The organism is Bradyrhizobium sp. USDA 327 (assembly GCF_041262065.1).
Taxonomy (GTDB): Bacteria; Pseudomonadota; Alphaproteobacteria; order Rhizobiales; family Xanthobacteraceae; genus Bradyrhizobium; species Bradyrhizobium liaoningense.
This window is the reverse complement of the sequence record NZ_JBGCCW010000001.1, coordinates 114,857-172,527: the sequence shown is the minus strand read 5'-3', so window position 1 is coordinate 172,527 and position 57,671 is coordinate 114,857. Positions and strand designations below refer to the sequence as shown.

47 protein-coding genes and 6 pseudogenes (1 of these 53 cut by a window edge) are annotated in these 57,671 nt (G+C 58.8%); 8 read left to right on the top strand and 45 right to left on the bottom strand.

The genetic code is table 11. The features are described from left to right. The 10 genes from ABIA42_RS00820 to ABIA42_RS00775 all read right to left on the bottom strand — a co-directional run. A protein-coding gene (locus ABIA42_RS00820) for a ferredoxin (RefSeq protein WP_011084574.1) crosses the window boundary here: on the bottom strand, nucleotides 1–184 show its 5' portion. Its footprint begins 164 nt before the window's first position; the window shows 184 of its 348 coding nt (coding positions 1–184); the start codon lies at nucleotides 182–184; the stop codon falls past the left edge of the window. A gap of 719 nt (nucleotides 185–903) precedes the next feature. Further along, entirely contained in the window at nucleotides 904–1,248 is a 345-nt protein-coding gene (locus ABIA42_RS00815) for a hypothetical protein (protein WP_011084572.1), read from the bottom strand. Nucleotides 1,249–1,281: 33 nt separating this feature from the next. After that, nucleotides 1,282–1,641 carry a DUF3024 domain-containing protein gene (locus tag ABIA42_RS00810; protein WP_018647468.1) on the bottom strand — a complete coding sequence of 120 codons (360 nt, stop codon included), beginning with the start codon at nucleotides 1,639–1,641 and terminating at the stop codon, nucleotides 1,282–1,284. Beyond that, the gene (locus ABIA42_RS00805; RefSeq protein ID WP_370115800.1) at nucleotides 1,580–1,897 is read right to left on the bottom strand and encodes a hypothetical protein; all 318 of its coding nucleotides are present in this window, start codon (nucleotides 1,895–1,897) and stop codon (nucleotides 1,580–1,582) included. The genes ABIA42_RS00810 and ABIA42_RS00805 overlap by 62 nt, the downstream gene beginning before the upstream one ends. Beyond that, a complete protein-coding gene (locus ABIA42_RS00800; RefSeq protein ID WP_026312710.1) occupies nucleotides 1,894–2,208 on the bottom strand; it encodes a nitrogen fixation protein NifZ in 315 nt (104 codons plus the stop codon). The genes ABIA42_RS00805 and ABIA42_RS00800 overlap by 4 nt, the downstream gene beginning before the upstream one ends. 250 nt (nucleotides 2,209–2,458) lie before the next feature. Next, entirely contained in the window at nucleotides 2,459–2,683 is a 225-nt protein-coding gene (locus ABIA42_RS00795; RefSeq protein WP_011084569.1) for a 4Fe-4S binding protein, read from the bottom strand. Between the two features lie 10 nt (nucleotides 2,684–2,693). Next, nucleotides 2,694–4,193 carry a nitrogenase cofactor biosynthesis protein NifB gene (nifB, locus tag ABIA42_RS00790; RefSeq protein WP_011084568.1) on the bottom strand — a complete coding sequence of 500 codons (1,500 nt, stop codon included), beginning with the start codon at nucleotides 4,191–4,193 and terminating at the stop codon, nucleotides 2,694–2,696. Between the two features lie 747 nt (nucleotides 4,194–4,940). Then, nucleotides 4,941–5,165, bottom strand: coding sequence for a putative nitrogen fixation protein NifT (gene nifT, locus ABIA42_RS00785; RefSeq protein WP_011084566.1), 225 nt, complete (start codon nucleotides 5,163–5,165; stop codon nucleotides 4,941–4,943). After that, the gene (gene nifS, locus ABIA42_RS00780; RefSeq protein WP_370115802.1) at nucleotides 5,162–6,343 is read right to left on the bottom strand and encodes a cysteine desulfurase NifS; all 1,182 of its coding nucleotides are present in this window, start codon (nucleotides 6,341–6,343) and stop codon (nucleotides 5,162–5,164) included. The genes nifT and nifS overlap by 4 nt, the downstream gene beginning before the upstream one ends. A gap of 323 nt (nucleotides 6,344–6,666) precedes the next feature. Beyond that, nucleotides 6,667–6,987 (bottom strand): iron-sulfur cluster assembly accessory protein, encoded by a 321-nt coding sequence (locus tag ABIA42_RS00775; protein WP_011084564.1) that lies wholly within the window; start codon nucleotides 6,985–6,987, stop codon nucleotides 6,667–6,669. 259 nt (nucleotides 6,988–7,246) lie between these two features. On the opposite strand from ABIA42_RS00775, the gene ABIA42_RS00770 reads away from it, so the two are divergent. Beyond that, nucleotides 7,247–7,837 (top strand): hypothetical protein, encoded by a 591-nt coding sequence (locus ABIA42_RS00770; protein ID WP_014497969.1) that lies wholly within the window; start codon nucleotides 7,247–7,249, stop codon nucleotides 7,835–7,837. A 21-nt stretch (nucleotides 7,838–7,858) separates the two neighbouring features. Here the strand turns inward: ABIA42_RS00770 and ABIA42_RS00765 are convergent, their stop codons facing one another. The 10 genes and pseudogenes from ABIA42_RS00765 to nifD all read right to left on the bottom strand — a co-directional run bounded on the left by ABIA42_RS00765 (nucleotide 7,859) and on the right by nifD (nucleotide 18,228). Beyond that, the gene (locus tag ABIA42_RS00765) at nucleotides 7,859–8,242 is read right to left on the bottom strand and encodes a Rieske 2Fe-2S domain-containing protein (RefSeq protein WP_011084562.1); all 384 of its coding nucleotides are present in this window, start codon (nucleotides 8,240–8,242) and stop codon (nucleotides 7,859–7,861) included. A gap of 598 nt (nucleotides 8,243–8,840) precedes the next feature. Further along, a complete protein-coding gene (locus ABIA42_RS00760; RefSeq protein WP_223153749.1) occupies nucleotides 8,841–9,674 on the bottom strand; it encodes a host specificity protein in 834 nt (277 codons plus the stop codon). Between the two features lie 892 nt (nucleotides 9,675–10,566). After that, entirely contained in the window at nucleotides 10,567–10,860 is a 294-nt protein-coding gene (fdxB, locus tag ABIA42_RS00755) for a ferredoxin III, nif-specific (RefSeq protein WP_011084559.1), read from the bottom strand. A gap of 10 nt (nucleotides 10,861–10,870) precedes the next feature. Beyond that, entirely contained in the window at nucleotides 10,871–11,065 is a 195-nt protein-coding gene (locus ABIA42_RS00750) for a CCE_0567 family metalloprotein (RefSeq protein WP_026312876.1), read from the bottom strand. A 19-nt stretch (nucleotides 11,066–11,084) separates the two neighbouring features. Then, a complete protein-coding gene (locus tag ABIA42_RS00745) occupies nucleotides 11,085–11,549 on the bottom strand; it encodes a NifX-associated nitrogen fixation protein (RefSeq protein WP_011084557.1) in 465 nt (154 codons plus the stop codon). Between the two features lie 6 nt (nucleotides 11,550–11,555). Next, nucleotides 11,556–11,951: a nitrogen fixation protein NifX gene (nifX, locus tag ABIA42_RS00740; protein WP_011084556.1), complete on the bottom strand. Its 396-nt coding sequence runs from the start codon at nucleotides 11,949–11,951 to the stop codon at nucleotides 11,556–11,558. Further along, entirely contained in the window at nucleotides 11,948–13,357 is a 1,410-nt protein-coding gene (gene nifN, locus ABIA42_RS00735; RefSeq protein WP_011084555.1) for a nitrogenase iron-molybdenum cofactor biosynthesis protein NifN, read from the bottom strand. Before nifN ends, nifX begins: the two co-directional genes overlap by 4 nt. Nucleotides 13,358–13,366: 9 nt before the next feature. Continuing rightward, nucleotides 13,367–15,011, bottom strand: a pseudogene (nifE, locus tag ABIA42_RS00730) (nitrogenase iron-molybdenum cofactor biosynthesis protein NifE). Between the two features lie 92 nt (nucleotides 15,012–15,103). Further along, nucleotides 15,104–16,660, bottom strand: a complete 1,557-nt coding sequence (gene nifK, locus ABIA42_RS00725) for a nitrogenase molybdenum-iron protein subunit beta (protein WP_011084553.1) — start codon at nucleotides 16,658–16,660, stop codon at nucleotides 15,104–15,106. Nucleotides 16,661–16,725: 65 nt separating this feature from the next. Beyond that, a complete protein-coding gene (gene nifD / locus ABIA42_RS00720) occupies nucleotides 16,726–18,228 on the bottom strand; it encodes a nitrogenase molybdenum-iron protein alpha chain (RefSeq protein ID WP_018648292.1) in 1,503 nt (500 codons plus the stop codon). A 598-nt stretch (nucleotides 18,229–18,826) separates the two neighbouring features. Between nifD and ABIA42_RS00715 the strand changes: the two are divergent. Continuing rightward, nucleotides 18,827–19,812, top strand: a pseudogene (locus tag ABIA42_RS00715) (IS3-like element ISRj2 family transposase); the annotation flags it as partial. Nucleotides 19,813–19,998: 186 nt separating this feature from the next. On the opposite strand, the gene ABIA42_RS00710 reads toward ABIA42_RS00715, so the two are convergent. The 18 genes and pseudogenes from ABIA42_RS00710 to ABIA42_RS00625 all read right to left on the bottom strand — a co-directional run bounded on the left by ABIA42_RS00710 (nucleotide 19,999) and on the right by ABIA42_RS00625 (nucleotide 36,424). After that, nucleotides 19,999–21,063, bottom strand: coding sequence for an IS630-like element ISRj1 family transposase (locus tag ABIA42_RS00710; RefSeq protein ID WP_011084514.1), 1,065 nt, complete (start codon nucleotides 21,061–21,063; stop codon nucleotides 19,999–20,001). A 143-nt stretch (nucleotides 21,064–21,206) separates the two neighbouring features. Continuing rightward, nucleotides 21,207–21,401: a 4Fe-4S binding protein gene (locus ABIA42_RS00705; protein ID WP_011084548.1), complete on the bottom strand. Its 195-nt coding sequence runs from the start codon at nucleotides 21,399–21,401 to the stop codon at nucleotides 21,207–21,209. Between the two features lie 538 nt (nucleotides 21,402–21,939). After that, on the bottom strand, nucleotides 21,940–23,052 hold the full coding sequence (ald, locus tag ABIA42_RS00700; RefSeq protein WP_011084547.1) for an alanine dehydrogenase: 1,113 nt from the start codon (nucleotides 23,050–23,052) through the stop codon (nucleotides 21,940–21,942). A gap of 384 nt (nucleotides 23,053–23,436) precedes the next feature. Continuing rightward, entirely contained in the window at nucleotides 23,437–24,483 is a 1,047-nt protein-coding gene (hypE, locus tag ABIA42_RS00695; RefSeq protein ID WP_340671989.1) for a hydrogenase expression/formation protein HypE, read from the bottom strand. Next, nucleotides 24,480–25,622: a hydrogenase formation protein HypD gene (gene hypD / locus ABIA42_RS00690; RefSeq protein ID WP_370115807.1), complete on the bottom strand. Its 1,143-nt coding sequence runs from the start codon at nucleotides 25,620–25,622 to the stop codon at nucleotides 24,480–24,482. The genes hypE and hypD overlap by 4 nt, the downstream gene beginning before the upstream one ends. Next, nucleotides 25,619–27,364: a HypC/HybG/HupF family hydrogenase formation chaperone gene (hypC, locus tag ABIA42_RS00685; protein ID WP_011084544.1), complete on the bottom strand. Its 1,746-nt coding sequence runs from the start codon at nucleotides 27,362–27,364 to the stop codon at nucleotides 25,619–25,621. Before hypC ends, hypD begins: the two co-directional genes overlap by 4 nt. Before the next feature lie 283 nt (nucleotides 27,365–27,647). Further along, nucleotides 27,648–28,777, bottom strand: a protein-coding gene (locus ABIA42_RS00680) for an IS3-like element ISRj2 family transposase (protein WP_109866565.1) whose coding sequence is annotated in 2 segments (ribosomal slippage) — nucleotides 27,648–28,525 and nucleotides 28,525–28,777 — 1,131 coding nt in all. Because the reading frame shifts where the segments join, the coding sequence is not laid out codon by codon here. A gap of 37 nt (nucleotides 28,778–28,814) precedes the next feature. After that, nucleotides 28,815–29,168 (bottom strand): hydrogenase nickel incorporation protein HypB, encoded by a 354-nt coding sequence (gene hypB, locus ABIA42_RS00675; protein ID WP_231166591.1) that lies wholly within the window; start codon nucleotides 29,166–29,168, stop codon nucleotides 28,815–28,817. Continuing rightward, complete coding sequence (locus ABIA42_RS00670) at nucleotides 29,114–29,416, bottom strand: hypothetical protein (protein ID WP_014497976.1); 303 nt, start codon at nucleotides 29,414–29,416, stop codon at nucleotides 29,114–29,116. Before ABIA42_RS00670 ends, hypB begins: the two co-directional genes overlap by 55 nt. Before the next feature lie 209 nt (nucleotides 29,417–29,625). Further along, nucleotides 29,626–29,967 carry a hydrogenase maturation nickel metallochaperone HypA gene (hypA, locus tag ABIA42_RS00665; protein ID WP_011084541.1) on the bottom strand — a complete coding sequence of 114 codons (342 nt, stop codon included), beginning with the start codon at nucleotides 29,965–29,967 and terminating at the stop codon, nucleotides 29,626–29,628. After that, a complete protein-coding gene (locus ABIA42_RS00660; RefSeq protein ID WP_014497978.1) occupies nucleotides 29,960–30,313 on the bottom strand; it encodes a nickel-dependent hydrogenase large subunit in 354 nt (117 codons plus the stop codon). The genes hypA and ABIA42_RS00660 overlap by 8 nt, the downstream gene beginning before the upstream one ends. Further along, on the bottom strand, nucleotides 30,282–31,058 hold the full coding sequence (locus ABIA42_RS00655; RefSeq protein WP_370115810.1) for a hypothetical protein: 777 nt from the start codon (nucleotides 31,056–31,058) through the stop codon (nucleotides 30,282–30,284). Before ABIA42_RS00655 ends, ABIA42_RS00660 begins: the two co-directional genes overlap by 32 nt. 91 nt (nucleotides 31,059–31,149) lie before the next feature. After that, complete coding sequence (locus ABIA42_RS00650; RefSeq protein WP_011084538.1) at nucleotides 31,150–31,701, bottom strand: hydrogenase expression/formation protein; 552 nt, start codon at nucleotides 31,699–31,701, stop codon at nucleotides 31,150–31,152. 877 nt (nucleotides 31,702–32,578) lie between these two features. Next, complete coding sequence (locus tag ABIA42_RS00645; protein WP_011084536.1) at nucleotides 32,579–32,869, bottom strand: HypC/HybG/HupF family hydrogenase formation chaperone; 291 nt, start codon at nucleotides 32,867–32,869, stop codon at nucleotides 32,579–32,581. 2 nt (nucleotides 32,870–32,871) lie between these two features. Then, a pseudogene (locus tag ABIA42_RS00640) lies at nucleotides 32,872–33,470 on the bottom strand (HyaD/HybD family hydrogenase maturation endopeptidase). A 34-nt stretch (nucleotides 33,471–33,504) separates the two neighbouring features. Beyond that, nucleotides 33,505–34,062, bottom strand: coding sequence for a Ni/Fe-hydrogenase, b-type cytochrome subunit (gene cybH / locus ABIA42_RS00635; protein WP_018648279.1), 558 nt, complete (start codon nucleotides 34,060–34,062; stop codon nucleotides 33,505–33,507). Nucleotides 34,063–34,075: 13 nt separating this feature from the next. Continuing rightward, entirely contained in the window at nucleotides 34,076–35,167 is a 1,092-nt protein-coding gene (locus ABIA42_RS00630; protein WP_166344949.1) for a hydrogenase small subunit, read from the bottom strand. A 645-nt stretch (nucleotides 35,168–35,812) separates the two neighbouring features. After that, nucleotides 35,813–36,424, bottom strand: a complete 612-nt coding sequence (locus ABIA42_RS00625; RefSeq protein WP_011084530.1) for a molybdenum ABC transporter permease — start codon at nucleotides 36,422–36,424, stop codon at nucleotides 35,813–35,815. Nucleotides 36,425–37,531: 1,107 nt separating this feature from the next. Here ABIA42_RS00625 and dctA point away from each other — a divergent pair. Then, entirely contained in the window at nucleotides 37,532–38,848 is a 1,317-nt protein-coding gene (gene dctA, locus ABIA42_RS00620; protein ID WP_011084529.1) for a C4-dicarboxylate transporter DctA, read from the top strand. Between the two features lie 122 nt (nucleotides 38,849–38,970). Here dctA and ABIA42_RS00615 read toward each other — a convergent pair. Both ABIA42_RS00615 and ABIA42_RS00610 read right to left on the bottom strand, forming a co-directional pair. Continuing rightward, nucleotides 38,971–39,753, bottom strand: a pseudogene (locus ABIA42_RS00615) (IS5-like element ISBj2 family transposase). 53 nt (nucleotides 39,754–39,806) lie between these two features. Further along, complete coding sequence (locus tag ABIA42_RS00610) at nucleotides 39,807–40,871, bottom strand: IS630-like element ISRj1 family transposase (protein ID WP_011084514.1); 1,065 nt, start codon at nucleotides 40,869–40,871, stop codon at nucleotides 39,807–39,809. 879 nt (nucleotides 40,872–41,750) lie between these two features. On the opposite strand from ABIA42_RS00610, the gene ABIA42_RS00605 reads away from it, so the two are divergent. The 3 genes from ABIA42_RS00605 (at nucleotide 41,751) to ABIA42_RS00595 (ending at nucleotide 45,571) form a co-directional block, all read left to right on the top strand. After that, nucleotides 41,751–44,420, top strand: a complete 2,670-nt coding sequence (locus tag ABIA42_RS00605; protein ID WP_011084527.1) for a PAS domain-containing protein — start codon at nucleotides 41,751–41,753, stop codon at nucleotides 44,418–44,420. Further along, the gene (locus ABIA42_RS00600) at nucleotides 44,417–45,100 is read left to right on the top strand and encodes a response regulator transcription factor (protein ID WP_011084526.1); all 684 of its coding nucleotides are present in this window, start codon (nucleotides 44,417–44,419) and stop codon (nucleotides 45,098–45,100) included. The genes ABIA42_RS00605 and ABIA42_RS00600 overlap by 4 nt, the downstream gene beginning before the upstream one ends. Before the next feature lie 84 nt (nucleotides 45,101–45,184). Next, nucleotides 45,185–45,571, top strand: coding sequence for a response regulator transcription factor (locus ABIA42_RS00595; RefSeq protein WP_018648887.1), 387 nt, complete (start codon nucleotides 45,185–45,187; stop codon nucleotides 45,569–45,571). 797 nt (nucleotides 45,572–46,368) lie between these two features. Here the strand turns inward: ABIA42_RS00595 and ABIA42_RS00590 are convergent. Next, nucleotides 46,369–47,622 (bottom strand): annotated as a pseudogene (locus ABIA42_RS00590) (IS256 family transposase); the annotation flags it as partial. A 3-nt stretch (nucleotides 47,623–47,625) separates the two neighbouring features. Between ABIA42_RS00590 and istA the strand changes: the two are divergent. Continuing rightward, nucleotides 47,626–48,969, top strand: a pseudogene (istA, locus tag ABIA42_RS00585) (IS21 family transposase); the annotation flags it as partial. An 8-nt stretch (nucleotides 48,970–48,977) separates the two neighbouring features. Then, entirely contained in the window at nucleotides 48,978–49,688 is a 711-nt protein-coding gene (gene istB / locus ABIA42_RS00580; protein ID WP_014497929.1) for an IS21-like element ISFK1 family helper ATPase IstB, read from the top strand. Between the two features lie 30 nt (nucleotides 49,689–49,718). Here the strand turns inward: istB and ABIA42_RS00575 are convergent, their stop codons facing one another. The 4 genes from ABIA42_RS00575 to ABIA42_RS00560 form a co-directional block, all read right to left on the bottom strand. After that, nucleotides 49,719–50,297 carry a hypothetical protein gene (locus ABIA42_RS00575; protein WP_011084521.1) on the bottom strand — a complete coding sequence of 193 codons (579 nt, stop codon included), beginning with the start codon at nucleotides 50,295–50,297 and terminating at the stop codon, nucleotides 49,719–49,721. After that, entirely contained in the window at nucleotides 50,270–50,560 is a 291-nt protein-coding gene (locus ABIA42_RS00570) for a hypothetical protein (protein ID WP_370157107.1), read from the bottom strand. Before ABIA42_RS00570 ends, ABIA42_RS00575 begins: the two co-directional genes overlap by 28 nt. Nucleotides 50,561–50,755: 195 nt before the next feature. Further along, complete coding sequence (locus ABIA42_RS00565) at nucleotides 50,756–55,066, bottom strand: Ulp1 family isopeptidase (RefSeq protein ID WP_370115813.1); 4,311 nt, start codon at nucleotides 55,064–55,066, stop codon at nucleotides 50,756–50,758. Between the two features lie 272 nt (nucleotides 55,067–55,338). Beyond that, complete coding sequence (locus ABIA42_RS00560) at nucleotides 55,339–57,591, bottom strand: hypothetical protein (protein WP_028144443.1); 2,253 nt, start codon at nucleotides 57,589–57,591, stop codon at nucleotides 55,339–55,341. Nucleotides 57,592–57,671 lie beyond the last annotated feature (80 nt).

Below are 57,671 nucleotides of genomic sequence, written 5' to 3'. Positions count from 1 at the left end.
CAGTCGCGAAGCCAATATCGTCGAGGCCTTGCGCTTCGATCGCCTTGCCCATTCGATCCCACAGAGCTTGCGCGCCGGAGGCGCCACAACTGCCGTGGGGATGGTTTGGCGGACGCTGCGTGTTGCACGCAAAGACATGGTGCCTATAGAGTTGAGGGAGATGAAATTCTTTTTCTGAGTTCACGCGCCTATCCTCTGATAGTGAATTTCAGCTGTCGGGATGAGATGTGAGCGCATAGCCGCCCGCAATGTCCAACGATGACCGTCCATTGGCGCATGGACACCTGCTGACACCAACTCCCGCTTGCGAAGGCAGTCGGAATGGTCGGGCGCCTTACTCGCTGTCGTCGCTGAGATGAGCGATAGGCACCTTCACGTCCGAAGGTCGCCTGCTGATCAATGACAACCTCTTCTCCCGGCATCGAGACCTCTCATTCATGCAACAATCCCCCCGATCAACTTTCTCGAAGAGCAAGTTGCACACCAAATGCGTCATAGCGCGCCTCACAATTGAGGGAAGTTGCGGCAATGCCGACGTTCTCGCCGCTATCAGCGATTGAATGCCCATGGCCTCGCTCAGAACAATAATGTCGGCCGGAGAGACGGCGTCGCCCTCGATCTGTTCACTCATCAAATCGCGGTTACCGGTTCGCTCAACCCGGCCCCGCCGTTTCCTGCTTTAAGGTATCGACAGCAGTTCGGCTCAACCGGAATACCCCGCGGCCACGAGCGAGCGGCTGATAAGCCGAGCTGGCACGGGTGTTGAGGACATCGAACCACCCGTTCGGAGTGAGCTTCCCTGGACGCTGGCCGATTTGTATCACCCGCCCATTCGGGGCGAAGCGGACGTGGATGATGATTTGTTGCAAGCTCATACCGATTCCTTATTTTGGCCGCTTACGATCACGAGCTGACACCCGACAAGCTCGACTGTAATGTGGTCGATTTCGAATATCTTAGCGGGACTCCTTCACGTGATTGCAGATGCGCGTCGTAGCACTGCTCGACCATGCGACACCACTCCAAGACATCATCGGTAGGCTTGCACAGCACTGCGCCGTATTCGGCCGGCTCATTGCTCACGGCCCAACATTCCTTTGGCCAATGCGATCCCGGTCGCCCGCGTTGAGTGTCGAACTCACGCATCACGCCCCGCCCGCGGCGCAGCTGGACAAAGGGACCCATGCCGTCGCTATCGGCAGCAAGCAGCCGTTCGATCTCGATCAATTCCTCGGTCGTGATCGCCATCGTCGTTCTTCTATCCTCGGGGACGGTGGTCCTTCATTGCCAGAACAGGCGCTCAGGATCCGCATTCAATTCGTCGATTGCAGGGATCAAGCGATGATAGAGGCTGTAAAATTCCCAGACTCCCCCCGCATGATTTTTGCGAAACAGCTTCCAGATCCCGGTCACGCCATCATAAAGGATCAGCGCGACATCGACGAGCGCGCCATCCTTGTCGATATTGCGCGAGCAGCAGGGACTCTCGATGCAGTAGCCGCCCCACACGGGCGTCACGTTTGGCGAGACGTAGAGATAGCGCTTCCGCGCGCTCAAGCCGCGTTCGATCCGTTTGCGATCAAGCTCGTTGGGATGACGCGCCAACCCCGGTTTTACTTTCCTCATCAGTGCGGAATTCATGATGAAAGCCTCCCTTCAATGCCTTTTTATGTTCTCTTGAACTCCAGCAGATGAGCAGCTCCTCACCAAAATCAACGATAAAGATAGGCTCATGCGCTTTGTTGTTGAGAGTATCGATGACGGTCTGGCGGCTCGGCCTGGCGGCGAGCGAAGCTCCGTCCGTCTCCGTATCGACCGATGAGCGGTGCTTGATCAGGTCGGCTGTCGGTTTACCCCGCTGGCCCCACCAATATTTTGGAAAACCTCGCTGAGTCATGACTCCTCCGGTAGTGGCAAATCATCGACCTCCTCGCCTGCATCCACTGGCTCAAGTTCCTTGCGTTTCATGCCAACGCGGTGGCCGCTTTCCAAAAACTCCACGCCGTAGATGTAGAATTGCTGCAAGAACGTGCCGATCGAGACGACGTAGCCCACCTCCCCCTTCTTGACCAAGACGTCTCCGATCTCCTTGCCGGGATAGGTGCCATCATTCCGGATGACGCGATTGGCGCGAAGCTTTTGGCCAAAGCTGAAGGCGGGTGGGTCGCTTAGCTCGACGGCGTCGCTATCCCGGAGAATTCTGTTCATATTTCGCTCCTCATGCACCGACGGCGCGGGGGCACGCCGAGGGGACACTCTGCTCCGCATCACGAGGCGCCCTCGAGCGCCGAAATGTCGCCAGGCTGTGCTGCCCGCCAGCAACAGCCCCATCGCAGGAATCCAGAGCGGCCACCGTCCGTAAGAGCAGACGCCGGCGCCTGCGGAGCCGCCAGTTCGCAGCGCGACGTTTGGGACGTGTTCAGCACCAGCGATTGCATTGCCGGTCAGGCTCCACACTTCAGACGGGCGCCTGGTAGCGAGGCAAGGCCCTGTCAACCACGCAGGTGTTGTCGACCGGACAGGCAGCGGCACATTGCGGTTCGTCAAAATGCCCCACGCATTCGCTGCATTTCGCCGCTTCAATGACAAAGTTTCCCCCCTTCTCCGAAATAGCAACGTTCGGGCATAAAGGCTCGCAAGCTGAGCAGCTCGTGCACTGCGAGGCGATGATTTTGAATGGCACATATTCCTCCTTACGCCGCAGAGATCCGATCTCCAGGCCAACGCGGGGGCACGCCGCGCTGCACATGCTGGATCTCCCCGCGCTTTACTTTGCCGACATAGGCCCTGAACCAAGCGATCGTCGACTTCTCAATGTACTCATAGGCGAATTGATCGACCGGCTCGATCCCAGCCTTGATCAGGCCGCTCTTGGGGCAGCCGCCGATCTTAGCCACGAAGACCGCGTGGCAGTCACGGATGTCGCGCATGATCACGGATAGCCTATCTTCCTCGCCATAGCCGGCCTGGCAGTAACCCTCCACACGACGTAGCCCGACGAACTTGGCGCCGGATGTGGAGAGCTCGTACAGTTGGAATTCCTTTGCATGTCCAAAGTGCTCGTTGATCAATCCCGAGCCCTTAGTTGCGACGGCTACTAGAACAGTGATCGCGCTCATCTCTCCGGAGACTCCCGCCAACTCCTTTTGACCGGCCGCGACTTTGGAGACGCGCTCATTCTCTACCCTTTTTTGATAAGCCTTGCGCATCTCTAGGTCATAATGGACGTCCATTTTCATCACCTGATCATTGGTGAACTCCGCGCTGCGATCCTCGCCGAGTAGACCGACCGCATCAGCGCGGCACTGCCGGCAATGCCGCATCATGTTTATCTTCCCTTCGCAAGCATCTTGCAGCGTCTTCAATTCTTGAGCCGTCGGACCGCGCTGACCGTTGAGGCCAAATGCTGTTCCGTGCTCGGGTACGGAGATCAGCGGCATGATATTGTGAAGGAAGGCACCGCGCGACGTGACCGCCTTGTTGACCTCGACCAGGTGGTCATCATTGATATTGGGGATCATCACCGAGTTGATCTTGCACAAAATGCCCCGTTCGCTAAGCATCTCGAGCCCTTGAAGCTGGCGATTGGTGAGTATCCTTGCCGCCTCGATGCCGGTGTATCGCTTGTGGTTGAAGAAGATCCATGGATAAATCTTGGCTCCGATTTCAGGATCGACCATGTTGATGGTGATGGTGACGTGGTCAACTTTGGCCCTCACGATGGTATCGACATAGTCTGGCAGCGCTAGTCCGTTGGTTGACAGACACAGCTTGATGTCAGGAGCAGCCTCGGTGACCAACGCGAGCGTTTTGAACGTCTTTGCTGGATTGGCCAGGGCATCGCCGGGACCAGCGATGCCAAGTACCGTCATCTGCGGAATGGTCGTCGCGACCGCGATCACTTTTCTCACTGCCTGCTCAGGGGTGAGCTTCTCGCTCACCACACCCGGACGCGATTCATTGGCGCAGTCGTATTTTCGGTTGCAGTAGTTGCACTGGATATTGCAGGCAGGTGCGACCGCGACATGCATGCGAGCGTAATGATGGTGCGCATCCTCGCTGTAACAGGGATGGTTTTTCACCCTTTCCCAGATTTCGACCGGCAGATCGCCTCGGCCGGCCTGCGAGCCGCAGCTCGCCCGCCCGGTCTTCGCCGAAGCGCGGCAGCCCTTATGCTCGGTTATGGACTGCATGATCTTCCCGCTATTGACCGCTGCTTTGATATATTTTCCGCGCTCCACGACCGAGATCACTCCCCTGCAAGCATCGACGCCCACAGATCATCCTAGAGCGCGCTTCAGGAAGATTAGCAACTTGCATGCCGTGGCGAGGATGATGCGAATGCAACCACAGTACACCGAGTAGGCGCAGCGATAGCGTTGGCACTTGCAAGACAGCAATGATGAGCTTGTTGGCAAAGCGACAGATGCGTCGCCATTCTCACTCGGGGCTCCATCTCGTGTGCTTTTCACTCTCGCGGGGCTCGCCCCGATCCAGCTCATCTGAACGGGCTTTCGCGCGCTGCCGCTCTCAATTGGCCCGATCCGAACTGGGGAAGCCGGACATCATAAGGCCAATACTAGGGCAACACGCGTCCGAATATGACAGGCAGCAATGAGGGCCAAAGATGATGGTGCAATCGCCTTGTCCCGACTGGCTGAGTAAACCCCGCCTCATCAATGCCGTCGCGGCGGACCGACGTTTGCTGATCTTGATATGCTGCGCCGCAGCCAGTCGACCCCCAAAGCCCCGAGACAGCGCCGACTTACCGGCGAATAAGCCGACCGATGCATCTGGTGTGCTCAGCACATCGCATTTTCAATTCCCTGATGCCAGGACGAGAGAGACGACAATGATCTCGGTCCCCAGGGCGGGCGCCAAGGTCCGCGAGAGTAACCTTTGCATCCGCCGCATCGACAGCGCTCATCTCCGTGAGCGCTTCATGGATCGTCGCCGCTCTCATCCCGCTTCTTCGCGTCGATTGTGATCGGTAACCGTGTGTCGCTCGCCATCTCGGGCAAATCGAGCACCCAACCGTTAGCGACTTTGATCCAGCCGCCCCATAGGGTCTCGTACTCGGAGGCCACGATTGACTCTTCGATATCCTTTTTTGGCACGTAGATTGACAAGCCCGTGTCCGGAGAGCGGCGGATCATGATTTTCACGAGGTCTGCTCCCTGACCGTGGCGCGGGAGCTGGCGCGCATGCGAGTCACGATATCTGACACAGCGCACACGGCCTCATCGACTTCGGCGAGGGAGGTTTCGCGCGAAAGAGAAAAGCGCACGGCGCCGTGCATCCGCCACGCAGGCACCTGCATGGCACGCAGAACATGCGATGGCTGCATTGAGCCCGACCTGCAGGCTGACCCGAGCGATACGGCGATGCCCGCCCGGTTAAGACGGTGGGCAATCGCTTCACCTTCGAGATGGTCGAAGGCAATATTAGTCGTATTCGCCAAACGATTGCGAATGTCGCCAAGCACAACGCACTCGCCATTGCGCAAAATTCCCTGCTCAAGGCGGTCACGTAACGCGCCAATGCGGATGCGCTCGGGTTCAAGCCGCTCCGCCGCAAGTTCGATAGCTTTTCCTAGTCCGACGATTCCGGGAATATTCTCGGTCCCAGCGCGCCGCCCTCGTTCCTGTGATCCGCCGCAGATCAGCGGCTGGAATTTTGTCCCTTTACGCAAATATAACGCACCTACCCCCTTCGGGCCGTGCAGTTTGTGCGCGGATAGTGAAAGCATGTCGATCGTGCTGTCCTTTAGGTTTAAGCGTACTTTACCAATGGCCTGCACCGCATCTGTGTGAAATAGCGCTCCCGCCTCACGGGTCCACCCGGCCAGACACTTCACGGGAAATATCGTTCCGGTCTCGTTATTGGCCCACATAACCGAGGCAATCGCTGTGCGTGGCCCAAGCGCGCAGCGAAACGCCTCGATGTCGAGCCGGCCGCAAGCATCTACGGCAATAATGCGCGTCTTGACTCCCCTTGCCGCCAATTGCTCCGTTAGCGCAAGTACGGCGGAGTGCTCAACCGAAGTGGTGACAACCTCGTCTCGACCTTCCTGGGTTGCAAGTGCCGAGAGGATTGCGGCATTATTGGCTTCGGTCCCTCCCGAGGTGAAGACGATTTCGTGATCGTATGCACTACCTAGCAGGCCGCTCAAGCTTCTCCGTGCCTGCCTCACCGCAATTGCGGCCTCGTTGCCAAAGGCATGCGCGGACGAGGCATTGCCGAATTGCTCAGTGAAGAAAGGCAACATGGTTTGCACGACGGATGGATCAGTTCGCGTCGTTGCATTGTTATCGAGGTAAATCGGCGCTCGATTCTCGCTCACTGCACCACCCCGCCTGCAGCAACAACGAGGACCAGGCGATCCAAACCTCCGATCTTACCTACCAGGTGCCCCTGAATCCCTTCTAGACTCACGCTCGGAAGCTTGTACGGCTTGCCAGCATTGTCGAGCCGCGCCAAGAGCATGCTGCTATCGTGCCGATCAGCTAACAGGCGCCAGCTTCGGCTTGGCGATTGGGTCCGATCTCTTCGTTCGCGCAGCGAACGGGACCCTCTCGCATCGTGGGGATCGACGAGTTCTTCAGTCGGTCTGGTTCGGCCGGTGTGGTTCATTGCCCTTTCCTTATCGCCTGATCAATGTTTCCATCAGCCGAATGATTTTCCACAGGAGCAGTTGGTGGCCGCGTTCGGGTTATGAAAGGTAAAGCCAGAGCTCTCCGGTGCCAGCACGAAATCGATGGTTGTGCCGGCCAGATGCTCTCGGCTCTTGCTATCGACAAACACCTTGAGCCCATCGCAGTCGATCACGGTGTCGTCAGGCTTTGGCTCATCGGCGATGCCCATCTTGTATTTGAATCCATTGCAGCCGCCTGCTTCGATCATGACGCGCAGACCACCCGCCCGCCGCTCCGAAGATGAAATCGCGCTCTTGATTGCATTGACTGCGCTATCGGTCAGGTTGATCACGTCTTTGCCTCGTCAGCTTAGGCCCAGCTAAGAGCAAGTCACGTGCCAGCGCGCAGACGCCTGATGATGCTCATTTCCGCGCCCCTTGGCTGGCAACGGATGTCGGGTTCCTGACAAGGCACGTAAGGCGGTGCCAGCCACCGGCGCGTTTTCTTTCCGAGCTTCACTGAACGCCGCCACGCAGGCGACGGCAGGCAATTTGCATCGCATCTGGCTCCGACAACGCGTCGGTGAAGAGCATAGATCAAGGACAGATTTAATGACCGCTATCGAGAACACTGCACTCGGCAGACTTGAGAAGGAGAGCCGCCTTCTCAACGCCGTATTCAAAGGCGCGACCACCAAGCCGGGTCGGTTCGGCTTTCGCGGCGACGTCGCACTAAAGTTCCAGACTCAGGTCGCGGACGAGAAACGACCGCCAGACTATTCCATTGAGCAGGTTCTGACGATCGCCCAAAACGGAGAACGCACTATCCCCGTGCTGGCCGGCTACCTACATTCCTTCGCGTATCTTGTTGACGTCGCGACCGTCCTCGACGGTGCCTTGAGCCCAATCGGCAGCTATTTCATTTTCTGCAACAACATCGATTTGCTGGCGAAGTATCGAGTTAAGCTCGGCGATATTAACTTCCACGTCTTACCCTGCGATGAATCCACGGTTTGGAAGGAGATGATGGACTTGGTCGGGCTGAACAAGGACGACATCAAGAAGCTCGATCCGGCCGGCAAGCTTGATTACCTCCTCGATGCCACAAGGGATCTCGATCTATCCTATGAGGAAATCTCGTATGACGACGGACTAAAGAGGATGGAGGCTGTGAAAAACCGCAACGAGAACCGCCCGGTCTGAGGGCGGTCTTCAGTTGTTGGCTCATGCATCGTCCTCCGCGAGATGCACACCGACGGCGCAGATGTCGCCATCCACAACTACCAACGCGATCGGCGTAAGCGCTCTACCTTGACATGGACCTTCGACGCACCGCCCGGTGCCGAGTTCGAAGGTCGAACCGTGCTTGCCGCACATCAGCCGGATACCGTTTGGATCGAGGAATTCGTTCTGCTCCCAGTCCAAATTGACGCTGTGGTGCGGGCATTTATTGACATAGCCAAGCACCTTCTTGCCCCATCGCACCACAATGATGGGCCACGGCCGGTGATTGCCGTCATCTTCGAGGACCATAAGATGAAATCCGATGGCCTGGCGGCTCGGAATGTCGTTAAAGCTGCAAATCGCATAGACGAGAGTTGGCTGCATAGGTTGCTCTTGCAAGACTTAATTGTCGCTGTGCAATTGCCCCTGCAATAACCGTACGAGCGCCGAAACGAATCGTGTCTGGTCATCCGACGCGCAAACTTGGCTATTTCAGCAGATCTCGTTGCACAGCGGCGTATATTTCAGACAAAGGAACATTGAGCCTTCTCGTTCCCTCCGTGCTAGCTGCAGAACTGCTGCTCCGCGCTCCGGGCTTGCCGGACGGCCAAACGCGGCGGATGTCGCTGCTGCTCGTTAATGGCCACGCCGCATAGCGGGGCCACGGTGCCCTCCGATGGCGTATGTCTCACGGCGTCGCGGCCTTCGCAGAAGAGCCATGTGCTCGCTTCCAGCCGGCGCAGGGCGCGCGCAGCGAGCGCGCGCCCCCTTTGAACTAAGACTGTTGCGCCCGCGCTTTGAACGGTCAAACGCCCATCACTTCAGGTTCGGTGTTGCTATTGCAGCCACCTTACTCCATGCGCGTTCGGCAACATGCACTTCAAGCAAGGTGACGGCTCATCGTGCAACAATTCGCTTTCGAAACTGAGTGTCGATATCACTGCTCTCAGCTTTCGAAAAATGGCTCAGGGTCGCCGTTGCGTTACTCCATGCTTAGCCCCGTGAAGACGCGCTCCAAATAGACTGACGGATCATCTTCGTCAGAATAGTCCGCCTGGACCGTCGATTCAGCGGCGGCATCATCATCCTCCACCTTACTAAGGTACTTCGTAGGCTTGCCTACTCGCTGCCACTGGTCGTTCTCATTCTTCGTCCACACCTCGGGATGCTGGTGAGGATCAAGCACCCAGTGATTTCGACCCACATGAACAAAACCCATTTCTGCTAGGCGGGGTTCCATGCCGGGCAAGCCTGGTTTTGACAAGATCAAGGGATCATCACCATCCTCTCTCAGCTGGTGCTCAAGCAAAATATCGCCCGCGTTCTCAACCAGGGGATGAGTGACCCGAAGGTCCACCACGGACGTGAGATCGTTGCGCCCAAACTTTTCCCGGAAGGTCTCCCCCTTGATCCGAACCGGACCTCCTGCTCTCAACAGGCCAACTGTTTCGTCACCCAATTGATAGCTGAAGAAGCGCACGGGCCTGGCTGGATCATAGTGAGTGGCGCTATAGCTGCCAGCAACCGTTGCTGCCCGCTCAGCTTTCTTTGATACGAAGTCTGAGTACTCTTGCGGATTAATGGCGATGTTCATGATGTCGCGGCCCAAAAATCTCCGCAGCCCTCGATCGAAGGAACGCTGGTCGATCTCAACAATGGGCGGACCGGAATTCAGATAGTACGCCCTTGTTTCAGATGACGACCCGCCTGGCTCCATACCTGCAAGTGTTTCCGCAAAGCGGGGGCTATCTCCCGGTTCATCAACTTGATTAGCGCTTGTGGATTGGCTGGATGAGCCAACGACTCTGCCATACATCAGATCGCTCTCCTATCGGCAACATTGCACGCGATTGAGCTCATGCCGCGCAAGCTCGCGTTCATAATATACAACCTAACTGACCACAACCTGACCTAAGCATCTGCCGGCGCGCGGAGGCTGCGGCTGCGCAATCCGCAAGCGAGTCACGCACCCGCTGGCCAGCAATCGCAGGCTGATGGCGTGCGATATTGTCCGCGCTTGATCATCAAAAATGTGACGTTCAACGGCGCAGATCTGCAGCACCGCCCTTTACTTTCGGTCGTCGCTGCCATTGACCAATGCAGCCGTCTATCGAGGATCGGCGGCGTGCGCGCAGAATTGCTGCCCGGTGCTTTTGTCGCGGCGTCCGCGACTCGCACGTGCTATTGCACGTCATCCAATTCGGAGCAGCACCATCCGGTCCCAGGATAGAATCGCGAAGACACAGGTGCCACCATCACATGCGCTTCAACGCGATCGGCGGCTATGATCGGCCGGACAATTGTAAAACCCGTGGACCGCGGCAGACTTTCGCTCCTGCCGATCCCGCAACCGAAGGCCACAGGATAGGATGAGCACGACTGGCTCCGAAGGAAGTGCCTATTCGGAAAACCGACTAGACGACCACGACGGTAATATGATCGCCCGCCCAAGGCCAAGTCGCTTTTCGAAAAAAACGCGGATCCTGCGATACGAGCGAGACTTGCAAGCAGGCGCCAGACAGCCGGTATGGCTTGCCTCGGGGCTGAGCAGCATTCGGCCATGCGCATCTCCGCTCGTTCCGTCTTGCCATTCAGGGAAAAAATCGGGCCATTCGGGCCGGCTGGCACGAGTCTCCGTTGCGGATTGACCTGATCCAGCGGGGCCTCCCTCCACGCGCTGCGGCGAACGGGAGATAGATCCCCTTCGCTCATGCAGCTGCGGCTGGGACGTGGGTCTGGCAGCTGGCCGGGCAAACCCTATCGCACGCACCGCAGCCGATGCAGGCGCCCTGATCGTTCAGAACCATAATCTTTTTTTCGACTTCATCGTCCGCGTCATTGTCAAGGTTGACGAGTTCGCCCTCCTCGTTGATGCCTTTCAAAGTCATGACATCTTGACCGCACACCTTGAAACAGCGGCCACAGCCGATGCACTTCTTGGCATCGATCGAGGCTAGGTATTGTGGCATCCAGTCGCGGCCGTCTCGCGTTGCAAATGACATGCATTGCCCTTCAAGTATTTTCCAGCTCTTTTAGCTCGCGACTCTTGCGCTCCAGTTCGACATAGACATCGTACGCCTTCTGCGCCACCGCCATAATCGACGTCCAGTTGATGGGCAATTCTTCCGAAAGGTCGTGCAGATCCATCTTGGCCTGTATCGCCTTGGCGGACACTTTCTTTAGTTCGGCCTTCAGTATTTCACTGATCGCCCATGAGTGAGTATCCTCAATAGTTAGCCACGTCTGGAAATTTCCGAATCAGGCCAATTCCCTCGCTGACATATCTATCCCCCTCTTGAGCCAGCTTGACGCAATTATCGAATCCCAAGCGATGCACGTCGCGCAGCTGCTTGTTTACGGCGACCAACCGCCCTGCGATGAGCACTATGCGCCCGAAGCCTTCATGATGCAGCTTCAGGATCGGCTGAACCATAATGCCGGTCTCCCTCTCTACTGACAGGCCGACCGCATTGAAGAACAACTCAAGCCGCCATAGTGTATTGGGATCGGGATCACCGATGATCGGCAATGCGCGTCGTCTCTCCCTGTTCAGGATATAGGGTTCGAGCAGATCAAGGTCGCTCTTCCCTTCCCAGGCTTCATTGGTATCCTGGGCGCGCCAAAGCTTGACTAACTCGATTAGAAATGGTGCGTCGACGACGCTGCCCTGCTGCGCTATTTTTGCGGTCATATCATCTCATTCGTCGAACTCAAACGATCGCGGTTGGTCCTTTGCAAGGACCTTGCGCAGCCAGGGAGGTGGCGTGCCCTTCAGCACCGACTCGAGCTTTTCCAGCAACACGTGAATGCTTTCCGGTTTGCTCACCTTGATAGGATGAATTTTGCTGGCCACCACTCGCGCAGCCGCGGCACCACCAATGGCCGCGACGTATAGGATGGCGCAATCCTTGATCGCCTGGATCTTTGGCGCCAACTTGTCACCACTGCCGTCCTCCTCAAGATCGCCCTCAAACTCGATAGCTTTAAGAAAGACATGCCCGCTGGGCGCGACATCGTAGATTGCAATATTCTTTGCCCAGCCAAAATGAGCATCGACGCGTCTCAGATCCTGAGTGGCAAAAGCGACCTTCATGCAATTGACCTTTCAGGCGCGCCAGTGGAGCGGCGATGCCCCACGTGTTGTGGCAGTCCGGGCGTGGTCCGCCACCTATCGGGTGTAGGTCGGTCATTCTCGTCGCGATGCGCGATCACGAGATTGGCGATTTGGAAGATCACATTGCGGGTACCACGATAGCCGACGGATACTTGGTGGCCCGCGCCAAGCCGATCGAATATCGGAAAACCTACGCGATAGAACGGCACTTTCAGCCGCCCCGCCGCTTGCCTTCCATGCGAATGCGTGATCAGCAGATCGCAATGCTTTTCTTTTGCAAATCCTTCCAGATCTTCGAGGTCACCAATGAGAACCTCCTTGGTCCTGATTCGCTCGATCACCTCAGACTGAGTGGTCGTCACGGCGACGGTCACCTGCGCGCCCATATCGTGCAGCATGCCGGATAAATCGAACAGAAGGTCTGGCTCGGCACCGATCGCGACTTTGCGGCCGCCAATATGGAAGTGCGCGTCCAACATAGCATCGGCGAGCTGACTGCGCTGGCGTCGATATTTCGAGGGTATCGGGCGCCCGCTAATCTCGCTCAAAAACATCATGAAATCGTCGTTTGGATGAAGACCACACAGTCGCTCGAACACACGAAAAGGCACCCCGGTTTTAGTCTGCATGACCTCAGCCGCGCGCTGCATCTGCGCACCGATTGCAATGGTCCACCCTGCGCGCCCCATGCTCGCGATCTCGTCGACGTCAATGCCGCCGATGGTCGTTGACGTAAACTCATCGGGGATATGCCCGTCGAGCGATCCCGCCAAGTCAGGGAGAAAGGAGGGGTACAATCCGAAATCCTCCAGCAAGGCACGGAGTTCATCAAGGTCGCCGGGCGTCAGGTGACACCCCGGTAGAACATTTACCTTCGAGGGGTCCCGCAGGCCATTGGCACTTGGCCGGTCCACCAGCACCTCCACCATGCGTGCAACTGCCTTCTCCCACCCATCCTGGAACGCGCCCTTGAAATCAGGCGTTGATACATATACGAGCGGCAACTTTGTGAGTTGCGGATACGCACTCCGGATTAGTTTGAGGTACGCTTCCACATCGTCGCCGTTGGTCTCGGTGACACCGGTCGAGCAGATTCCGATGATCTTCGGCTTAGCGCGCTTGGAGATGTTAAGTATCGCCTGCTCCAAATTTTCATATCCGCCGAGTACGGTCGCGACCTCGCTCATCGCGGTGGTCTGCAGCGGTATTGCTTCTTTGAAGTGCCGGACAAAGAGCGTGAGACCGAAGGATGTGCACCCCTGTGAGCCGTGCAGAAGCGGCATCGCACCGCGCAGCCCCATGAAGGCGTATGCGCCGCCGATCGGCTGGCTCATCTTCAGCGGGTTGACAACGCAGGCTTTTGTCGGCGCCGTGACCAGGGCCATGGCGACTCCCTACTCTGCGGCCTGTCGCATATCAGATGGCTCGGACATCAACATATCTTCGATGCGTCCTTGACAGCAGCCACCGGCCGCATTGGTATGCTCTCGGACCGCTGCGACGCTCCTCAAGCCGTGCACGGAGATTGCGTCCTCAATCGTGCCCAGATCAACCCTGTTACACACGCAGATATTCCTCGCGCGGCGCGCTGTTTCGGCGAGGACCGGATCGCCGGCGATCGCGGCCATGGACTGCATCTGCTCCCGCGCTTTGGCCAAAGCCTCCCATGGCGCTGGCCGACGTAGCTGCTCCCACATCGGGCTTGAGAGCGAATTATCGATCTCCTCCACCAGCTTGACTATTCCGGCATAGCCCATATAGGCGTGGCAACGCTCCTGGTTGATATCGACCCATGGCACCGCCGCCTTCAGCGCGACAAATTGCGACTTGCCGCCCGATAGCATGATGTCCGCTTCTGCGTCCTTCAACATCTTGTACATTTCGCGCGCAGTCATGTCGTCGATCATGTGGGCATCCTGCCCCATGAGCTCCTTGATGCGCTCCTTGTCTTCCATGGTCGATTTCTTCACACTGGTTCCGACTAATTCCAGCCCGGCTTCCTGGAGCGCCGAGACGACCGACCATGACTTGACACCGCCGGTCATTAACAAGGGCCCTTTTGCCTTCGAGTCGCGGCTTGTACGGCTGGATGGCAGCCCACGCCCGCGCTTCCTCGCGCGCGATCACCGCTTCGGTGCGCCCGAGCAGATCTGCCGGGGCGCCGCGCTCAACCAATAAGCGGGCGATCTGGCGTAGCGATTCGCTTGAATCCAGAATACCGTAGAACGACCCCTCGAAGAATGGGATCCCGTAACGTTGCTCCATCTTGCGTGCCACGTTGATCATGGATTTTGAGCACACCAACATTGCCGCCCGCGCGCGATGAGATGAAGCGACTTCGCGGTATTTGCCATCGCCCGAAATGCAGCAGAGAATTCGCACTCCAAGCTCGTCTAACACTGGCTTCACCTGCCAGAGCTCTCCTGAAAGGTTGTATTCTCCGATCAGATTGATGTCGTACGGCGTGGTGTAGTCCGGTTCTCGCGTGCCGATCACGTAGTCGAGCAAGGCTTCGCCCGCGAGCTTGTTACCGAGGTTTTTCGAACCGGCGAAGCCCGGAGAATTGATCGGGATCACCGGTTTTGAGAATCTTCGCGACGCTGCCTTGCAGACTGCATTGATGTCATCGCCGATCATCGCCGGGATGCAGGTTTGATAGACGAAGATTGCGGGCGGATCGCACTTGTCGATGATCTCCTTGATCGCTTTGCACAGCCGCTTCTCGCCTCCGAATACAATATCGGTTTCGCTCAAATCGGTTGTGAAAGCGGTGCGCCACAAATCCGAGCCGGACGACGCCGCGCCGCGATTGTCCCAGGAATTACCTTCGCACGCGATCGGGCCATGTACCAAGTGAGCGACATCGGTGAACGGCTGCAGCGCAACCTTCGCGCCGTCGAAAGCACAGCCACCCGCAGCGCTACCCGGCTGCAACTGTCTGGTACAGCCGTTCCTGCGTTCCGCCTCAGACTTACTGCCATTCTTGGCGCAGCCCGGCTCGTCGAAGATATCCTGGACCGTGGCCGCCAGTGAACTCATCCTGCTTCCTCTCAGGGCAACAAATTGTAAACTCAACCGTTATGTGCTCGTGCCATCGTCCAGTCCTGGACGATGGCACGTGTAGTTGCTCATCAACGAATGATGTCGAAGCTGTAGTCGGTTTTGCCAAGAATGTTGGTCTTGTTGTCGATCTCGTCGAAGATCTTGTCCAGGATCTTGACCAGCACATTCAGACCGCCCTGATAGCCCCATATGGGGGAGCGGTGATGGTGATGCCGGTCGAAAATCGGAAAGCCGATGCGGATCAGTGGCGTTGCGGTATCACGCTCCAGATACTTCCCATAGGTGTTGCCAATCAGAAAATCGACCGGCTCGGTGAACAAGAGTGAACGCATGTGCCAGAGATCCCGCCCCGGATAGACTTGGCAGCCCTGTCCAAATGGCGAGCTTGCAAGCAGCGCCTGCATTTTCTCCTGCCACGCTTTGTTGCCATTGGTGGACAGCACATGGGTCGGCTCGGCGCCGAGTTCGAGCAGAAACGCAGCCAATCCATAGCAAAGATCCGGATCGCCATAGATCGCGAACTTTTTGCCATGAACATGAGCGCTTGAGTCGGCAATGGCATCAACCAAGCGGCCACGTTCTCGCGCGAGTTGCTCCGGAATCTCCTTGCCGCTGATGCGTGACAGCGCGACGATAAAGTCATCCGTTGCTGATAAGCCTACCGGGTAGTTGAAGGATAGAACGTCCTGGCCATGCTCTGCCGCAAATGACAGCGTTTTTTCCGTGCACCATTGCTGCATGGAGATGGTCGCCTTGGCGTGAATCGCGTTCGCCGCATCCTTCAGCGTCGTACCACCGTCATACATCCGGAATTCGCCGTCTGTCGGAGTGTCGAACACTTCAGAATTGTCGGCGAGAACTGTGTGCTGGATGCCCATCAATTCCAAGATGCGCTTAATCTCGCGAAGGTTCCCGACGGTATATCCATCGAACCCGCCAATGATGTTGATCGCTCCATTCGGTTTGCGCTCCAGCTTCGGCGCTGTTCCGGCCTTGCCGTCCCAAAAATGCTCCAGAATGCCTTTGAGGGCATTGTCGTAGCCGGTGACGTGACTGCCAACGAATGCGGGCGTGTGGGCGAACGGCACGTCGAAGTCTGCCGGAACCGAGCCCTTTTCTTTCGACGTCTTGATGAAGGCGTTCAGGTCATCGCCGATCACTTCGGCCATGCAGGTTGTGGAAACCGCAATCATCTTGGGCTTGTACATCTTGTAGCTGTTCGCGAGCCCGTCGGTCATGTTGTTCAGACCGCCGAATACGGCAGCATCTTCCGTCATTGACGAAGAGACACAGGAGCTAGGCTCCTTGAAGTGCCGCGACAAATGACTGCGGTAATAGGCCACACAGCCTTGGCTGCCGTGGACGAAGGGCAGCGTGCGCTCAAAGCCGACAGAGGCGAATACGGCGCCAAGCGGCTGACACGCCTTCGCCGGATTTACCGCCAGCGCCTCCCGCGCGAAGTTTTTTTCGCGATATTCGGCCGTTTTGGTCCATTCCTTGATACGTTCGACCTCGGCAGGATCGCGCGGATTCTCGAATATCTTCTTCTTCGCCAGCATTTGCTGGTATTCTGGACCGCGGAACAGTTCGACATGATCGAGCACGTGTTCGGCACTCTGCGGCATCGGTGAAATCCTTCACTATCAGATTGGAATCGCCCGGGCTTTCCCGGAGAGCGAGACGAGTTGCGTTATTCTGCAGCCTGGAGCTTGGCGCTCGGCGCTTCCTTCCAGGGAGCTTTCGTTCTTTTCCAAATTGGCGAGTTGACGGCCATGTCCATGTCGCGCGCGAAGATCGCAAAGCCGTCATAACCGTGATATGGACCCGAATAGTCCCACGAATGCATCTGCCGGAACGGCACACTCATCTTTTGGAAAACGTACTTTTCCTTGATGCCTGAGCCGACAAGATCAGGCTGGAGTTTTTCGACGAAGCGCTCGAACTCATAGCCATTGACGTCATCATAGATGAGGGTGCTGTCTTTCACGTAGTGCTGAGCTGTGCGCTGATAGTCGTCGTTGTGACCGAACTCGTAGCCAGTGCCAATGACGTCCATCCCGAGGTCCTCGTACGCGCCAATCACATGACGCGGACGAAGGCCGCCGACGTACAGCATCACCGTCTTGCCCTCGAGGCGCGGGCGATATTTTGCAATCACGGCGTCCACCAGCGGCTGATACTTCTCGATCACTCGCTCGGCGCCTTCCTTGATCTCGTCGTCAAAATAACCCGCAATCCTGCGCAGTGAGTCCGCGATCTTTGAAGGTCCGAAGAAGTTGTACTCGCACCAAGGGATGCCGAACTTCTCTTCCATGTGGCGTGAGATATAGTTCATGGAACGGTAGCAATGCAGAATGTTGAGCTTTGCCTTCGGCGTTGCTTCGAGCTCGGCCAGTGAACCGTCGCCGGACCACTGCGCGATTACCCGTAGTCCCATCTCTTCAAGCAGAATTCGCGACGACCAAGCATCGCCGCCGATATTGTAGTCTCCGATGATCGCAACATCGTATGGTGTCGGCTCGAACTTTGGTTTGCCCTCGGCCTCGATATGCCCGAAAATCCAATCGCGTACCGCATCGTTTGCAATGTGATGGCCTAGTGACTGCGACACACCCCGAAAGCCCTCACAACGGACCGGCACGATGGTCTTGCCTCCATATTCTTTGGATTTCGCCCTTGACACCGCCTCGATATCGTCACCGATCAACCCTACCGGGCACTCTGATTGTATCGTAATGCCGTTGTTGAGTGGAAACAGCTCTTGGATTTCATCAAGGATTTTGTCCAGTTTCTTGTCGCCGCCAAATACGATATCCTTTTCCTGGAAGTCGGAGGTGAACTGCAGAGTCACGAAGCTATCGATGCCCGTGGTGCCAACGTAATAGTTGCGCCGCGAGCCCCATGAATATTGGCCGCAGCCAACCGGGCCATGGCTGATATGAACCATGTCCTTGATTGGTCCCCAGACCACCCCCTTCGACCCTGCATAGGCGCACCCTCTTATCGTCATCACGCCGGGTATGGATTTGATGTTGGACTTCACCCCGCAGTCCGACTTACCTGCTTGGTGCACGTTGAGGTGCTTGGCACGCCTTTTCGCGGTTTTCTCCGGATAGACCTTCAGCACCTCCTCGATCAGCTCTTTGTTGCGAGCCCTGATTTCTGCGACGCTGTTGGTCGTGGCGAGACTCATCTGGTGTCCTTTAAAAGGTTAGCTGTTGGGAGGGCGGCTTCTTGATCCAAGACTTTGCAACCGGCATGCCAGGGTCTCATGAGCACTAAAACTAGAACAACAACAGTTTCTTAGCGCGACTTGTACGGTGACGGGCTGTTGTTGCGAATCCGACATCTCGCCTTTGCGAGGGACTCTTGGTTTGGCGGTGTTCGAAATGGAACAAGGCGGCCGCGCGTGAAATTCACGGCGGAGTTTTTGAGTTTATGCGCGACAGCAACGCTCTGCGGTGTAAGGCGGAAGCAGGCCGCAAGTCTGGCTTCCAATCCTTCATACTTATTGAAACCTACAGGTGCTCACCTGCGATGTAATGACGTGCGCGATCTCGCGCTCTAGATCTCAAGGCGAGCTACCTCGACGCCACGTGAACTTCTTAGGCTCGTTAGATCACACGAGCATCGTCGCGCCTTGATAAGGGGCACGCACGATCACATCGATGTCTTCGCGTGCGTTGTACATGCCGAGGGACACAGAGCTGGCCCCGCAAATTCGGACAGTAGCTTGAGTGGATTTTCTGCCTGACAGCGGCGAGGATTCTTGCTGCGAATCAGGAGCGAAGATGACGAAGAAGAGCCGCCGGACGCATTCTCCGGCATTCAAGGCGAAGGTTGCTTTGGCTGCGGTCAAAGGCGGCAAGACACTGGCGGAGCTGGCGCAACTGTTTGATGTTCATCCGAACCAGATCACGATCTGGAAAAACCAGCTCCTGGAAGGCGCCGCCGGCGTGTTTGGGCATGACAAGACATCGGCCGAGACGCCGGTCGATTTGAAGGCGTTACATGCCAAGATCGGCGAGCTGGCGTTGGAAAACGATTTTTTGTCCGGCGCGCTCACCAAGGCGGGCCTGCTGAGCGCAAAGCGATGATCGACCGCGGTCATGATCTTTCTATCGTGCGCCAGGCGAAGGTCCTGAAGCTGGCTCGCAGCACGGTCTACTATGAACCTCGGCCAGTTTCGGCCGAGGACCTTGCCTTGATGCGTCGGCTCGATGAGCTGCATCTCGATTATCCCTTCGCGGGAGCGCGTATGCTGCGATCGTTGCTGCGGCGGGAGGGCGTATACGCCGGTCGCCGCCACATCGCGACGCTGATGAAGCGCATGGGGATCGAGGCGGTCTATCGTCGCCCGAACACGAGCAAGCCGGCTCCGGGTCACAAGATCTACCCGTACCTGTTGCGCGGATTGAAGATCGAGCGGCCCGACCATGCGTGGGCAATGGACATCACCTACATTCCGATGCGGCGTGGCTTCGTCTATCTCGCGGCGGTCGTCGATGTGTTCAGCCGACGGGTCCTGGCCCATCGCGTCTCGATCACAATGGAGGCGGCCTTCTGCGTCGAAGCGGTCCAGGAGGCGTTGGCGAAGCACGGCAGGCCCGCGATTTTCAACACGGACCAGGGCAGCCAGTTCACCAGCCTCGAGTTCACCGATGTGCTGCTGGACGCGAAGATCGCCATCAGCATGGACGGCAAGGGCGCCTGGCGCGACAACGTGTTTGTCGAGCGGCTCTGGCGCACGGTCAAATACGAAGAAGTTTATCTCCGCAATGGCCGCATGACCGTCGCCGACGATTTTGTCGTCGCTCTGGTCGGGCTACGCCCTCCCGACGCAACGACAAAATCGTAAAGCCCCGCGTTCAGCATAACCCGGCAGGAATCCACTTAAATCCAGCGGGGCGCTGTCCAAACAACCGGGGCCAGCTCTCTTCGAACACGGGGCTAGTACCCGGAATCAGAGCTGAGTGATACGGCGGCCTTTGAAACGGCGTTGACGGACCTTTTTCTTGGTCCAGACGAAGGGCTCGGCTCTGTCGTTGTATGCGTTGACGTAGGCATCGATGTGTTCCTGAAGCTGCTTGAGGCTCGTGAAGGAGGTGCCGCTGAGCGACTGCCCCTGCAAGATGGAAAACCATACTTCGACCTGATTGAGCCATGACGCACTTGTCGGCGTGAAATGAAATTGCACGTTGGGGTGGGCCTTGAGCCAGTCCTCGTTCTTTTTATGGGTGTTGAGGTTGTCGAGGATGACGTGAAGCTTGCGGTTCGGAAAAGTCGCGGTGACGCTGTTCATGAAATCGAGAAACTCGACGCGGCGCCGGCGTTTTGAATGGGTCGCGATGATCTTTCCGGTGGCGACTTCGAGCGCCGCAAACAATGTTGTGGTGCCATGCCGCTTGTAATCGTGGCTTTGGCCGGTTAAGGCGCGGCCATTGGGCAACTTCAGATAACCCTGCGCTCGCTCCAAAGCCTGGATCGAGGGCTTCTCGTCCACGCACAGCACAATGGCCTTCGCCGGCGGCGCGACATAGAGGCCGACAACATCGGCGGCTTTGGCCGTAAAGTTCGGGTCGTTGCTCTCGCACCAGGACTTGCGAGCCACCAGGTCAATCTTGTGGCTGCGCAGGAACCGCCAGACATATTGGACATCGACATCGCCCAGCGCCTCGGCCAGCAGGGGGCCGGTCCAGCGCGCAAACCCTTGCGGTGGCGGCTTATCCAGCAGCTTCAGAATCCGCTTGTCGGTCGTCTTCGTATAGATCGGCTGCTTGCCAGGCCGCGGCTTGTCTTGCAGCCCTTCAAGGCCATGGTCGGCATAGCGATGCCGCCAAAGGCTGACAATCCGCGGCTGGACCCCAACTTCCTTGGCGATCGACCGGGTGCTGCGCCCATCCGCCGCCAACAGAACTATCCGCGCCCGCTTCAAATCGCGCTGCAACGTCACCGGTGAGCGACAGCACGCCTCAAGCACCTTGCGATCTTTCCTCGAAAGGTGGACTTCTCTTGCTTCGGGTATCATCCCGACCTTGAATCACGACTCACGTTCCAAGAAAAGTGGGTACTAGCGAGCGAGGAAAACGGGAGACGGGTCGCAAAGGCGGCTGTTTTGGATATTATCTTCATCATGCTTCGTGCAGGAGCCCCTCTCATCGGCTGCCGCTCCTATGCGGGCACGCAAGTATCTGGCACGGGGCAAACCACGGCGCACTTTGGCGCGTCAGAATGCCCCTCACATTGGGTACACTGGGACGGATTGATCACATAGATGTCGTTCTTCAGGCTAATCGCGGCATTGGGACACTCGAACTCGCACGCACCGCAGACCGTGCATTGGGATGCGATTATCTTGTAGGCCATCAGTGCTATTCCATAAGCAAAAGGTGCGGAACAGTTTCTTGCTATCAAGTCTTGTGCCAGACATCTTGAGCTTGATTCATCTGAAGAAATTTCGATAACGCAGGTCGCCGACCCGATACGGTGTCGCAAATCCTACAACGAACATGACAATCTGATCTCGATCCTGTGGTTTGCGCATGATCGGTGTCACGGCCGTCAGCGATCAGGTAAACCACCTTCTCCAGCATTAGGGAACGATCCGAGATCCTTAAGGCCGCCTGCCGCGGCTATGATCGATGTGTCGCGACATCATGGAGCTGTCCGGGCAAGTATCAGGTCGCCCGCGGCGCATCTTGTCGGCTTCACTCAATGGGACCGGAAGGTACATCGTCTCCCTATCCTGGCGGCGGTTGAGGCAGGCGTTCGTCCGGTGATCCTCTGCTTCGTTCCGCACTCCTAATCAATACTGGCGGAGGTCAGTTGATTAATAGCCGAAAAAAAGAGCCACCCCGAAGGGTGGCCTTAGTCAGGGAGGAAACGCCCATGAGGGCCTCTGGGATCAGGCCGCAGCCTGTTCGATCGGGGAGAAGGGCAGCCCGAGGCTCTCGGCCACCGCCTTGTATGTTAGCCGGCCCCGATGGACGTTGAGGCCTGCGCGCAGATGTGGATTCTCGAGTACGGCGGAAAAACCCTTGTTGGCCAGAGCCAAACCAAACGGCAGGGTCGCGTTATTCAGTGCCTGGCTCGAGGTTAGCGGCACGGCACCCGGCATATTGGCCACACAATAATGAATGATGCCATCTACTTCGTATGTTGGATCAGCGTGAGTGGTTGGGCGCGATGTCTCAAAGCAGCCGCCCTGATCGATAGCGACGTCCACGAGTACGGCTCTCTTGCGCATTGAGCTCAGCATGCTCCGGCGGACCAGCTTCGGAGCGCTTGCCCCTGGGACGAGCACCGCACCAATCACCACGTCCGCCGCAAATACCTCTTCCTCCACGGATTCGATGGTCGAAAACCTAGTGCGAACCCGTCCTTCGAATAGCTCGTCCAGCTCACGGAGCCGGATGATCGAACGATCGATGATGGTCACCTCTGCGCCCAGACCAGCCGCCATGCGCGCGGCGTGCGTACCGACGACCCCACCTCCAATCACCACGATTCGGGCAGGCTGAACCCCGGGCACCCCACCGATCAGCAGCCCTCGCCCCCCTGTACTCCGCTTTAGAGCGCTACCCGCCGCTTCGATCGAAAGCCTGCCCGCGACCTCGCTCATCGGCGCCAGCAGTGGAAGACCACCATGAGCATCAGTTACGGTCTCATAGGCGATTGCAATGCATCCAGATTTCAAGAGGCCGGCAGCCTGTTCCGGGTCCGGGGCCAAGTGCAAATAGGTGAACAGGATTTGATCCTCACGCAGCTGGGACCATTCGGCCGGCTGAGGCTCCTTGACCTTTACGATCATCTCGCTCGATGCGAATACCTCAGCTGCCGAAGTTAAGATCGTTGCGCCGGCATTGCGATAATCGCCATCGGTTGCACCAATGCCAGCGCCGGCATTGGTCTCGATCATCACGCGGTGGCCCGCTGCCACGTATTCACGGGCAGCTCCTGGGGTAAGGCCCACGCGATATTCGTGCGCCTTGATTTCCTTTGGAACTCCGACCTTCATTTGAATACTCCCTGCCTGACGCGCCTTCTTATCGGAAGCGCGCAGCGATATCGCGACGCAGCCGGGCAAAATGGCGCAGGAATTCAGCGATATTTGCGAGGCTTCGCAGGATTTCAAACCCAGGGGTGCTGGGTAGATCGTGTGATCCTGTTCGCTGAACTTAGCCGTCGAAAACTGCGCGATGCCGGTGAATCGTTCCGAATTGCAGTCGCGGCCCGCAGAAAAGCCAACAACCGAAATCCAGCCTCGCCGAACTCCTCAAGCAGCAAAGACGGCAATTTGCCAATTAGGTAGGATTGCCTATCAAGCGAAACGCTTGTTGAGCTGAGGGCTAATGGCGTTGTCAGTAAATGGCGGCCAAGAAATGGACGTTGCGCAGCCTGTTCAACAGATCCGAGGCAATTGTTCCCCCCACAGCCAGTCGACGATTCGCCGGCCGCCGAAATCGGTCGTCATCTGCACAAATTTGTGATCGTCAGCCTCCGCCTCACCGATATCGGCCGCATTGGACCCGAGGGGGTGCGCCTTCATGGCTGCGAGAACGGCATCGGCAGAATCCGGCGCCACGATCGCGACGAGCTTGCCTTCGTTGGCAACATGGATCGGTTCGAGTCCAAGCAGTTCGCAGGTAGCCGCAACCGCAGGCTTCACCGGAATCATCGATTCCTGCAGATGGAAGCCGAGCTCTGATTGAAGCGCGATCTCATTGAGAGCCGCAGCGAGCCCGCCGCGCGTAGGGTCGCGCATCACCCGGATGCCGCCACCGCCAGCGGCAACCATGGCCGCAGCGAGACTATGCAACGCTGCTGAGTCGGAGACGATTTCGGTTTGAAATGCAACGTTCTGACGCTTTGACATGATCGCCACCCCATGATCACCGAGGCTACCGGACAGCAGCACACGGTCCCCGACCTTTGCCTTGTCAGCGGAAAGATCGAGCCCATCGGCCACCAGCCCGATCCCGGTCATAGAGATGAACAGACCGTCCGCCTTGCCACGCTCGACCACCTTGGTATCCCCGGCAATGATATAGACGCCGGCGGCACATGCCGCCGCGCCCATCGACTCCGCGATCGTCTTGAGATCCGAAAACCGGAAACCCTCCTCGATGATAAAGCTGGCCGACAAATAGAGAGGACGCGCACCGGACATCGCGATGTCATTAATCGTGCCGTGCACAGCCAATGACCCGATGTTGCCGCCAGGAAAGAACAGTGGCGAAATCACATAGCCATCAGTCGTCATCACCATCCTGCCTGCGGTAACATCGAACGCCGACTGATCATTGGAGCCGGCGAGCCATTCATTACCGAAGGCCTGATGAAAGAGGCCGGAGATTAGCTGTGCCATGGCACGGCCTCCGGCCCCGTGGGAAAGTTCAACGCGTCCGTTCTCCACATCGAGCTTGCGTTGATAGGCTTTCACGCTCATGACGTCTGCCTCGCCTGCTCATCGCGAACTCGGCGATAGGTCCAATACGCCGCACAAGCTCCTTCTGATGACACCATGCAGGCTCCTATGGGCGTTTCCGGCGTGCAGATATTGCCAAACAACTTGCAATCGATCGGCCGTTTGGCGCCACGCAGGATCGCGCAGCATTCGCAGGCCGGATTGTCTGCGACACGCAGGTCATGGATCGCAAAGCGCGTCTCGGCGTCGAATTTTGCATATGATTGCTTCAGCTTCAGTCCGCTGTTGGGTACCAGTCCAAGCCCGCGCCATTCAAACTGCTCACGCAGCTCGAAGACCTGCGAGACCTCCTCCTTGGCGCGCCGGTTGCCTTCGCGTGTCACTGCACGGCTGTATTGGTTTTCCACCTCGTGGCGGTTTTGGTTCACTTGCCGCACCAGCATCAGGACAGCCTGCAGCACGTCGAGGGGTTCAAATCCGGCGACCACGATCGGCTTCTCGAATTGTTCCGCCATGGGCTCGTAAGGCTGCGTACCGACAATGGTGCTGACATGTGCAGGCCCGATGAAGCCGTCAATGGGGACCCCGCCCGTGTTGCGGATCTTCGGGTTCTCGAGAATGCGGTGCATCGCAGAGGGCGTAAGAACGTGATTGCAGAACACGCTAAGGCCCTCGAGCCGCTTGTGCTCGGCAATCCTGATCATGACCGCCGTCGGGGGCGTCGTGGTCTCAAATCCGATGGCAAAGAAGACCACTTCGCGGCCCGGCGTCTGTTCGGCGAGCCGGATAGCGTCGAGGGTCGAGTAGACCATCCGAATGTGGGCACCCAGCGCTTTGGCAAGCAACAGGGACTGCCCTTGCGACCCAGGCGCGCGCATCAGGTCGCCGTAGACGCACAGAATGACCTCTGGCCGCGCGGCGAGCCGGATCGCCATGTCGATACGGCTCGCCGGCAGAACGCAGACGGGACAACCGGGCCCGTGGATCATCCGAACGTTCGCGGGCAGCAGATCCTCAAGACCGTAGCGGGAGATTGCATGAGTGTGTCCACCGCAAAATTCCACGAACCGGTAGGCTCGTTGTGAACTGACCTCAGCGTCAATTGCTCGCGCAAGTTCCTGCGCGATAGTCTTGTCGCGAAATTCGCTGGAATATTTCACGATCGGCATTCCTTCGCAGCGCCTAGCTCCTGCAGGAGCTCTAGCGTGCGCTTGGCTTCCGCCGGATCGATCTTAGCGAGCGCATAGCCGACATGGACCAGGACGAAATCGCCGACGTCGAGCTCGTCGAGGAGGGCAATCGATATCTCCAGGTTGACGCCATCGATGAACACGAGGGCCATTTCGTTGGGAAGAATTTTCGCGATCTTTGCCGGAACCGAAAGACACATATCAGGCAGCTCCTGCCCGGCGGGCGGCTGTTGAGCAATCTTTAGAGCCGCAATCCAGGCCTGGCCGAGGCTCAAACCGCCGTCATTGGGCGGCAGCCGTCGCGGTACCAGGGGGGTAAGACCGGCATCGCTGCACCCCCGCGGGATTTTGTCCGCCAGCACCGCGTTCAGGAAGCAGCCGCCGCTCAGAACCACGGTATTGATGCCGGTTGTCCGCGCAGAGCGTGTGACCCAGTCAACGCAGGCAGCGGCTAACGTGCCATGAAACAGCCCGGCTCCTCCGGCAGCGTCAATGTCATCAGCAATCAAACGTGAAAATAGCGGACCAAGGGACAGCACGCCGCCCTCGATCGTCCAGCCGGCTTCCAGAATCGTAGTACCCCGCACCAGCGCTTCGAGCTTCAACGCTGCTTCGCCGTCATAGCTCTGCAGATTCGCAATACCTAGCAGCGCCGCTGCCGCGTCGAACAACCGTCCCGCACTGGTCGTGGTGGTCCCGCCCGGCTGATCGAGCAAGTCCGACAGACAGCCGGCTTGCCGCTGCGCGGCAAAGCGCTGCCCGATTTCGTTACCCCGGCCGAGCCCGTGTAATACTGCGCTGGCCATGCGCCACGGCTCGCGGGCTGCACGATCTCCACCCGGTATCTGCAGGGGCGCTAAGTGCCCGATGCGCTGGGACGACGTCTCTTCGCACAACAATAATTCGCCACCCCAGTTACCGCCGTCGGAGCCAAAGCCATGGCCATCGAGCACCAGGGCAAGCGCAGGTCCCGCATGGCCGTGCTCAGCGATTACTGCGGCAGCGTGTGCATGGTGATGCTGAACCGCGACTAGCGCGCGAGCATTTGCTTCCGCAAACCGGGTAGAAGCCATATCGGGATGCAAATCATGGGCGACGGCGACAGGCTCCACGCCGAGGCTCGATGTGAGGTGCCGGATCGTCTTCTCGAACGCACGGATGCTTTCGGCCGTATTTAGATCGCCAATATGCTGAGAGACGAACGCTTGGTCGTCCCGCGTGATGGTGACGGTCGACTTCAGTATCCCGCCGACGGCGAGCACGGGCGGGACAGACCTTGCAAGCCGAATTGGCTCGGGAACATAGCCGCGAGCACGACGGATGAATTGGTCCCGGCCAGCGGCCACCGAAACCACGGAATCATCAGCGCACGCCAAGATATCGCGATCATGGGTCACGACCAGGTCGGCGACCCCCTTGAGCTGTCTCAACGCCTCCACGTTATCGATCAGCAGGGGTTCGCCGTAGAGATTTGCACTGGTGACAACGATGACCGGGCCAGCCTCTCCACGCTGCGGCAACGCGGCAATAAACTCAGACGTACGGTGCCCCTCGACCTCGATGAGAACGCCCTCGGGACCATTGATGACAAATCCCGCCAATCCGTACCGCATGGCTAGTCCATAGACGTAGGGACGAAAGCCAACCCCTTGCACTGCTCCACTCACGCGCACGCGCAGTCGCTTTCGATCGCAGGTGGCTGCGGCGCTCATCGCCTTGCGTCCTCTAAGGCGCGCCTCTGACGGCGCGCCTGCCTGTTGATCCAGGCGTAGAGCGCGCCAAAGCCCTCGCCAGTACGAGCCGAAACGACAAGCACGTCAATCTTTGGGTTGACCCGTCTGGCATACTCAGAGCTGGCCCCGGTTGTTTGGACAGCGCCCCGCTGGATTTAAGTGGATTCCTGCCGGGTTATGCTGAACGCGGGGCTTTACGATTTTGTCGTTGCGTCGGGAGGGCGTAGCCCGACCAGAGCGACGACAAAATCGTCGGCGACGGTCATGCGGCCATCACCATAGCTTGCGTGCCGAAGTAAGCCTCGTCGGGCGTGCGCCCGTCAAGGCTCGAGTGAGGGCGTCCCTGATTGTAGAAGGCCAGATACTTGGCAATTGACGCTCGCGCCTCGGACACGCTGTCGTAGGCGCGGAGATAAACTTCTTCGTATTTGACCGTGCGCCAGAGCCGCTCGACAAACACGTTGTCGCGCCAGGCGCCCTTGCCATCCATGCTGATGGCGATCTTCGCGTCCAGCAGCACATCGGTGAACTCGAGGCTGGTGAACTGGCTGCCCTGGTCCGTGTTGAAAATCGCGGGCCTGCCGTGCTTCGCCAACGCCTCCTGGACCGCTTCGACGCAGAAGGCCGCCTCCATTGTGATCGAGACGCGATGGGCCAGGACCCGTCGGCTGAACACATCGACGACCGCCGCGAGATAGACGAAGCCACGCCGCATCGGAATGTAGGTGATGTCCATTGCCCACGCATGGTCGGGCCGCTCGATCTTCAATCCGCGCAACAGGTACGGGTAGATCTTGTGACCCGGAGCCGGCTTGCTCGTGTTCGGGCGACGATAGACCGCCTCGATCCCCATGCGCTTCATCAGCGTCGCGATGTGGCGGCGACCGGCGTATACCCCCTCCCGCCGCAGCAACGATCGCAGCATACGCGCTCCCGCGAAGGGATAATCGAGATGCAGCTCATCGAGCCGACGCATCAAGGCAAGGTCCTCGGCCGAAACTGGCCGAGGTTCATAGTAGACCGTGCTGCGAGCCAGCTTCAGGACCTTCGCCTGGCGCACGATAGAAAGATCATGACCGCGGTCGATCATCGCTTTGCGCTCAGCAGGCCCGCCTTGGTGAGCGCGCCGGACAAAAAATCGTTTTCCAACGCCAGCTCGCCGATCTTGGCATGCAACGCCTTCAAATCGACCGGCGTCTCGGCCGATGTCTTGTCATGCCCAAACACGCCGGCGGCGCCTTCCAGGAGCTGGTTTTTCCAGATCGTGATCTGGTTCGGATGAACATCAAACAGTTGCGCCAGCTCCGCCAGTGTCTTGTCTCCTTTGACCGCAGCCAAAGCAACCTTCGCCTTGAATGCCGGAGAATGCGTCCGGCGGCTCTTCTTCGTCATCTTCGCTCCTGATTCGCAGCAAGAATCCTCGCCGCTGTCAGGCAGAAAATCCACTCAAGCTACTGTCCGAATTTGCGGGGCCAGCTCTCTCGATGGTCTTTTCCAAATCGAATTCAAGCAGCGGCGCCAGATCGATCTTGTTGATCACCACGAGGGATGAAGCAGCAAACATATCAGGACATTTGAGGGGCTTGTCTTCACCTTCCGTAATCGAGAACACCACGATCTTGCAGGCCTCGCCAAGATCGAAGGCAGCGGGACAGATCAGATTACCGACGTTCTCGATGAAGAGAATGCCGCCTGAAAGCAGGGGCAAGCGGCGATAAGCTCCGCCGATCATTGCAGCATCGAGATGACAATTCTTGCCGGTATTGATTTGAACGGCTGGCACGCCGACAGCCTGAATACGTTCAGCGTCGTTCGAGGTCTGCTGGTCGCTTCGATGACACCGACCGGGCGGCTGCGCTTGAGCTCGGACGCGGCACGGACCAGCAGCGTCGTTTTACCTGCACCGGGACTGGATAAAAGATTAAACACGAGAACGTCATCGGCAAGGAAGAGGGCCCGGTTGACCGCCGCAATCCCATTATTCTTGCCCAGGATATCGCGCTCGATCTCGATGACCTGCTTTCCGCTCATGCCCCCGACCCTTGAATCAGCCGAGCCGGCGCCGCCGCTCGGAAGCGGCTGTATGCCATGTGCCTGATGGTGGGCCGGCCGGCGAAGAGGAGAATGGCCATCGCAAGAGTCCCGCACATGGTCATTGTATCGCTCGTGGCTCTTCGCATCATTTGACCTCGAGTGTTTGGTCGTCGGTGTACCTTCCGTGCAGCCGCAAACGGTACACATCAATCGATCTCCAGCGCTTTCACGCGCATCTGTTCGCCCGCGGTTACCTGCAACTGATAACTGCCGCAGCAAGGACAGCAATCACCCCGGCGTGCAATTTCAACGCTCTTCGAACAGCTCATGCACCAGGCAACGCCCGGTAGTTCAACGATATTAAGCGCGGCGCCTTCGGCAACGGTCCGCATTGCAGCGACAGCAAAGCAGAACCTGATCGCTTCAGGCGCGGCATGACTCAGCGTTCCCAATTCCAAACAGACGCTCCGCACCCGCGAAGAGGATCGCTCCCGTACCTTCTCCTCGACGATCTGAATGATCCCCATGCAAATGGCCATTTCATGCATCGTGAAATTCACGAAAATTGAGAGTGAACCCGACGCACGGATCCAGCGACGCAATCACCGCGTGGACTGCATCACAGCGCCGCGGAGCTGTCAGCACGGCGCCCTGCAGGTTCCGTACAAGCGGTCCGCGCTTATGGAAATTCCACTCCGTCGGCGCCAGGAATTCGAAGCGAGATATCCGGCCGTGAGCGTCAAGCTCAACAGCGTGGTAGAGACGTCCCCTGGCGCATTCGACCGCGGCCGCTGCACGACCGGGCCCAAGCTTATATCTTTCGATAATCCCATGCTCTGCGGTATCCGGCTGAGCGCCGGCCTCAAGCCAGGCACATAGCCCGGACGATTTCAACTATTCTGGCCATCAGCCGCTCGGCCGCACCGAAGGGTCTCAGCAAGAACCGATCCCGGGTCATTTGGCGCGCCCAAGGACCCGTCTCAGGCACATGTCCTTCCAGATCCGGACAATCGCAAAACGTCGAATCATCCCCGAGCAATCGCTTCGCGATGTTGAAGTCGTCAGCAGCGGACAGGAACGAGTATGCTGCCGGAGCCGACTTCAAGCCGGCCTCATGAAGCGCCGCGACGCGAAGCGACAGTGGGCTGCCGGACCTGAGCGCGCGTCCCTCATTCGGTACGCCCAGCGCGGCCAGCGCCGCCGCGATCCGCGCTGTTGCTTCCCGTTGAGGGGGGCACGAGGCTCGCTGGGCGGAGCGAACAAGCGCTGACAATTCCGACATCAGGGAGCGGATTGCTGCCGCACTGGCGACCTCTAGCGTGAGATGTCCGGCAAATAGGCCCCGTGCCAAATCCATGATGCGCTCGGTAACGATCAGCGCAATACGATGCTGTTTTTTTTTTGCGAGGGTGATCACTTCGTCGCGCGCCGTTTCGATCGCGGTCAACAGTGCGGTTTGCTGCGCAGCGGCACATAACGCGAAGAGCCGCGGCACTGCGTTGAGCAGTGACGAGGCCTGCTTTCCGGCGAATATCCGACCCAGCGGCGGCCGGACTCGCGGCTGGATCTCGACCGAGGCGACTACGTCGGCAGCTAGCAATACGCGGACATGGATTTTGTTGCTTGCAGTGAGGTTCATGCGCAATGCTGCCCCCTCCCCCCGCGCAAGCTATGATCCATCCGAAGGCGCCGTCTGTGGGATCGCAACTGATGTCGAGTGCCCGAGCGCATCATGTGAAGTACGCCTCGAGAATTTCCTGCACGCGTCCGGCAGAGTCCTGGAAATCCTCGTCGGCAGCCAACGCAACAATCGGCACGCCCCCGACCTCCACCGTATCAAGGATGATGTTGTCCGTAGAATTGAAGAACTGCACGGACCAAACATTCCTAGTCCCGGTCGCCTGCACTCTGCAGGCACCGTAGCCCCGCAACATGAGTTGGACGGGTCCGTTGCCCAAGCTTTGCTGCAGGAATGTCAAGTCGACAACGCTCATTGGCAGTAACGTCAGATTGATGACATGCGCATTCATGCAAAATTGCCAGACGCTGGCCCGCTCGCGTATTTCGGCCAGCACCGGTTGAACGTTCATCGCGCCATCCGGCGGCGTGTCAATCAGAAGTTCGGTTGATGTCAGGTCAGTTGCGGCACGCCGGACAATCTGCGGAATCGCTCCAACCTCGACATATTCGTGCGCCGGTTCGGTTCCGATGCGCACGCGCCAGATTCCGGCATGCACGGACTCCCGGATTTGTGCCAAACTGCCGTCCGGCAACGCAACCACCCGGTCACCTCGCCTTCCCCGAGCAATTCGTCAATCAGCTTGCGCTCGGCATCGCTGAAATTTGCGAGTCCGTACAATTGTGTCGGATCACCGCTTCTCTGACCCCCAACAGCAGCAGCGACATTTGACATTAGCAGGGCAGCGTTCGGATACTTCCTTGCACATTCGTCGCAAACCCGCCAAACGCGATTGACAAGCGCACTTGTCGCGCCGCGATAGAATACATCGAGAGTTCCAGAACCTGTGGTAAAGCCGCTCGCCGCGCGGCCGGCGCCGCCAGATACAACGGGGATCGCTGCTTTCACGATGCGATGTTCCATTGTCTGTGTCGAGGGGTATTGCACTTGCCGGCGCCGGTGCTGCCGGCGAGTGCCCAAAGGATCGGTGAGGAGATGCGGTTGATCGTGAGCAAACGATCCGGTCTCTTGCCGATCAGGCAGAGTATATTGTTCCTCGGGGATAGGCGCGGCGTCGACAGTCTACGCTGGCCGGGCCGGCCGGTCAGTGTGCCACCAGGGCCGCGCGAGGGTGCTTCACTGATCCGCAGAATATGTAGGGGATCAGCCGCCGGCAGCGGCATCAAGGTCGCCTTCCTGGGAACGTGCGCGACCAGGCGCGCATCGGCGCTAACGCCCTCCACGTCGTCGGACGGAGCGGGCCGTGTCAGAGCGTGCTGAGCCGGCTGCAACTTCATCACACTCCTCTCTGATCATGATCGGTTCTGCCAGCATGGCGGTTAGCAAGGCGCATGCCAATCATCTCTAGGTGCGCGAGTCGCGTTCGACCCAACGGCGTAGCGCCTGACGTTGTCCAAGCCGATGGTCCTGCGACTGGAATCCGGTCTATGAACCCCAGCCGGTGCAAGGGAGCGGAAGCGCTAGCGTAGGTGCTCCGGCAATTGCGGCTCGTGACCGATCAAGTCCGCAAAGAAGCGATCGCAGCTCTGACCGTTGAGGCTGGCCTCAAGCCCGTCAAGTGCTTTGCAGATCAGCCTTGCTTCGTTTTCGTCCAGGAGCCGCACTGCGCTGTCGATATGAACGAGCACCTTGGCGCCGGCCCGTACATCAGCGAGCAGCACGACGGAGATGCGCCGCTGCTCATTGCCATACTCGCATAACGCGGTGACACCGTCGGTCTCGACAATCGTCATTGGCAAGCCAAGGCACATGATCAGCCGCAGGCCGCTAGATCGGCTCTGCCTTTCATTTCATAATTCGCATGGTCAATATTGTTCGCCAACAGCCGTTCTGATGCAGGCAGCGGCGCACTCCGCGGTTTTGCCGGCGAGTCCCACTGCTCTAGGAGCTTACAGGCCAGTCTAATCGCGGGGGCAATCTGAAAGCGCACCGGCGCGGTCAGCGGACCGCCCCAATTCTCCAGATCCATCGGCTGGCAGCCGATAAGAGCGAGCTCTCGCGGGCGGCGGCCAAGCAAATCGGCCGCGCTCAAGACCTCCTGGAAGCCCATCTGATGCAGGCTCACCTTCTTGGCCCCCGTGAATTTTGGCACTTCGTCATCTCGTACAAGCTCCAACTGCCCGGGCAGCAATCCATAGTCGATGGCGTCGAACACGATCAGGCAGTCGGCCCCCTCAAGAAAACTAACGAGGTAGAGCCCCTGGGTGCCGCCATCGAGAACGGTGACGTATCATCGACCGCGTAGCTACGATGAAACTCCTCGACCGCACGCACACCGAATCCCTCATCGGCCCACAGAATATTGCCAATGCCGAGCACCAAAATCCGCTTTTTCTCTGTTGAATTGAGCATCCGCTTCCCAGTCAATCGCCAAACCAATGCTCACCTACTTGATAGAAGGGAAGCTGCGGCGCGACACGACGTCGTCCCAGAGCACCGCGTAGATGTGGACCAGCGCGAACATCACGATCACCCACAGGCCGAGATGATGCCAGGTGTGAAAGTCCTGGCTGTTCGGCCAGAGTGAAAACACCCAGCCGAACACCTTGTACTGCCAGCTGTCAGTACCGGCACCTTGCCCGTAAAGTGCAAAGCCGGTGACGACCATGAACGTGATCGTCTGCGTAAACATGAAGAACATTGCTAGCTGAGCAAGGCGGTTGTGCCCGAGGCCCCTTTCAGGCTCAACCGCAAGGAACGAATACCGGCGAATCTCGTGGTGCAACTCCCGCCAAAAGCACCGGCGCCAAAGCGGCACGCAAAAGATCTGCATGGCGTGCGCGTTTCCCATCAAGGCCCAGTAGATACGCAGAAGAAAGCCGGCGCTGAGTACATATCCCGCCGAGAAATGAGCAAAGCGGATATAGCCGAATAGAAAACCGCCGCTAACGATTCGCTTGCCGGAACGATCGAGATTGAACCCATTCGGCGTCTGGACGGCCACCGTCGTTACCTCCTCAACTCGGCTTGCCTTTGTGGGCAGGGCGATCCGGCCGGTGCCTCAACCGCTTCGCGGCGGTGACCGCCGCGTGGGCAGCGACCGCTAGCCCCACCACGCCGGCAGCGGCCATGCCGATCTCGTCGGCGTTCTGCTCGATGCCGAACTGCTTGATGGTCGTGAGTCGGTCGTAAAATGACCCTTTATCCCAGAAGCCATCTTCGGAGCAGCCGAGACAGCCGTGGCCGGATTGAATGGGAAATGAAACGCCGCCGTTCCACCGAAGGGCCGAACAGGCATTGTAGGTGGTTGGTCCCTTGCAGCCCAACTTGTACAAGCAATAGCCCTTGCGTGCGTTGGTGTCGTCCCACTCTTCGACGAATTGACCAGCGTCGAAATGGGACCGCCGGTAGCACTTATCGTGAATGCGCTCGGAATAAAACATACTTGGACGCCCTTGGTGATCAAGCTTTGGAAGCTTTCCGAACGTGGTAATGAAAGTCACGAGGCCGCTCATGACCTCTGCGATCGGCGGGCCCCCGGGCACCTTGATGAAGGGCCTGTTGGTGATTACCTTATCGATCGGCACCGCGCGAGTCGGATTTGGCTTGGCCGCCTGCACGCATCCCCAGGACGCACACGTGCCCCAAGCGACGATCGCCATGGACTCTTCCGCCATCGACGTGAGCTTTTCAACGAACGGCTTGCCGCCGTCAATGCAGAACATGCCACCCTCGTTCAAGGGCGGGTTACCTTCAACGGCAAGCACATATCCGCCTTTGTACCTGGCACGGGTTTCCTCCAGGATGGCCTCAGCCTGGTGTCCTGCCGCCGCCATGATCATATGGTCATAGTCGAGCGAAATCATCGACAGCAGCGCGTCCTTGATCAAGGGATGAGCCGAGCGGATAAAGCTTTCCGAGCAGCAGGTACACTCAAGCCCGTGCAGCCAGATGACGGGCACTCGCGGTTTGGTTTCCAGGGCGTGCGCAATACTGCTTGCACCAAGCCCCAAGCTCGCGGCCGTGAAACTGCAGAATTTAAGGAAACTGCGACGCGTGATACCCTGTCGTCTGATCACGCCGTAGAAGGTTTCCGTTGCATCACCCATGAAACCTTCCAAGCGAGTTGTCGCCAGCGTTACGATTGGTGATGTTCGGCAAGAAACAAGCCAGCAGAGCGAAACACCTGAAAGATAACAAGCCACCGCTTTAAGATTTTCGGCTTGTCGAATCCGGCCAGCGTCCCAGAAGCTAGGCCATTGATCTGCTACGCTATTGGTGTCCAGTTTTCGACGTCGATGTGAGCACTTTAACAAATCAAGCCGATCGTTCACCGCTGAAGGGAACTACGCTCCTGCAGGCGGCACTCATGATGCCGATTGTTGAATAGAATTGGTTCAGTCGACGGGCACCACATTGCCCGGCCTCAATCAGACTTGCCGATCGCTGACCAACGGTGCGTTAAAGCGCTCATAATCGAACCTAATGCAGGCAGCACGTACCAACGCGGTTGCCGAGCAAGGAACAGAGCCCGCAAGGGACTGAGAATGTGGTGCGCACGTTGGCTTGACTTTAGGTCTGATTTGATCCGATCTACCCCTGGTTCCAAGGGGCTCCTCGCCTACGGGGCTGTGCGCGGCGACAGGCTGGACGTTTAGAGCGATCGCCCTGGCAAACCTAAGATGATTCGTTGCCTCGCCCGGTACAATGTCTGTCGATGATGGCTAAGGTGAAGATTGTCGCAAATGCGAACATCACCATACCAGCGGCAACCACACTTCCTCGTGCCAGCGCGGCTCTTGGACGTAGTCCACGACATAGGCCGACAACACCTTGGTGCGTCCAGGAATATTTCCGCCGATCATCATCACGACGCCGAATGTGCCTATCGTGTGAGAAAATCCAAGCACGGCCGCTTTAACGAGCTCCAGTCGCGCCAGCGGTGCGATGATAGCAACGAAGCCATACAATGGCGAAACACGCCCTGTCATTTCCAACGGGTGATCGCCAACCGCAAGAAAGGCGTTACGTATCGGCTGCACGACCAATGGCAGCGCCGAGAGCACCGATCCGACCACGATCCCGACGAAGGTAAGAGCGAGCGTGCGCTCGCCCCAGAAAGAGGCGAGAACGCCGCCGGGTCCGTCGGGGCCGAGCAGAACGAGTACGCAAAAGCCGAGAGCCGCTGGGGGTAGTACCAGCGGAAGGGCAATTAGCGCAGCGACAGCCTCGCTCAGAAAAGTCTTTGAACGCGCCAGCCACCAGGCGAGGGGCACACCAATCACGAGGAGGATCACGGTCGTCACGCTAGCGAGCTCTATCGTGAGCGCAATGGATTGCGAGATCTCTGACGAATCAAAATCCATGTGCGTCAGCCCGCCAACGAGCGCAGGTCGCCGTATCGCGATAGTGATTGCCTGCACGTCGGGCTGCCCAGCGATGTGGTGCGAATAGCCATTTGTTCGTGCGGCAGCTCGCTCTGTCCCCCAAATTTACGCGCACCGTTTCTGCGAGCAAGAGCAGCATCGCAAGGCTCATCGGCAACTCCTGTGACAAGTCCGCTTCGTCCCACCCGACGGCGGCAGCTTCTCATTTGTCATCAGCAATTCGAGTGCCACGTGCGAACAGCGGCGGCGCTATGCTTATGTGAAAGCACTTTGCGTAGACGCCGACGTCACCGTGGAGTGGACCTAACGCTTTGTCAGGTTTCTGGCATCTTTGTTTCCAAGCGGACAGCAACAGCCGCCCAACGAAAACGGCAGACTCGACTCGAGAAATGCCTGTTTGGTTTGTCGGCGGCTCAAATCCCGTGCTCGCAGGGCCGGTAGCTGAACCGATCGCAAGAAGCCTGCCGGTCGGCAGCTACGCAAACGAAGTAGCTGAAAACTCGTCGTAAGGCTGGTTCGGCGACGCGGCAAAGGCGCGAGGGGCCGCGAGCGACGGCCGCTCCCCTGACCGGCTTAGCTTGCACATCGTCAGCACAGGCGTGGAGACAAACGCCGCGTCATCGACGAGATTGGCCGCTTGCGGAAAAACGCAGTCATCCATCAGAGGTCCTACCCGGGCAACGCAGCTCCTAGCCAGACTTCCATTCGGTAAATGCGTTCAATCCAAAATAGCAATTTTACCAACTGCACGTACTGCTGCACGATCTCAACACTCCAGCATTCCGCTAATGCGCGCTACGCTGCAGCCTAATGTTCGACCTTGCGAACACGGCTAAGAGCACTCAAGCCGATGCCACCGAAGGGAGGCCATTGTCCGCGACTTTTTAGTCCGCCGCAGTTTGGGATTTGGTGCATATCTTGCTTAGCGAGAAAGGACAACGCAACTAAACGCCTGCCTTTGGAAAGACGCGCCGGCTCTCGGACGCGTCTTCAATCGCGCAAGGCTATAATGATTAGTCTCGTATGACACTGTCGCCTCTCACCGAGCCGCGGCACACATTCGAGTATATTCGGGAAGGAAGCGTCATGACCACCATGGCAACCGCGGCGCCTGTGCGCGCGTCGCAAGCTTGGTATAAGATACTCTACGTCCAGGTGCTGATCGCAATCCTAATTGGCGCCATGGTTGGCTGCCTATGGCCGTCTGTCGCCACAAACGACTGGGTCAAGGCGCTCGGTGATGGGTTCATCAAGCTCATCAAGATGGTGATCGCGCCCATTATTTTCTGCACCGTCACGTCTGGCATTGCGCATATTCAAGATGCCAAGAAAGTCGGGTGCGTCGGCGTCAAGGCGCTGTTCTATTTCGAGATCGTCTCCAGCTTTGCCTTGCTGTTGGGCCTTGCCATGGGCAATCTGGTCCGGATTGGCCATGGCCTTGCGGTCAAACCGGATGCTGCGGCGGTCGCCAATTACGTCAAGCAGGCGGAAGCCTCGAAAACCGTCGACTTTATTCTCAACATCATTCCCGATAGCGTGGTCGGCGCCTTCGCTCGCGGCGATGTTCTGCAGGTTCTCCTGTTCGCGATCCTTTTTGGCTTCTCGCTGATGGCGTTGGGAAAGCGTGGCGAGCGTCTGCGCGGCATGATTGACGACGTCGCGCACGCGGTGTTCGGGGTAATAGCTATTGTAATGAAAGCGGCCCCGATCGGCGCCTTCGGCGCCATGGCTTTCACAGTCGGCAAGTTCGGGCCCGCAGCACTCGGCAATCTGATCGGTCTGATCGCGCTGTTTTACGTGACTGCTGCCCTATTCGTAGTAGTCGTGCTTGGTCTGATCGCCCGCCTCGTCGGCTTTTCAATCTTCAAGTTCCTTATCTATATTAAAGACGAGCTTCTGATCGTGCTCGGTACTTCATCCTCCGAAAGCGCGCTCCCTCAATTGATGGAGAAGCTCGAGCGGCTGGGCTGCTCCAAGCCGGTGGTCGGGCTGGTGGTGCCGACTGGCTACTCCTTCAACCTTGACGGCACCAATATCTATATGACACTTGCAACATTGTTCATTGCCCAGGCACTCGGTGTCGATCTCAGCTTTGGCCAGCAGCTCACGATCCTGCTAGTAGCAATGCTAACTTCGAAGGGAGCAAGCGGCGTCACCGGCGCAGGCTTTATCACGCTCGCTGCGACATTATCGGTAGTAAACCCAGCTCTGGTGCCGGGCATGGCAATCGTGTTTTCTATCGACAAGTTCATGAGCGAGGTGCGCGCCCTCACCAACATCATCGGCAATGGCATCGCGGCTGTGTTCGTATCCTGGTGGGAAAGCGAGCTCGATCACGTGACGCTGCAGACTCGGCTCAACAAGTCCACCGCTTCCACTACTATCGACACTACAAGCACATGAGGTAGGTCCCGGATCTGAACCGCCGCCATTCGGACACGAATACTCCCCCTGCGCTCTCCGGCGCACAGCATTATTCCGCGCCGCAGCCAGGGCAGCTGCCCCTGAGAGGCTAGGGTCCAGACTCAATTGAGCCAATATGCGACGAGAGCGGCGAGATGAACAGCGGCCAAAAAATTACGGGCGAGCTTGTCATATCGCGTGGCGATGCGCCGGAAGTCCTTGAGCCTGCAAAAGCAGCGTTCGATGACATTTCGTCCTTTGTAGGCGCGTTTGTTGAAGCGATGGATGACGACACGGTTAGATTTATTGGGGATTACGGGCTTGGCGCCACGACGAATGATTGCGCCGCGAAGCTTGTCGCCATCATACCCTTTGTCGGCGAGGAGCACGCTCATGGGTGGCGCGAGCGCCAGGACATCGGGAGCCGCAGCGATATCGGCATCCTGGCCTGGAGTCAGATGCAGGACGACCGGCCGGCAGAGCGGATCGCTCAGCGCATGGATTTTTGTCGTGCGGCCTCCGCGCGAGCGGCCGATTGCTTGATTGTGCTCCCCCCTTTTCCGCCGGAGCCACACCGGTGAGCTTTAATCGAGGTCGAGTCGAGCGACAGTACGACGCCGTCTTCGCCAGGCTTGGCCAGCGCTTCGAAGATTGCGCACCATCGTCCTCGCTTGGCCCAGCGATTGAAGCGATTGTAGATCGTCGTGTAAGGGCCGTATTCACGTGGACAATCACGCCATCGTGCACCCGATTGCAGCATGTGAATGATGCCGCTGACGATGCGTCGGTCGTCGTCCCGATCCGGCCCCGTCAGTCCCCTCGGCAGATGCGGTTCGATACGCGCCCATTGCCTGTCGTTCAGCCAAAACAAACCAGCGCGCATTCTCTCGCCCCCGAATCAACACGTAGGCAAGAGAATCACGTGGCGCTATTTAGGTACAGACCCTAGTACCCGGAATCAGAGCTGAGTGATACGGCGGCCTTTGAAACGGCGTTGACGGACCTTTTTCTTGGTCCAGACGAAGGGCTCGGCTCTGTCGTTGTATGCGTTGACGTAGGCATCGATGTGTTCCTGAAGCTGCTTGAGGCTCGTGAAGGAGGTGCCGCTGAGCGACTGCCCCTGCAAGATGGAAAACCATACTTCGACCTGATTGAGCCATGACGCACTTGTCGGCGTGAAATGAAATTGCACGTTGGGGTGGGCCTTGAGCCAGTCCTCGTTCTTTTTATGGGTGTTGAGGTTGTCGAGGATGACGTGAAGCTTGCGGTTCGGAAAAGTCGCGGTGACGCTGTTCATGAAATCGAGAAACTCGACGCGGCGCCGGCGTTTTGAATGGGTCGCGATGATCTTTCCGGTGGCGACTTCGAGCGCCGCAAACAATGTTGTGGTGCCATGCCGCTTGTAATCGTGGCTTTGGCCGGTTAAGGCGCGGCCATTGGGCAACTTCAGATAACCCTGCGCTCGCTCCAAAGCCTGGATCGAGGGCTTCTCGTCCACGCACAGCACAATGGCCTTCGCCGGCGGCGCGACATAGAGGCCGACAACATCGGCGGCTTTGGCCGTAAAGTTCGGGTCGTTGCTCTCGCACCAGGACTTGCGAGCCACCAGGTCAATCTTGTGGCTGCGCAGGAACCGCCAGACATATTGGACATCGACATCGCCCAGCGCCTCGGCCAGCAGGGGGCCGGTCCAGCGCGCAAACCCTTGCGGTGGCGGCTTATCCAGCAGCTTCAGAATCCGCTTGTCGGTCGTCTTCGTATAGATCGGCTGCTTGCCAGGCCGCGGCTTGTCTTGCAGCCCTTCAAGGCCATGGTCGGCATAGCGATGCCGCCAAAGGCTGACAATCCGCGGCTGGACCCCAACTTCCTTGGCGATCGACCGGGTGCTGCGCCCATCCGCCGCCAACAGAACTATCCGCGCCCGCTTCAAATCGCGCTGCAACGTCACCGGTGAGCGACAGCACGCCTCAAGCACCTTGCGATCTTTCCTCGAAAGGTGGACTTCTCTTGCTTCGGGTATCATCCCGACCTTGAATCACGACTCACGTTCCAAGAAAAGTGGGTACTAGCGAGAAAAGAGGCAGGAGCTTTTTCAGGGTTTCGCTTTCGCACTCAAGGGCTACCGGCCATCTGAACGCTTGTGCAACATTTTTGCCAAGCCGATGACGGGACTGACGGACTAGGTATTGGTCCGCCTACGAAGATCCATATGCACGTCGCTCCACTTGCCTCACGCGATTAAGGACGACGTAGGGATCCTGCGGACGCAGCTTGTCGTTCTCGTTACGATGCGCGCTGCGTTAGCAGAGCATGGTGGGTGTGATCAGCGTGAATGGCACTCGACAAAGCCGTGGCGAGTCATACGAGGCTGCCCTGCGTTCTGCGACGCCGCTCGCTTCCAGCGGAACCAGTTTTTCGCAGCTAAAGCGCGATAAGATTGGAACGAATCATCATCGCGCGTAGGACTCGCGCGACTCCGGCTTCTGTGTCGGCAGGCGAACTTGCGCTTTCTTCGCGGGAGCGGCTGTGTCGGGGAGACGAGTCATTGGGCAGCTTTTTTCTGATCCTTGCCGGTCCGGAGGCGCGCCTTCGAACCTATCGGCTGAACTGAAACCACTGTCCTCATTCCGCGGCCTAATGGGGCGCATTGGCCGTAGGCTCGAGCGATGCGCAAAAGCGGACGTTTCAGCTTCGACTAAAGTCGCGTCAGCGACACCTACTGAAAGGTTTAGGACAAATATACGTATGTTTATAATGCGTTTTTTCCCCGCCCGTGCTGAGTTCGGCAGCCGATGATCGATCTTGCACACGCTATCATGCGGACCCAAGTGTTCAAGATTGCCTCATTTTTGCCTAAAATGCTATAGCTCTCCCGCCGGATAACAGGCCGGACGGTCTCAAAATGTATAGGATCAGCAGTTTCAAACGTTCAGCCCCTCAGTTGACCTTGGGCAGCATAGCGCTAGCCGCGGTTACACTGACTTGCGTGTACTTTCAGGCGCATTTCGCCGCCGCGGCGTTCGCCTATTTGTTAGTAGTCTTACTATTTTCGTTGATGGGCAGCTTCATTGCTTCATCAGCGCTTTGCATCGTCGCAATCGCTGCTCTCGCATACTACTTTGCGCCGCCGGCGTTTAGTTTACGAATCGATGATCCCCGCGATGTTCCTGTGGTTGTTGCATTTCTTATTGTCTCTGTTGTCGGAACGTACCTGATTGGAAAACTCCGCCAGGAAAGAGAGGCTGCACGTGTGGCTGCGGCCAAGCTTCAGCGGAGTGCCTCGGATTTGGAGGATCGTGAAAAACGGTGGCGCGCAATTTTCGAGCACAATCCAGCCATGTACTTCATGGTCGATGAGGCCGGCATTGTCCTCAACGTCAATACGTTGGGCGCGACACAACTGGGATTTGCTTGTGCAGAACTATTGGGCCAATCCGTGCTCGACGTATTTCTGGAGGAGGATCGCGCATTCGTCCGCAAATGCATTCAGACGTGTCTTGAGGATGTTGGACAATCGCGCACTTGGGACGTCCGGAAAGTCAGGAAGGACGGTTCTGTATTGTGGGTGCGTGAAAACGCCAAGGCCATGCTTTGGGCCGGCGACCGCCCCGTCATCCTCATGGCGTGCGAAGATATTACGGAGCGCAAGCAGACCGAGCTTGCGCTGCAGCGGAGCGAAGCGCATTTGGCTCACGCGCAGGAGTTGAGTCATACAGGCAGCTTCAGCTGGAACGCCTCTACCGGCGAGGCCTTCTGGTCTAAGGAGACATTTCGGATTTTCCAAATCGATCTTCAGACGACACCGGCGCCACAACTCGTCATTGAGCGCACGCACCCAGATGATAGGGCTTCTGTCAAAGAGATTATCGATGAAGCGATGCGAGACCTGAGGGATTTCGAGCACGAGTACCGGCTGCTGCTACCTGACGGCTCCGTGAAGCACATCCATGCGCAGGCACGAGTCACGCGAACCGCCTCTGGTGAAATTGAGTTTGTTGGGGCAGCCACCGATATTACGGCAGCTAGGCGAGCAGAACAGCAGTTGCGCCGAAGCGAGGCCTATCTGGCCGAGGCTCAGCATCTCACTCACACAGGCAGCTGGTCCTGGGACGTCCACACACGAGATTTCGTTTATCGCTCCGCTGAGGTCGACCGCCTGTTTGGCTTTAACCCACAAGAGCCGGTTTCGCTAGAGACTATTCGATCGCGCATCCATCCGGAAGACTTGCCAGGGTTGCAGGAGGTGCAGCGTCAGGCGATTGACCAGGAGCACGAACGGTTCGAATATGATTTCCGTGTTATTCTGCCAGATGGCGGGATAAGGCGCATACACTCCGTTGCACACGTTGTCGTCGGCAGCGATGGTAATGTCAGCGAGCTGATCGGAACACATATGGATGTTACCGAGCAACACGCAGCTAGGGAACGCTTGGAAAACACGCTTGTAGCGCTGCGCGAGAGCGAACAGCGCTTTCGCGACTATGCCGAGACTGCTTCCGACTGGCTCTGGGAAACCGGGCCAGATCATCGGGTCACTCACTTGTCCGAGCACACCAGCGCTGCGGGAATTTTGGCGACAGGGTTAACGGGCCTGCTTCGCTGGGACATCGCGTGCGACATGGAAGAAGAACCGGAGAAGTGGCGTCAGCATCGGGCGACGTTGCAGGCACACCTGCCGTTCCGGGATCTCATCTACCGTACCGTAAATAGGATGGGATCTCCGATCTACGTCCGCACGAGTGGCAAGCCCTTCTTCGACGGAAACGGAAATTTTTTGGGCTATCGCGGCGTCAGCACTGACATCACCGCTACCATTCGCGCTGATCAGGCCGAACAAGAGCTGCGAAAGGCACAGGCGGAGCTTGCACATGTGACGCGTGTAACGACCTTGGGAGAAATGACAACTTCTATCGCCCACGAGATAACCCAACCACTCGCCGCTATCCTCAGCAACGCCGATGCGTGCCTCGGCTGGATGGCTCGCGATGTTCCCAATCTTGCAGCCGCGCGCTCTTCAGTCGAATGGATCATAGAAGATGCAATCCGGGCAAGCGAGGTGATCCGTAGTATTCGCGCACTCGCGAAAAAGGGCGAGATCGAGATGGTGCCGCTCGACATTAATCAGGTGGTTAGGGACGTCAGCGCGCTGGTAACACGAGAGCTGGTGAGCCACCAAGTGACGTTGCGAAGCGAGTTGGCGTCTGCGCTGCCTAGGGTCCTCGGTGATCGAATTCAGCTACAACAAGTGATCATCAATCTGGTGATGAACGGAATCGAGGCCATGGACGCAGTTACAGACCGGCCGCGTGAACTTCTGATTCAATCATCTACGGACGATCTGGGGTACGTGCAGCTTTCCGTGACCGATTGCGGCGTCGGGATCGCCGAGAATGACGCGGACCGCGTCTTGGACCCCTTCTTCACCACCAAATCGAGCGGCCTAGGAATGGGCCTTTCGATCTGCCGGTCGATCGTGGAAGTTCACGGAGGACGAATTTCAGTGGTTCAGAAAAATGGACCGGGCGCGACGTTCCAGTTTGCCCTTCCGCTGCATAAGGAGGCCATCTCGTGACAGGACGATTTGACTGGAGAGGCCAAGGCGGACATACCGAGGCTTCGACGAAGGCAATCGTCTTTGTCGTCGAGGATGACATCTCTATGCGTCGCTCGCTTACGAACCTTTTTCGATCGGTAGGCTTGGAGGTCGTGGCGTTCGGATCGGCCCGTGAAATGCTGCAGAGCACAATGCCGGACGTCACAAGCTGTCTAGTTCTTGATGTCCGGCTGCCGGGCCTGAGCGGCCTTGACTACCAGACCGAGCTCGCCAGGTTGAACATACACATCCCAATCATCTTCATTACCGGCCATGGCGACATTCCCATGACCGTCAGGGCCATGAAGGGAGGCGCGGTCGATTTCCTCAGCAAGCCCTTCCGCGATCAGGAACTGCTTGATGCCGTCGTTGCGGCGACCGAACGCGATCGCAAAAGACGAGAAGCTCAGCGAACCGTGGCGAACCTGAAATCTCTATTTGAGACCCTAAGCCCGCGAGAACAGGCAGTGATGAAACTGGTCGCGACGGGGCTGATGAACAAGCAGGTAGCCGCCGAACTTGGGCTCGCCGAGATCACCGTCAAGATCTACCGGGGACACGTAATGAAAAAGATGCGTGCCCGCTCGCTGGCTGACTTGATCAGAATGAGCGAGACGCTCGGAATTAGCGCCAATCACACTGAACAAACCCAAGTATGATTTTACAATTCCATCACTTAAGCCCACTTTCGCGAAAGTGGCTGACGGTTTGGCAGCCGCTGTACTGCGTCGGGAGGGCTCATCTTGTCCACGCCTTTGATTTCCGTCGTTGACGACGACCCCTCGGTCCGTGCGGCGACAGAAAACCTTTTGAAATCGCGTGGCTACGTCGTGCAGATATTTGCCTCGGCCGAGGCGCTCCTGCGGTCGCCGCGGTTGAACGAGATATCCTGCGTCATAACTGATGTGCAGATGGCAGCGATGAGCGGGCTGGAGCTGCTGGCAGAGATGCGGACGCGTGGTTACCAAGCACCCTTCATTTTCATTACAGCTTTCCCCAACGAGCGCGTACGCGCGTCAGCCTTGGACGCCGGAGCGATCGGCTTCCTCGCCAAACCATTCGGCGTACAAGAGTTAGTCAAGTGTCTCGACAGCGCACTGCAGGCATATGGCGACCGAGGCCGCATCTGATTCGATCAACTGCGCGTTCTTGTCCGATCTAACGACGATCACGCACCGGGCAACCTCTTTGCGGCCGGAACCGCGACCTGCCCTAACGTTATTAGGAGCTAATTCTTGCCCGCCAAAGCATTACCGGCTACTGTCGGCTGCAAAACAACCTTTGACCTTGCGAGAGACGGAGGGTACGCCGGCTCGATTCATTCCAGGTCGTGATCAAAGTAATGCCGGCCCAGAGCGATCAGCGCCCCTAGCATTTAACTCCACCTGGAGCGAAGCTATATGCTCCATTGCAGAGCGGTTCCCGAGAGCGCTCGGCAAGCACGAGATTGGTTGTGCTCAGCCCAGCCGCGGTGACGACGAAATGGAGCTTCGCCAGGACGCCCCTCATGTCTTGGTCACCGCTTTTCCGGTGAAAGCGCTTTGAACGATGCCCAGCCCAAGGAATTGTTACGTCCGCTGACGCGTGCGGGTTGGACTTGTCTATAGGGCCGCCGCTTCGTTATCGATTCCCAGCGCTCCGGCTATCGTCAAGCTCCCACATCATGTGTGGCAGACCTCTGGTCCAACCCGTCAAACGTGCTCGGCGCAACACGTCCCCACCACGGCCGGGCTATCACACAGGTGTCCTCGCCGCAGCGAGCATCGGCAGCAACTGGTTTGTACTGTAGCCCCCAATTTCTTAGGGCAAACAAATCAGTCAGCAACTGCTAAGCTAAGGAGAACCGAGGAGACAGCATTGATGTCTCCTGTGTCAGAACGTAACCTAAGTTCGTCTGAGCTATGCGGGATTTTGGGTGACGAGGCGATCAGGCGGCGTGGTTTTCCGGCACTTGGATGACCTCGATGCCGTTTTCGAATCTGACACCTGCGCTGACCTTCGGCAACTGATTTGTGCCTTTCAGCCGCCGCCAGGTCTTTGATGCGGCGCAGAGCAGCTTGAACACCATCAACTTGGCAGTCGTTGACGATAACGAACCTTTCGTGCGCACCGTTCTGTGCCGGACCGTCGCGAACACGCTTTCGATGGGATTCGTCGTCCGCAAGTGGTCCCAATGCTCGGCGGGGAATTCGTAGAACGCAAGCATTGCGTCGCGATCTTTCGTCAGGCACTCGACCGCCTTGTCGTACTTCGCTCCGTATTTCTCGGCAAAGACATCGATCGCCACTTCGGCCGAAGCTCGGTTGGACGCCAAATAGACCTCGCGCAGATCCTTCTTCATGCTGGCCTGTACCGACACTGCGACTTTGTTCAAGATATTCGCGGTTTTGTGCACCCAGCACCGCTGATGTCGCGTGGCGGGAAAGACCTCGTCGAGCGCCTTCCAGAAGCCGAGCGCGCCGTCACCGACGGCGATTTCCGGGGCGATCTTCAGCCCACGGGTTTTCGCCTCGACGAGCAGTTCGTGCCAGCTCTGCGTGCTCTCGCGCACGCCGACCTGGAAGCCGATGAGTTCCTTCTTGCCTTCCGGCGTCGCGCCGATCAGCACCAGCATGCATTCGCTGTGGTCTTCCATGCGAGCCTGCAGGAAGACGCCGTCCGCCCACACGTATACGTACCGGCGCGCCGACAGATCGCGCTTCTGCCAACGCTCGTACTCGAGCTGCCACTCCGTCGTCAGTCTGGAAACCACCCCCGGAGAAAGATTCGGCGCATCCTTGCCCAAGAGCGCCGCCAGCGCCTCCTGGAAGTCGCCCGTCGAGATGCCTCGCAGGTACAGAACCGGCAAAAGTGCATCCAAGCTCTTCGTGCGCCGTGCCCACAACGGCAGGATCGCCGAGGTGAAGCGGATCCGCTCGCCATCGCTGGTCACCGCGCGATCGCGAATCTTTACCCGGGCGACTTCGACGGCGCCGATCCCCGTCTGGATCGTCCGCACTGGACCATGGCCGTGCCGCACGAGGCGGTCGCGGCCATCGGGACGCTTCAAGCCCTTCATCGCGGCGAGAAACGCCTCGGCTTCCATCTCGACAGCCTGCGCAAGCAGCTGCCGAGCACCAGATCGCAAAATATTCGTCAGTGGATCGTCGATCTCATCGGGCTGACGCAGTGGGACAATGTTGCTATGCTCGTTCATGGCGTATCGCTCTCCTTGAGGTTCTGGCAGGCTCGACACCCGCCTCGATACGCCGCCTATCTCATTCCGTCATCACCCAGTTTCCCGCATAGCTCGTCTGCTGGGTTGAGCTGGCCGCTTCCGGAGGGAATGACCGATGAAGACCTGGAGCTTTTGCTTTTCCCGGCCCCACGACCAGCGTCTCAGAGCCCGCAGCGGCCGGTGCCCGACTGGAGCTACATCGATAAAGAGCTCCGCCGGCGCAACGTAACCCGTCGCCTGCTCTGGGAGGAGTATCGCGCCGTTAATCCCGACGGTTTCGGGTACACGTGGTTCTGCACTACCTACGAGGCCTGGAAGGGGCGGGTCCGACCTTCGATGCGGCAGATTCATCTGGGCGGCGAGAAGGTGTTCGTGGATTTCGCCGGCGACACCATCGACATCGTCGATCCCCTGACCGGGGAAGTGCAGCCGATGAAGCTGTTCGTCGCGGCGATGGGCGCTTCGAACTACACCTACGCCGAGGCCTGCCCCAGCGAGAGCTTGGCCGACTGGATCCGGGCCCACGTCAACTTGTTCACGTTTTTGAGCGGAACGCCGACGTTCGTGGTCTGCGACAACCTCAAAGCCGCCGTCAGCAACCCCGACCGCTACGATCCCGGCCTCAATCGCACTTATGCCGAGATGGCGAGCCATTACGGCACGGCCATTCTCGCCGCACGGCCGCGGCGCCCAAAAGACAAGGCGAAGGTCGAGGTCGCGGTGCAAATCGCCCAGCGCTGGATTCTGGCCCGGCTGCGCAATCAGCGCTTCTTTTCCCGGGCCGAGCTCAACGCCGCCATCAAGACACTCGTCGACGAACTCAATGCTCGTCAAATGCGTGGCTTCGGCTCAAGCCGCGCCGAACTGTTTGCCGAACTCGACAAACCCAAGCTAACCCCGCTGCCAGATCAGCCTTATGCCTTCGCACGCTGGAAGCGCTGCCGCCTCGCTCCCGATTATCATGTCGAGGTCGACGGCCATTGGTACTCCGCGCCGTATCGTCTGATTGGCGAGCTGGTCGATGCCCGTATCGACGATCGGACGGTCGAGATCTTCCACAAGGGCCAGCGGATCGCCAGCCATGCCCGCGCGCCCAACCGACGCGGACACACCACCATCGCCGACCACATGCCCAGCGCCCATCGCCGCTACGGCGAATGGACCCCCGCCGCGGTGATCGCCGCCGGCGAGCGGATCGGTCCTTCGACAGCAGCGTTTTTCCAGGCCGTGATCGACGCCCGGCCCCATCCAGAACAAGGCTTTCGAACCTGCCTTGGCATTCTGGCGCTCGTCAAAAGCTACGGCGCCGACTGACCGGAATGGCCAAGGCCTTCGAGGAGCAGCGCCGATCGCCCGATCTCGAAGCCCTGCCGTTCGAAGATCGCATCGGCCTGTTGGTCGACCGCGAAGCCGCCGAACGCGACACCAGGCGGCTCACCACGCGCCTCAAGATCGCCGCACTGCGCCAGACTGCTTGCGTCGAGGACGTCGATCTGCGCACCCCGCGGGGCATCGACCGCGCCGTTTTCGCCAAACTCGTCGAAGGTCGCTGGATCGATCGCCACGAGAATTTGCTCGTCACCGGGGCAACCGGCCTGGGCAAAAGTTGGTTAGCCTGCGCGCTCGGCCACAAGGCCTGCCGCGACAACCGATCAGTCCTCTATCATCGCGTTCCAAGGCTGTTCGAGGCGCTCGCGCTCGCGCGCGGAGACGGACGCTACGCCCGGCTCCTCAAAAGCCTCGGCCGCGCTCAGCTTCTGATTTTGGATGATTGGGGACTATCGGTGCTCACCGCCGCGGAACGCCGCGATCTGCTCGAAATCCTCGAGGACCGACATGGCCGCGCATCCACCATCGTCACAAGTCAGCTCCCCGTGGACACCTGGCATGGAGCCATTGGGGACCCCACGGTCGCCGACGCCATTCTCGATCGCCTCGTCCACAACGCCCACCGCCTCCAGCTCACCGGAGAAAGCATGCGAAAACGCAGCGCCAAAACCATCACCCTTGACGGCCAACCAGAACACTGACTCTATCTCCCATCGGCCGTAGCGGGCTGCTCACGATCGTCTGAATTCAGTGCTCACGATCGCGCGAAATCGATGCTCACGATCCGTGAAATCCGCAGTCTGCTGGGCGATCGCCTGCTCGCGCGTCAGGCGGGCCATTTCGACCGTCGAGACGCTGCCCGATTTGATCAGTGACGAGGCCCGCTCGACGGCGGCCACTGCCTTCTCCCGTCGCGCGGCCGCGGCCTCGATCGCCGACTGGATTTCGGCAATGCGCGCCTGGAGCTGGAGGATGCGACCGTCGCGGAACTGGGCCGCCTGGCGGGCGAGGTCCTGTTGCGCCGTCTCGGCGGCCGCAAGCTTGGCGGCGAAACTCGGGCGCTCATTTTCCATCCGGGACATCTGCCGCCGAAGATCGTCGAGCCGCACGCGATCGCCACGCGCGTTGACGACATGAAGGATCGCGTCGCCCTCATGGACCACGCTGAGTTGCGTCGAGCCTTGCGGCGGCTTCGCGCTCACGGTGCCGTCAATCGGCGAGCGCAACGTCACGATCCTGGCATTGACCACGGCCGCAACGCTCGAGGTCTGCAGCACGGCCTTCAGCGGCAACCATCCGAAGACGGCCACAATCGCAAGGCCAATGCCGACCTTGAGCAGGCGGCGAACCGGCGCGAGCCTGCAGGTACTTCGGGATGGGAAGCACTATCGCTGACGGGCTCGCTCACCGGCTCGTCGTGCGCCGGCTGCAACCGATCCTGCAAATCGCGCTGCAACCCTCGTGCGCCCGATTCCTCGTCCTTGCTGACGGACGTATGATCTTCGGGAACGGGCTTCTGCTGTTCCTGATTCTCTCCCTTTTGTGAGACGTCAAGCCCAACATATTGCTTCATAGCCCCTCCGATTCGTGTGATTGCGTGCAGGCTTGAAGATAGCGGACCTTTCGTCCCGCGGGCGCCGACCGCAATTATGTCATCGTGTGGGGTCCGGACGCCGATCGGCGTCCCAAGTACTTGATTGACTTCGCGCGTACGGGGGTCAATGTTCAGCGTCGATTCACAGCCAACTCTATCTCGCCCACGGCGACATCAGCCCCTGAGTCGGTTTTGCAGTGCCTGCCGATCGACGACGAGCTGGTCCAGGTGGACTGTCTGCCCTCCTTGCTCCAATTGCCTAACCAGCGCCCGCGTCCCGTCCACGACAAAGACGCCGCAATCATAAGTGTTCTGCTGCTGGGCCATGCCGGCTGGCTCCAGGCGGAGGTGCAGCCTACTTGCGAGATGCTCTGCATGCTTTTTGTTGAGTCCCCTGTAGGAATCGTAGTGGTAGGCGACCGGCTGCCCCCGGTCACTGCGATCAACGAACAGCAGCGACCAATGGTTGCCGAGGTTATTAGGATCTTCAGGGTTGGCATTAATCACGGGCAGGAACAGGAAGTCGGCTGTATCATTAAATTCATCATCATGGACGATGCGCTGGAACTCGGTTTGCACGACGCCATCGTCGTTAGAGCCCAGATAATTTAGGACGATGAGGGGATTCACGAACCGCGTCCGGGCGGCGAGATCCGGATCGTTCCTCTGCAAATCCTGCTCCTGGAGCCGGTAATCCCTGTCGATATGCTCGTCGCCCAGCCATTCCGTGTCCTCGAGCACCAGCCCGTGGCCGTGAGACGAGACTGTCGGATCTAAAGCCCCGATCTGAGCGTTGGCGGAGGTGATCGGAAACGGCCGTACAGAATTAGCATCGTCGCGTGATTCGGACGGCGTGGGCGCAGTCAGATCAACCAATGGAAAACCGCGGTAGGTGTCCGAGCGCGCCCTGGCAGCGGGCGCCGGCGCAAAGTGAGCATCGTCGCGCAATTCCCACGGCGTGGGCGCATCCAGATGCACCAATGACTCAAGGCCGCCGTAGATGTCTGAGGGAGCCCTGCCGGTTGATGGTGAGGCCGGTTCTTGCATCTGCCGTCGCGCCAGCTCCTCGCGCAACCACGCCAAAGCTTCATCATCCGAGAAGGCTGGCGCCGGAGAAAGCCCCTGCGGCGAACCGGGCTGTCGAGCGCCCTGGTGATGCCCCGGTACTGGCCCGGCAAACAGCGGCCGAAAGTCAGGCGCCGGGGCCCAAGCATTGTCACGCAACTCGAATGGTGTGCGCGGATTCGGATTAACCGCTGCCTCAAGACCGGCGTAGGTGTCTGAGCGAGCCCTGGCAGGATGCGCTGGCGCAAAATGAGCATCGTCGCGCAACTCGGACGGCGTCGGCGCATTCAGATCAACAAATGGCTCAAGACCAGCGTAGGTGTCTGAACGGGCCCTGGCAGGATGCGCTGGCGCAAAATGAGCATCGTCGCGCAACTCGGACGGCGTCGGCGCATTCAGATCAACAAATGGCTCAAGACCAGCGTAGGTGTCTGAACGAGCCCTGGCAGGATGCGCTGGCGCAAAATGAGCATCGTCGCGCAACTCGGACGGCGTCGGCGCATTCAGATCAACAAATGGCTCAAGACCAGCGTAGGTGTCTGAACGAGCCCTGGCAGGATGCGCCGGCGCAAAGTGAGCATCGTCGCGCAACTCGGACGGCGTCGGCGCATTCAGATCAACAAATGGCTCAAGACCAGCGTAGGTGTCTGAACGAGCCCTGGCAGGATGCGCCGGCGCAAAGTGAGCATCGTCGCGCAACTCGGACGGCGTCGGCGCATTCAGATCAACAAATGGCTCAAGACCAGCGTAGGTGTCTGAACGAGCCCTGGCAGGATGCGCCGGCGCAAAGTGAGCATCGTCGCGCAACTCGGACGGCGTCGGCGCATTCAGATCAACAAATGGCTCAAGACCAGCGTAGGTGTCTGAACGAGCCCCGGCAGGATGCGCCGGCGCAAAGTGAGCATCGTCGCGCAACTCGGACGGCGTCGGCGCATTCAAATCAACAAATGGCTCAAGACCAGCGTAGGTGTCTGAACGAGCCCTGGCAGGATGCGCCGGCGCAAAGTGAGCATCGTCGCGCAACTCGGACGGCGTCGGCGCATTCAGATCAACAAATGGCTCAAGACCAGCGTAGGTGTCTGAACGGGCCCTGGCAGGATGCGCTGGCGCAAAATGAGCATCGTCGCGCAACTCGGACGGCGTCGGCGCATTCAGATCAACAGATGGCTCAAGCCTGCCCTTAGCATGTGACGGGGGCCTGGATGGTGATGCTGGTTCGTGCAGCTGTTCACCCAACCAAACCCAAGCTCCCGCGCTTGGGCTTGCCGGCGTTGAGGGAAGATCCTGCGCCGAGCCGGGATGCCGATCGCCCCACGCGGCCGGCGAGCTCGGCTGCTCAGGGCCTGGCAGCCCCAGCTCTCGGTTCGCCTCGATGAGTTTTAAGTAGCTGCGAAGATGCGACAAATCGGGACGGTATCTTGCGCCTCCGGTCCGTTGGAACGCCAGCACATCGTTGTCCAGCGTTAACTGCTCCTTGCTAGAGCCGTTAAGTCGCCCGATGATGCTCCCTTTGCGATTCCCTTTAAGCCACGCACTCAGCGCGCGAAGACGTGTCGCCCGCTTTTGCGCAGACCCCTTATCCTTCGCAGTTTTAACATGTTTCAGAGCTTGGCTCAGCGCGCCCTCGATGAGGGGCGCATCTTCTGGATGAGGAACCAGGCGACGTGGGGCACCGAGGACGCGGGGTTCGGGAGCTTCGGCTTCTTCACCCCCACGCAAGAGCCGCCGGAGAACATCCAGGGCCGATGTAATGCGGTGCTGGGGGTCACGGCCCAATCTCCGGTACGCCGCAATTTCCTCATCCAGCGGTGTACCTTTTCGTAGCCGAGAAGCTACGGACCCCCCATGCTCTGCGTTGACCCAGCGAACAAATCTCCCAAGCCCGGAAACACTGTTATTGATGGCGCCTGGGGTGAGCTTGCGCCGCTTGGCGTCTACACGAAACCTCGCCAAGAGCTCCGCGTCTTCCCCCGGGAGCGGCTCGCCGATCAGCTCGTTTTGCGACAGCATCGGAGCCTGCATCTGCAATGGGGACGCCGCCAGTTGATGGGATGGCGTCTGCATCAGCTGCCGCTCAACGGCGACGCCCTGCGGATTGCTTAGCGTCTTCTGCCTCTTCGCTGATCTCAACTCCCCTATATCATGCTCATTGATGACGAGAACCTGCTGGTTCCTGTGACGTTTATCCGTCAGTTCGTCGTCATGGTGGCGCCAGTTCAGGGACCCTGCAGCATCCAATGCCAGGCCATGCGGCGGTGAAACCCCATGGTCGGCGCGGGGCAAGTTCAAGTCACGAAAAGACCCTCCTGCATCCGCTGCTTGTTGATGGTGCGCAATTGTCTCGATAGGCGGCGAGGAGCTGGGTCCGTCCATCGTCTCCAAAAGCAGATCCTGCTGGTTCGCAGGCAGAGTCTCCGGCCAGCTGATAGCTCCGCTCGAGCTGTGCTGTGCAGTCGCGGCCCGGGTCCGGCTCGGCTCAGCGCGAACCGCGCCTTCGAAATCAGGAACGGGGCGAATATGAGGCCGGAGCTCGATCGCTCTAGCACCCGCCGGCGACCTCAGGAGATGAGCCAGTGCGGCCCCGGCTTTTCTGCGGCCACGGGGGTCCGCCTCCTTATACTGGCTGACATCATTATCCAGCGAGCCGTCGCCAAGTCGAGCAGCAATGCCGGGCTTATCGTTCTCACGGAGGTAATCACTGAAATCGATAAGAAGAGTTGCATACTTCCTGACGGTGTTGGCGGTGCCTGACGCTGCATCTTCCTTGTACCCTTTGATGAGATCCGCATCTTGGGAATAGGGATTCAGCTCAACCCGGCTTGCAATCGGCGCGATGCCGCCCGGCGATTGGGAGGCTCGAAGATGAACCAGTGGCGTAGCGATGGCCTGCCCCTCCTGCTTGCCGAACTCAAGGGCATCCTCGACCAGCGACTCTTCGGAAAGCCGGGCAGCAATGCCCGGCTTTCCGTTCTTTACGAGCCAATGCCCCAATCCGAGAAGACAACGTACATTGCGCCTGACGGTGCGCTCGGTGGCCCCAGCCTTGAAGAGTGCCGGCCCGAGCCCCTCAATAAGAGACGCATCGTCGGAATAAACAGGATCCATGCCGCTTCCTGCGAAAACCAAATTTGCATGGCCGAGCGGCAGCGCCGACGCATTCAGCGTCGTTCCACCGCCTTCACCGTGCGGAGCCGGCGTATATGGTTGCCCGCTCGCCCGCACGATGGGTCGCGCCTCAGATCGCGATGCATCCGCTTGATAGGCGCGGACCTGCATGAGCACGGGAGCGGACAGGACAGCGACCTCGCTCAGCTGCCGCTGAAAGGCCGCCGCCTCTGCCGACGAGTCGGCTGGAGAGGCATCTTGCGCGTCCACGCTATCCGTTTGTTGCCCCCCCCGATTCATTGAGACGAATTTCATGTGTACTCACTTTCGAAGATGAAGAGCCTGGAGCGCTGATCGCATGCGCCTGGACTTGAGACGACACATCGCCGGCATTTGACGGTTCAGCTGCCAAGCGAAAGGAAGTTGGGGTCACGACGCTCCCGATCGAATTTCAATCGGACCCTGTTGTCGATCTGTTCGAGGAAGCCCGCGCCGGCTTCGAGCTCATCGAGGATTTCCTCTCGGTGAGAAACGGTCCACTTGATCGTGTCACCACAGCGACGCTCTGGCGCGGGACACCCAGGTAACTACATCCCGAGGCGCGCGAACTGCATCGACGCGTGCTCCGCCTCGGGAAGGGGATGCCACGGCTGGCCGCCAGCTGCGGTGCGCAACAAGGACCTACAGAACGCCGGCGTGAGCTTGCCGCGGTGGATCACGACGTTCTCGCGCCCCGTCGCAGCTCGAGCGCTCTGCCAGTCCTGATTGTAGCCGCGCTGGTCATTTGACTTCACGTGGCAAGCGGCGAACCCGGCATCGCTCAGCGTTGCCAACTGCCTGGCATGTACCGGCCGCTTGGTATGGATGTGCACCCACATCGGGCTTGGCGTCGCGCCATTGCGCAGGGCCTTGGGCTGCAGCTTGATCTCGAACAGTGTCCCCGGATCATCCTTCAAGGCGCGCGGTGAATTCACAGCCGCCAACTCCCCGGCCGCTCGCAACTGTTCAAGATACTTCTGGGACGGAAACGCGTAGGTCTTCATGCAATCGATCGTGATCACCGCCTTTTGCGCCGTGAAAGAGTTTGCCTGTCCCTGCACCTCGGACAACATCGCCTTGAGCCGGGCTATTTTGTCGTGCACTTCCGGCACTTGCGCAGGCGTGAGTAGGACACGTCGGCGAGGCTCCTCCAGCGCGGCTACACTGGCCTCAATCTCGGAGGCCTGTGTCTGCAGGCGCTTAACGACGAGATCCACGGCGTGATCGGCGTCCTCGGGCTTCCCGTGGCGCGCTTGCGAGACCGCGCTTTGCTGAGCCGGCAGATCGAACTGCAAAAGTTCGTCCAATCGCTTGAGTAATCCGGTCAGTGCGTTCCTGGAGGGCGGAGCCTGCAATATCTCCAGGTGCCCGGTCGCCGACGATGACGCCCTCGCGAGTGCCGCCTCCTCCGCGCTCGCGAGTTTCTTCGTACCCAGATCCGAGAGTACGATCACCTTGACTGTCGGGGCCGTGGCAGCGTCGGGCGTGGCGAGCTGCGGCTCGCGCGGCCCGGCCGCCGAACTTCGCTCGCCTGCGGCCGGTGCGCGCTTGCCCTTCCCCTCCCTGCGGGCCGCGCCCCCCTCAACCACTACGGCAGTCCGGGCCGTCGGCTCAATCACGGCGGGCGTCTTTGGCTGCACGTCCAAAAGACGCGTGACGTCGTCCGCGGTGACCCATGCACCATCCGCGATCTGGCCCAACAGTTTTAATGGAAGGTCGGCATCCGTTCCGGCGTCCCTTAGCCTGGTAACGATTCCGTGCACCCCTGAGGCAAATTCCGAAAGCCGCTCCATGACTCCTTCCAGAACGGTGCAGTGGTCTGCGTCGAGTGCCGCTCCGTTGCTGCTCAGAACGGCTTCGGACGCCGAGTTAAATGCCGGAAAAACATCCTCGATAAAGGTCCCGAGCAGACGCACCCGCCCATCCTCACCCATGAGGGCGTCGCTTACAGCTGGTTCGAACGTGCTCGCCCGCGACTCAATTAGAAGCTGAGCAAGAGCAACCTGCGATTGCAGATACACGCACTTCGTATAAAGTGCCCAGCCGGTCTGCAGGCGTAGTGCGGCCTCTTCGGCCTGCCGCATCTCGGGCGTGGTGCTCGGCAAGTTGGCGGTGGCCGCGCAGACGGACTGCATCCGTTCCATGCGCAATGCCTTCTTTCCCCACCCCTCCATGCAGGCCTCGTAGTGCTTCGCCACGCTGGATACCGCTCGGCTCAGCTGGTCAGGCTGAGCGTTGGCAACTCGCATATTCTTGAGCAAGGCTGTTGCTTTCTTCCTGCTCTTCTCCAGGTCGCCGATAATCCAGGTGGCCACGATGTCGCATTCGTTTCCCGCAGCGATAGTTTCCTCGCGGAGTCGGCGAGCCCGACCGTCGGAAAGAAGCCCCCGCGCCATGTCCGGGGGGAGGCTCGCGTAATAGCCCAGAACTTCCGAGCCTGCCTTGACGACTTGATCGATCAGCTCTTGCGCCTCCGACGGGTTCGGGTTCCGGGCTCGTGTGGCTGCATTTTTAGAAGCATCAAGCCCCGCAAGCAGGCTGCGCATTTTTTGCTTCGCTGCCTTGATTCCGTCGCCACTTGAGGAAATCTGGACTGCCACCGCCGAAGCTGGTGGCAGGCTCACGAGCGGAGCCGTTCCATCTCGAGGCCCGGAGCGCATCCGCTCCACGACAGAGTCGAAAGATTGCCCGCCCTCCCCGGGGGCGGGACCGAGCTCCGGGCTCGAACTACTCGATCCCCATGCGCTGTCGGCTCCTGCGGGCCCAACGTGCGATTTACCAGCTCGGCCAATGCCTGTCATATTCCACCTCCGATAAAGTCGAGAGTGCGCAGCCAGTCTGCATAGACTGGCTGGCTGACGAGTAGCTGACGTAGGGCGCT

Excerpts from the sequence above, each read along its gene's own strand:
- ABIA42_RS00815 (WP_011084572.1), bottom strand. The coding sequence starts at position 1,248 with ATGGCGATCACGACCGAGGAATTGATCGAGATCGAACGGCTGCTTGCT.
- ABIA42_RS00810 (WP_018647468.1), bottom strand. The coding sequence starts at position 1,641 with ATGAATTCCGCACTGATGAGGAAAGTAAAACCGGGGTTGGCGCGTCAT.
- ABIA42_RS00805 (WP_370115800.1), bottom strand. The coding sequence starts at position 1,897 with ATGACTCAGCGAGGTTTTCCAAAATATTGGTGGGGCCAGCGGGGTAAA.
- ABIA42_RS00800 (WP_026312710.1), bottom strand. The coding sequence starts at position 2,208 with ATGAACAGAATTCTCCGGGATAGCGACGCCGTCGAGCTAAGCGACCCA.
- nifB (WP_011084568.1), bottom strand. The coding sequence starts at position 4,193 with ATGCAGTCCATAACCGAGCATAAGGGCTGCCGCGCTTCGGCGAAGACC.
- ABIA42_RS00770 (WP_014497969.1), top strand. The coding sequence starts at position 7,247 with ATGACCGCTATCGAGAACACTGCACTCGGCAGACTTGAGAAGGAGAGC.
- ABIA42_RS00765 (WP_011084562.1), bottom strand. The coding sequence starts at position 8,242 with ATGCAGCCAACTCTCGTCTATGCGATTTGCAGCTTTAACGACATTCCG.
- ABIA42_RS00760 (WP_223153749.1), bottom strand. The coding sequence starts at position 9,674 with ATGTATGGCAGAGTCGTTGGCTCATCCAGCCAATCCACAAGCGCTAAT.
- fdxB (WP_011084559.1), bottom strand. The coding sequence starts at position 10,860 with ATGTCATTTGCAACGCGAGACGGCCGCGACTGGATGCCACAATACCTA.
- ABIA42_RS00745 (WP_011084557.1), bottom strand. The coding sequence starts at position 11,549 with ATGACCGCAAAAATAGCGCAGCAGGGCAGCGTCGTCGACGCACCATTT.
- nifX (WP_011084556.1), bottom strand. The coding sequence starts at position 11,951 with ATGAAGGTCGCTTTTGCCACTCAGGATCTGAGACGCGTCGATGCTCAT.
- nifN (WP_011084555.1), bottom strand. The coding sequence starts at position 13,357 with ATGGCCCTGGTCACGGCGCCGACAAAAGCCTGCGTTGTCAACCCGCTG.
- nifK (WP_011084553.1), bottom strand. The coding sequence starts at position 16,660 with ATGCCGCAGAGTGCCGAACACGTGCTCGATCATGTCGAACTGTTCCGC.
- nifD (WP_018648292.1), bottom strand. The coding sequence starts at position 18,228 with ATGAGTCTCGCCACGACCAACAGCGTCGCAGAAATCAGGGCTCGCAAC.
- ABIA42_RS00710 (WP_011084514.1), bottom strand. The coding sequence starts at position 21,063 with ATGATACCCGAAGCAAGAGAAGTCCACCTTTCGAGGAAAGATCGCAAG.
- ABIA42_RS00705 (WP_011084548.1), bottom strand. The coding sequence starts at position 21,401 with ATGGCCTACAAGATAATCGCATCCCAATGCACGGTCTGCGGTGCGTGC.
- ald (WP_011084547.1), bottom strand. The coding sequence starts at position 23,052 with ATGAAGGTCGGAGTTCCAAAGGAAATCAAGGCGCACGAATATCGCGTG.
- hypE (WP_340671989.1), bottom strand. The coding sequence starts at position 24,483 with ATGAGCGTGAAAGCCTATCAACGCAAGCTCGATGTGGAGAACGGACGC.
- hypC (WP_011084544.1), bottom strand. The coding sequence starts at position 27,364 with ATGAGCGCCGCAGCCACCTGCGATCGAAAGCGACTGCGCGTGCGCGTG.
- ABIA42_RS00670 (WP_014497976.1), bottom strand. The coding sequence starts at position 29,416 with ATGAGCGGAAAGCAGGTCATCGAGATCGAGCGCGATATCCTGGGCAAG.
- hypA (WP_011084541.1), bottom strand. The coding sequence starts at position 29,967 with ATGCATGAAATGGCCATTTGCATGGGGATCATTCAGATCGTCGAGGAG.
- ABIA42_RS00655 (WP_370115810.1), bottom strand. The coding sequence starts at position 31,058 with ATGAACCTCACTGCAAGCAACAAAATCCATGTCCGCGTATTGCTAGCT.
- ABIA42_RS00645 (WP_011084536.1), bottom strand. The coding sequence starts at position 32,869 with ATGTGCCTTGGCTTGCCAATGACGATTGTCGAGACCGACGGTGTCACC.
- ABIA42_RS00630 (WP_166344949.1), bottom strand. The coding sequence starts at position 35,167 with ATGGGTGATGCAACGGAAACCTTCTACGGCGTGATCAGACGACAGGGT.
- ABIA42_RS00625 (WP_011084530.1), bottom strand. The coding sequence starts at position 36,424 with ATGGATTTTGATTCGTCAGAGATCTCGCAATCCATTGCGCTCACGATA.
- dctA (WP_011084529.1), top strand. The coding sequence starts at position 37,532 with ATGACCACCATGGCAACCGCGGCGCCTGTGCGCGCGTCGCAAGCTTGG.
- ABIA42_RS00610 (WP_011084514.1), bottom strand. The coding sequence starts at position 40,871 with ATGATACCCGAAGCAAGAGAAGTCCACCTTTCGAGGAAAGATCGCAAG.
- ABIA42_RS00605 (WP_011084527.1), top strand. The coding sequence starts at position 41,751 with ATGTATAGGATCAGCAGTTTCAAACGTTCAGCCCCTCAGTTGACCTTG.
- istB (WP_014497929.1), top strand. The coding sequence starts at position 48,978 with ATGGCCAAGGCCTTCGAGGAGCAGCGCCGATCGCCCGATCTCGAAGCC.
- ABIA42_RS00570 (WP_370157107.1), bottom strand. The coding sequence starts at position 50,560 with ATGAAGCAATATGTTGGGCTTGACGTCTCACAAAAGGGAGAGAATCAG.
- ABIA42_RS00565 (WP_370115813.1), bottom strand. The coding sequence starts at position 55,066 with ATGAAATTCGTCTCAATGAATCGGGGGGGGCAACAAACGGATAGCGTG.
- ABIA42_RS00560 (WP_028144443.1), bottom strand. The coding sequence starts at position 57,591 with ATGACAGGCATTGGCCGAGCTGGTAAATCGCACGTTGGGCCCGCAGGA.